This window comes from Nocardia sp. NPDC049526 (genome assembly GCF_044465765.1).
In the GTDB taxonomy this organism is placed as follows: Bacteria; Actinomycetota; Actinomycetes; order Mycobacteriales; family Mycobacteriaceae; genus Nocardia.
The window spans coordinates 256,747-312,168 of record NZ_JBITMA010000001.1 but is presented as its reverse complement, the minus strand read 5'-3'; the positions used below and the strand labels follow the sequence as shown (position 1 = coordinate 312,168).

Genomic DNA, 55,422 nt, shown 5'->3' with positions numbered 1-55,422 from the left:
GCTGACCGGAACTCCGAGATCGGCATTCTTATCACCAAACCGCGCGGCTACCTCGCCGTGAAATCGGCCTTCTTGCTCGGCCGGGTCGGCAGCCTGAACACGCGAATCGTCGAGCTGAGCGGTGCGGCTACCGGGGATCATGTCGTCGATATCGGTTGCGGCCCGGGCCAACTCGTCCGGGCGCTCGCCGATCGAGTCGGACCGGCCGGGCGAGTGATCGGTATCGACCCGTCCCGGGAGATGATCGACTACGCGACCGGCCGTGCCGGCTCCGCCAACTGCCGTTTCGAAGTTGGCGCCGCCCAGTCGCTGAACCTGCCCGACGGTTCGATCGATGTGGTCACGTCGACCTTCGTCATGCATCACATTCCGGAGGCACACCGCACAGCGGCGCTGAAACAGATGTTCCGGGTGCTACGCCCCGGCGGCCGACTGCTGCTCGCCGATACCCACCCGACCGGAAAAGTTCTGCCCGCGGCGGTTCGCATCATGTCCCGGTTCGCCGCGCGCCGCACCGATGACCCGCACGCGCCGGGACACCACGCGGACCCACTGGCGGCCATCGATATTCGCCGCTATCGAGAAGCGTTGCGGGCAGCGGGATTCGGAGCGATGGACTTCACCGCGATCCCACCGACGACCGGCATACTGGTGGCGACCAAGGACGCCTGAGTCAGATCATGTCCTTCGATGTCATCCAGCGCATCGTGAACCAACCGCAGAACACCGGCAGCCAGCAGGTGAGCACGCGGTAGAGCAGTACCGACGGCACCGCGATGGTCGCGGGCAGGCCGAAGGCGGCGAGACCACCGATCAGCGCGGCCTCGACGGCGCCGACGCCACCGGGTGTCGGCGCGGCCGAGGCCAGCGTGCCGCCGATCATGGTGACGATGGTGACGGTGATGAACGACGCGCCACCGCCGAACGCCTCGACGCTGGCCCACAGCGCGAGTGCCTGACCGATCGTGATCGCACCACAGCCGAGCACGATCACCAGGAAGCGCTTCGGATCCCGGGCCAGATCGCCGAGTTCGCCGAGCACCTCCTGCAACTGCGGACGCACCGAATTGTTCAGCCAGCGCCGCAGTTTCGGCACGAACATGAAGGTGCCGATAATGCCGACACCCACACCCGCGGCCAGATAGAGCACGGTGGCGTCGGGTACGAAATGCGACAGATTCGCCGAGGTGCCCGCCGCGACGCTGAACAGGATCAACAGGCTGATGTGGGTGATCACCTGCACCGCCTGCTGCAACGCGACGGCGGCGGTGGCGCGCACCGCGCCGAGTCCGCCCTTCTGCAGGAAGCGCACGCTCAAGGCCAATCCGCCGACTCGTGCGGGGGTGGTCGTGGCGGCAAACGTATTGGCGATCTGCATGATCACCAGATTTCGGAAGCTGACCAGGCGCGTGGCGCAAGCCCAGAGTGCTGCCGCCGCACCGATATACGTCAGCGCCGAGACGGCCAGCCCGAGCAGCGCCCACCACCAGTTGGCGGTCCGCAGCTGCGAGAAGAAGGTCGGCACCGCGCTGATGAACGGATAGGCGACATAGACCAGCCCGATCAGCAGCACCAACTGGATGATCTGATTGCGGCTGAACCGGGTGATCTGCTCGGCCTCGATCTTGTCCTGTCCGGTCTGCTTGCGCACCTCGTCGCGCGCCGCGGCGACCACCTCGCCCCAGTCCGGGATCGACTTCTTGATGCCGGCGGGCATGGCGGACTTGGTGAGCCGGCTCGCCGCGGTCAGTACCGTCTGCTCGCCGAGCGTTTCGATGGCGGTGCGCACCGCGGCTTCCTTGCCGAAGACCGCGGTGGTCGAGACCAGCAACTGCGCGACATCGGACTGTCGCTGCTTATCGGACGCGCCGAATTCCGCATTGACGAATCCGCTGAACAGCGTTTCGCCGTTCTCGATTCGGATCTCGGCGGGCCGCAGATCGCCGTGCGAGATCTGGCCGCAGTGCAGTGCGGCGAGCGATTTCCATACCCCGGCGAGGTCGTCATCGGAGGTTTCGTCGAGCGGCTTACCCCGAGGCATGGTGTGCGCGTACAGCATCCAGCCACGTTCCAGCGCCGCGACGGCGACCTGCTGCAAGGCGGCCAGGCCCATTTCGCCGACGGCGATGGCCACCAGCGCACGGTGCTCGACGGCGCGGTGCATGGAGCCGTGCAGCGCCGCGGTTTCACTGCTGCGGAAGGTGAGCCAGCGCCACAGCTGACGCAGCGCACCGAAGCTGCGCTGATTCTTGCCGAACAGCTCGACGGTCAACTCGCGCTCGGGACCATCGATGGCCGCCGCGAGCACCAGCGGACCGCGACCGGCGGGATGCACCACGGTGAACGCGGTGACGGTATGTCCGCGCCTGGCCAGCACCCGCACCGCCGCATCCAGCGGCACCTCCAGCGCCGGGGTGCCGACCACCAGCACGATCACCGCGCCGACCAACCAGCCGACCGCGAGTCCGAACATGGCCCGCGCGGGCACGACCGTGCTGACCACCAGGTGGATCGGTGCGAAGGCCAGCAACAGGAACCACAGCCAGCGCCGCGGCCGGGTCGGCAGCCACGGACTGGATACGGTCAGCACCGCCGCGAGCATGGCGATCCAGCGCGGATCGTCCAGGAACTGCGACAGGAAGGTATCGAGCCGATCCGGTACCTGCAGATGCCATTGCGGCGCGGACAATCCCGTGCCGGTGATCGATAGCAGCAAGCCCGCGACCAATCCCGCGGCCGCGTAGCCCGCGAGTAGCTTCCACTGCCTGCCGATGATCAATTCGATGAGGATCGCGAACGGCAGCGCCAGAATCGCCATGCCGTAGACCAGGTACACCAGATTGGACTGGTCCGGGTTGAGGAAGCCGACGATATTCGAGACCGAGCGTTCCAGCGCCAGCCACTCCGGCCTGGTGATCAGCGAGGCGGCGACGACCACGCCGACCCACAGTGCCGCGAGTACGACGCGGATGATGTCACTGGTCCGCCGGATCAGCGGTTGCAGCAGGCTCCCCGTGACCGGGATATCCCGCCCGTCAACTCGCATCTCTGGCTCCGCTCGTCCGCCTCCCCCGGGCCTCTGCCGGTGTTGGGTGTGCCTAACTTACCGTTGCGGGCCAGTAGTTCCCCGGATGGCTGGGCCTGGGCGTCCTGGCGAGTTCGCCCCGCCGACCTACCGGTCAGTAGTCGGTCTTGCCGAATCCGTCCCAGCCGATGAGGATCAGGACGAATCAGCCGACGGAAGGCAGGACATGGCAGCACAGGATCTATCCGGGAAGACGGTGGTGGTGACCGGCGCCAGCTCCGGCATCGGCGCCGAGGCTGCGGCGAAGCTGGTGGCGCGCGGCGCGAGCGTCGCGGTGGTCGGGCGCTCGCCGGAGCGCACCGCCGAGGTGGCGACGCGGGTCGGCGCGGAGCCGTTCATCGCCGATTTCGCCCGCTTCGACGAGGTGCGCAAACTCGCCGATCAGCTCCTCGATCGCTATCCGCGCATCGATGTGCTCGCCAATAACGCAGGCGGCGCATGGGCGAAACGCACCGTCACCGATGACGGCAATGAGCTGACCTTTCAGGTCAATCACCTGTCGCCGTTCCTGCTGACCGCCCTGCTGCTGGACCGGCTGGTGCAGTCGCAGGCCAGGGTGGTCAATACCGCGAGCATGACCTACCGGATGGCGAAGCTGGACCTCGACACCGTCAACGCTTCGACCGGCTCGTTCAACCAGTTGGGCGTCTACGGCACTTCCAAGCTCGCGAACATCATCTTCACCAGGGAACTGGCCCGCCGCACCGAGGGCACCGGGCTGGTCACCGCCGCATTCCATCCGGGCGCGGTCGCCACCCACGTCTACGACAATGCTCCGCTCGGGCTCGGCGCGTTCATCCGATCGCCGCTGTCGCGGCCCTTCTTCATCAGGGCAGACAAAGGCGCGGATCCGTTGGTGCACTTGGCGACAACGCCGGACGAGATCAACGGCAAGTACTTCCACCGGTTCAAGGTGGAGGAGCCGCGGAACAGGCAGGCCGTGGATGCCGAACTCGCGCAACGGCTCTGGACGATGTCCGGAGAGATCACCGGAACGGCATAGGTCAGTGGGCGTCCTGGTACGTGACGCCCTGGGCCTGCGCTCCGACTGTGAAGATTTCACCGCTCATCCGGCCTCGATCGAGCTCGACAATGGCCCGCACCACCTGTTCGGTGGACACGGTCGCGGGAAAATCATTGGGCGCGATGGCATTAGCCCGCATGCCGAACTCCTCGAATTCGGCCGCGATATGGCGGGTCAGGTGGTTGAGCGCCGCCTTGGACGCCGCGTAGAGCGCCTGCCCGCCGGGGTACACCCGCGAGCCGGCAATGCTGGAGACATTCACGATATTGCGATTGCGGGCCCGGTTCTCGTCCCCGGCGTGCACCCAGCTCCGCTGCGCCAAGCGAGCCGACAAACGCAGCGGCACACCGACATTGACCGCGAAATGCGGATCGAATTCGTCGAGCGCGGCATCGCCGTCGACGATGCCGCGCGGCTGGAATCGGCTGTGCGCGGCATTGTTGACCAGCAGATCGATCTGCCCGAAGCGGGCAAGTGCGATATCGACGACACGCTCGACTTCACCCGCTTCGGCCAGGTCGGCCTTGATCACGAAGATCCGCGAATCGTTCTCCGGCACCGGCATTTCCGGTTCGAAGGGATCGACGAACCATTCGAGCTGGGACGGTGCGGCCGGGGTGCGATCGCGGCAGACCGCGATGATGTCGTAGTCGGTGTACAGACCCCGGCAGAAGGTGTCACCGAGGACGCCTCCGGCTCCGGTGAGCAGACATACCCGGCGTTCAGTGCCACTGCGCAATGCTGTCTCCTCCCCAGCGCCGCACTGCATCTTCTTTCGGCCGGTGCAGCCACATCACCACGCTATTGCGCGCTGCGGCGTTATTGCCGACGAACGTGTGCCAGGAGCGCGGTGTGCACTCGAACAGCAGCAGCGAATTGTCCAGTGGCGGAATCGTCAGTGCGGGAACCGGATTCGTGCCGATATGCGCATACAGCGCGGTCTCGCCGCCATCGCCCGGCTGCCAGTCCGGATTGCCGAAATAGAACAGCACCGCGACGGCGCGCACCGTCTCCCGCGCGAAGACCTCCGGCGTCCGCGGGCCGGTCTTCGGATCCACCTCCGGATCCACGGTACCGACCTCGCCCGGCTCGGGCGCCGATCCCTTGAACCACGCCGGATTCAGATCATTGTGCGGTGATCCCGACGGACTACCCGGCGGATGATGGTGCACCGCCCCTTCGACATCACCGGTCGTCGCCACCCCCGCCACCCGTGCGATCAGGTCATGCCATTCCCGCGAGAGGAACAGCGCCAACGGACCGTCCCGCAGCCCCGCCAGCGAGGCACCGACCGCACCGTAATCCGCCGCCACCGCCCCGAACGCCTCCGGCCGCTCCCGGCGCACCCGCGCCAACTCATCGGCCAGCCGCCGGTAGAACTCGGGCACGAACACGTCCCTGGCATAGATATGCGGAAACGGTTCGACTCGGCGAATCCAGCGCCTGTGCGCGAATAAATCTGTGAACCACGGCGGCGCCGCGGTCACCGCGGATTCGGCTACCCCTGTCAACTTCAATCCCTCCCGAATGACCACAGCGATCCTAACGGGCACGACCGGAATCCGTGCCCCGGCGGTGGCCGGGACCTGGTCCACGGTGAGTAATTGCGAAGATCACCAGGTGTGGAACGACCTACGTGTGTGCTTCATCGGTGATTCTTTCGTCGCGGGTGTCGGCGACCCGCAGTGCCTCGGCTGGGTCGGCCGCCTGGCCGCCCAGACGTATGCGAACGGCCAGCCGCTCACCACATACAACCTGGGTGTGCGGATGCAGACCTCGACCGAGATCCTCGGCCGGTGGCAGACCGAATGCGCGCCCCGATTTCCGGACGGCTCCGATGCTCGCTTGGTTGTCTCGTTCGGCATCAACGACACCACGCTCATCGGAGGACGGACCCGAGTCGCACCCGAGCAATCGGCGGCCAATCTGTCCGAATTGCTGACACAGGCCGCCGAGCTTCCGGTCCTGGTCGTTGCGCCGCCGCCCATCGATGACACCGAGCAGAATGCCAGGACCGCCGCGCTCGACGAGCACTTTGCCGAGATCTGTGCTGCCGCAGCGGTCCCATACGTGCGCGTCCATCAACCGCTGCGCGACAGCGCGGTATGGATGCGCGAGGTGCGCGCGGGTGACGGCGCACATCCCGGGGCGGCAGGTTACGACGAATTGGCCATGCTCATCCACCCGTATTGGCGAGAGTGGTTGGCGCGTTGAGCAATCCGGGGAAGTGCCCGACAGCCGGGCGGTGATCGGCCGATCGAGGCCCCGCGTTGATAGGCATCCACCCATCGCCGAGAAGCCGGAATCGTCGGAGGTGAACAGGTGGGCCGCGAGCCCAGGGAACGCCGGAGGTTCATCGACGCCGGAATGCCCCGGTCCGCGGACTGTGGCGAAACTGTCTGAGACGTGATGTCTCGGGTATTCCGCCCGCGGCGTCCGAGCAGGTCAGCGCGGTTGTCCTCAGCCGACAGACATCCGGCGTGCATCCGATTCGGCGCGCTTGCGCCGAGCCGCCGCCAGATCGACCGGCACCGCGCCCTCCTCGACGGGCCGAGTAACCAACTCGTGCAGCGTCGGATGCCAGCGCCCGACCTCATCGCGGAACGAACCCTCGGTCTCCAACTGGCCGATCGCACCGATCAGCGTCAGCATCGATCGCGCGAACGGCGTGAAGCGCGCGGGCATGGTGCCCTGACGCAGGGCATTCGACAGCCGCGGATTCGTCACTCGCAGTACCTGTTTGCGCAGCCAGCGCATGGTGAACCGGTAATTCGCATGCCGGAAGGGTTCGACGCACGGCGCGACCACATGGAACAGATCCTCGGCATCGAGTACCCGGCCCGGTTCGCAGAAGCCGTGCCGACGTGCCGCCGCCTCCAATTCCGCGGGCCCGCCGTTGAACAGCGCATCGCAGTAGTCGAAGGCGAATTCCTCGAAACCCTCGGTCGGCCACGGTGTGCAGGCCCCGAAGTCGACGACGCCGAGTCGCCCATCCGGCAGCACCCGGAAATTGCCGGGATGCGGATCGCCGTAGAGCAGACCGCTGCGGATCCAACTGGAGGCCATGAACCGAACCAGCTGCATGCCGACCCGATCCCGTTCGGCGCGCGTACCGGCGGCGATGACGCGCGGCAGCGGCGTACCTTCCAGCCATTCGGTGACGAGCACATCGCCGCGCTGTTCGATCACCCGCGGAATGTAGAAATCCGGATCCTCGGCATAGGCCGCCGCGAAGATCCGCTGAGATTCGGCCTCGGCCGCATAGTCGAGTTCGTCGAGCACACAGGCGCAGATCGCCTCGGTCACGCCTTTGACGTCCGCGCCGGGCACGAAAACCGTTGCCAGCATGGAGATCCGGCGCAGCTGATCCAGCTCGTTCGCGACCGCCTGCTTACCGCCGGGGTACATCACCTTCACCGCGACGGGCGTACCGTCGCGCCACACCGCGCGATGCACCTGGCCGAGCGAGGCCGCGGCCGCGCGCCGATCGTCGAATTCCCGGAAATGCGAACGCCAGTTCTCCCCCATACTGGCGGCCATCGCCGCGTGCACCGAGCGCGGGAGCATCGCGGGCGCGGAATCCTGTAGCCGACTCAGCGCGATCTTGTACGGCTCGGCGAGATCCGACGGAAGTGCGAGCTCGTAAATGGCAAGCAGCTGACCGAGTTTGGCCGCACAGCCCTTCAACTCGCCGAGTACCTCGAAGATGTGCTGGGCGGTGCGCATCTGGATTTCGCGATTGACCTCACCGGCCGGTCGGCCCAGCGCGCGCTTACCAACGCCCGCGGCCTGACGGCCCGCGAAAGCGACCGGCAGCGCGGCCAATTTCGCATTGCGAACCGCCGTGCGAACTGGAGGTTTACCGTTCGACCTCATCGCGAAAAGGCGTGCACGTCTAGTGGTCGAACTTTCGGCCGATCGACCGTCGCCACGCGGAATTGTCATGACTCACCTCACACCGCACGCTGACCAGTGTTACACAGGTGCAGTCTCGCACAGGAGAGCATAGACTGTCTGGGACGTATTCGGAACCGAGTCGAAAGGTGGCATCTCGATGGGATCCCAAACGGTAGTCGCCGACGTTGCCGATGAGCTGGCACGCCGGGTTGCCGCAGGGGAATATCAGCCGGGGGATTTGATGCCGTCGGTCCGTCAGGTCGCGGAGGAGTTCGATATGAACCGCGCGACCGCGCAGTTGACCCTCGGTCGGCTGGAGTCGTACGGATTCGTCGAGGCGCGACGCGGCAAGGGGTTCACGATCCGCGATGTCCGTGAGGCGGGCGGCATCGATGTGTATCGGCACCTGTTCCGGTTCTCGGTTCCGATGCCGGATGTGGCCATCGAGATGTTCCACGACATCGTCGAGGTGGAGCGCGGCATCGTCATGGAGGCGCTGCTCGCCTACACCAGCAGCGAACAGGAGATCGATCCGGCCGAACTCAAGGCCGAGATCGACGAACTGGAATCGCTTGCCCGACAGGATGTTCCCGATTTCCAGCAGATCCTCGCCATCGAGATCGGCCTGGTCCGCCGACTGCTCACCGCACTCGGGCTGAGCATGCAGCGCGCGATCATGAATTCCATCGGCGAGATGGTGCTCGAGGTACCCGAGGCCGTCGAGGCATTCTTCGCGGGCGCGGCGGATCTGCATGTTCTGGTATGGCGTGCGCTGGTCGCGGTGTGGGATTCCGGTTCCGGCCCATCCGATGCGCAGCTCGCGCTGTTCGAGGATCTGTTCGGGCTGTATCACGACAAGGTGATCGCCCGGTTCGAGGAATTGCTCGATGTCGGGGCCGAGGGCCATGAGGATGCGGAGCACGCGGCGACCGCCTGATCGCTCCTCGATTCTTCCGAATTCACTGTCTGGGCCATTGCTGTCTCCGTGCCGCTCAACATCGCCCGAGCGGTGTGACGTTGCCGCGGTCGGACAAGATCGCGGCGAATGACCGCCTGTCTGAGACGATTTAAGGTAGGTCGCATGCGCTCAATGACGAGCGCGGCTCCGCGGAGGTCACCATGGCCGGCCGCAGCCGTGAGGGATCGGCGCGCTCGGCGAAGCTCGCGGGTATGCCGACGGGCATCATGGCGCGCCGGGGCACCGCGACCGGGCGGGCCATCATGACCGGCGTGCCGCGCGGTGAACTCGACGACGCGCTGATCGACCGGGCGGCCGACAAGGTGTTCGCGCTACTCGGCGAACTCGGGTGCGGCGCCATGAAGCTCGGGCAGTCGCTGAGCGTCGCCGAAGGCGCCGACCGGGCTCCCGGAGCTGGCCATGCGCGGCCGGGTGTTCGGTGGCATCGTCGGATCTGCGCGCAGCTCGATGCGCAGGGCCGTTCGTCGAGTTGGTCGACGGATGGCTGCCCGGCTTCGCGCGCGATGACGAAGCGGCCTAGCTCAACCAGGAGTTCTCTGTGAAATCGGTACCAATCCTGCCGCGCCGCTGGACGATTGCGGATATCGCGGATCAATCCGGCAAGACCGTCGTGGTGACCGGCGCCAATAGCGGCCTCGGCCTGCGCACCGCCGAGGCATTGGCGAGCAAAGGCGCGCACGTGCTGCTGGCCTGTCGCAATCCGCGGAAGGCCGCGACGGCACTGGATGCGGTCACCGTGGTGGCCACCGGGCCGAAACCCGAAGTGCTGCAGCTGGATCTGGCCGATCTGGCCTCGGTCGGGCACGCGGCCGCACAGATCAACGACACCGTCGGGCGGATCGATCTGCTGATCAATAATGCGGGCGTGATGGCGGTGCCGCGCTCGCGCACGGCCGACGGGTTCGATGCTCAATTCGGTACGAATCACCTCGGGCACTTCGCATTCACCGGTGCCGTACTGCCTTCACTCCTGCGCGCCGAACGGCCGCGGGTGGTGACCGTATCGTCGGTGGCCGCGTGGGTCGGCGTGATCAACTGGCTCGACCCGAATTGGCAGCGGCTCTATCTGCGCTGGCCCGCCTACAGTCAGTCCAAGTTGGCCAATCTGCTGTTCACCGCCGAACTCGAGCGCCGGTCCCGCGCGGCGGGGTCCGACCTGCGCGCGGTGGCCGCGCATCCCGGAGTGTCGGCGACCCATCTCTACGACCGCAACGGTGAGAAGGGCGTGAGTGGCGTCTTGGCGGCGATTCCGCAGGCGATCCTGTTCGCGCTGGCCCAGTCCGACCGCATGGGTGCGTTGCCGCAGCTGTATGCCGCCACGGTGCCGGAGGTGCGCGGAAACTCTTATGTGGGACCGGGTTTCGAGTTCGCTGGATATCCACGGCGGACACTGCGCAATCCACTCGCCTACCGTCGCGCGACCGCGCGCAAACTGTGGGAGCTCAGCGAGCGGTTGACCGGTGTGCGTTACGACTTCTCGGTGACCTAGTCGATATCAATGCGGCGCAGCGGCGAAAGCGGCGAGCACGAGGGAGCTGACGATCGCGACGGCAAGTACGGCCAGCACCACCAGATTTCGCCGTTGCGGCAGATCGGCATGCATCAGATTCGGACACTCCTGCTCGATATGTCCGCGACTTCCGCACCGAGGGTTGGTGCAGGGATACATGCCGACCTCCCAAAACTGACGCGAGCGCTCGCACTGTAGCAATGCGAATCATCTGTATACCGCGTGCGCCGACGAACGGCTACCCAGCCACGGGAGGACGAAGACGCCGCCCCAACCGGTCGGCCGGGGCGGCGTCGGCGAGCTTGCTACAGCGCGCTATTGAGCTTGTTCAGGCGGTCGCACGCCTCCACGTACTCGTTGATCAGCCGGGCGATCACATCGGCGGAGCGCTCCACCTTGTTCATCATGCCGACGACCTGACCGACCGGATTGAAGTTCACATCCTTGGCGGCTTCGGGATAGCGGTGCCCGCGCTTGACGCCGTCCAGGGCCACCATCATCTGCAGCGGCATGGGCAGCGGATCCGGATTCTCCGGCGCCTCCCAGGCCTCGGTCCAGTCGTTCTTCAGCATGCGGCACGGCTTACCGGTCCAGGACCGCGAGCGCACGGTGTCCTGGCTGGTGGCTTCGATGTAGGTCTGCATCTGTGCGGGCGGCACATTCGCCTCCTCGACGGTCAGCCACAGCGAGCCGGTCCACGCACCCGCCGCGCCCATCGCCATGGCCGCGGCGACCTGCCGACCGTTGCCGATACCGCCGGCGGCCAGCAGCGGCATATCGCCGATGGCATCGACCACCTGCGGCCACAGCACCATCGAGGAGATCTCACCGCAGTGCCCGCCGCCCTCGGTGCCTTGGCAGACAACGAAATCCAGGCCCGCGCGCTTGTGGTTGAGCGCATGCTTCACCGAACCGCACAGCGCGCCGATGAGCCGTCCGGAGCCCTGGATCTGCTCGACCACATCCGGCGGCGGGGTGCCGAGGGCATTGGCGACCAGCTTGGCCTTGGGATGGCGCAGGATCACCTCGATCTGCGGTGCGACAGTGGTCGCGGTCCAGCCGAGAAGTTGGTTGTGGTGCTCACCGTCGGGCAGATGCGGGACATTGTGCTCGTTGAGGAGCTTCTCCGCGAAGTCCCGGTGCCCCTGCGGAACCAGTTCCGCCAGTTTGGCTTCCAGCTGTTCGGGGGTCAGGTCATCGATCCCCTTGCCCTCGTACTTCGACGGGATGACGAGGTCGACGCCGTACACACCGTGCACATGGTCGTCGAGCCAGGCCAGCTCGACCTCCAATTCCTCGGCGGTGAAACCCACCGCACCGAGCACGCCGAGTCCGCCGGCATTGCTGACCGCGGCCGCCACATCGCGGCAATGGGTGAAGGCGAAGATGGGGAATTCGATCCCCAGCCGGTCGCAGATTTCGGTACGCATGGCGTGCTGGTCTCCCTACTTGCTCAGCAGCCGGATCACAACGGCTGACGAGTGCTGGAACGGGTTGCATATTTGGTCACCGGCCCGCGCTGCCGATTCGGCCGACTGCCGCAGATATCGCCATGACGCGGCGGTAGCTTCGTCGACAGGCGCGGACGCCTGACATCGAATGTAACACGTTCTAGTTTTCTCGGGGTAGCCGTTCCGGTCGACCGGATCAGAGTTCGGCGGTGACGAGGCGGTAGCCCAGGTCGAGGTGGGATTTTTCGAGCAGCTCGGCATGCCGGGTGGACCATGCGTCGGTGGCGAGATCGTTGCGGAGTCGGTTCAGTCCGTCCCGGAGTAGTGCCGCCGGTGTCATCGCCAGCATCGACATTCCCGCGCGCACGGTTTCGTCCAGATACGCCTCGGGTCGCCGCCAGTACGCGCCGCCGAAGCCGTCGACACAATCGTGCGGGACCGGGATCGGAGTGATCGATACGTCGCCGAGTAGGGCGATGAGGCGCGGTAGTGGGACGGCCAAGCGCGCATCGGTATCGGCCGCGGCGGGCAGATATTCGCGGACCAGCCAGAATTCGCGGTAGACGGTGTGGTCCCAGGTGAGGATGACGATGCGGCGGCGGGCGATCCGTTTCAATTCGGCGATGCCGCGGTCGAGGTCGGACCAGTGGTGCACGGTCAGGATGGCCAGGGCGGCATCGACGGCATCGGTGCGGATCGGCAGCTGCTCGGCGACCGCCGCTACCGCAGGTGCGGCGGCGGGCGGACGTTGCGCGATCATCACCTCGCTCGGCTCGACCGCGATCACGGTGCCGGTCGGTTCGTAGGATCCGCTGCCCGCGCCGATATCGGCGATCGAGTCCATGCCGCGCACGGCGGCATCGATGACCGCCCCGATGCGCGGATCCGGTTGCCTGGTCCGCGCGTACGTCTGCCCGGTGTGGTCGTAAAGAGTCATCGTCGCCTGCCTCCCATAGACCAGCGTGGCAGGTGATTCGACGGTTCAGGAGGCTGACTGCTCCAGTTCGGCCAGCGAATTCTCCAGGTGGTCGAGCAGGCTGTGCAGTCGCGGCACGCTGCGACGGCAGCCCACGAGCCCGAAGTCCAGACTGTCGACATTGGTGGTGAGGGTGATGTTGACGGCCTGCCCGTCGAACGGAATCGACATCGGGTAGGAGGCGTCCAGGCGCGCGCCGTTCCAGTACTGCGGTTCCTTCGGGCCCGGGACATTCGAGATGACGATATTGAACGGCGGGTTCGTGAACGACAGCATGCCGGGCAGCAGGGTCAAGGCCAGCGGGCTGAGCATCAACCCGGATAGCGCCATGGTCTGGATGGGCGAGAGCGAGTTGTACACCTCTTTGCTGCGGCGCATCGATTCGCTCACCACGCGCAGCCGTTCGATCGGATCGGCGATATCGGTGCCGAGATTGCACAGGATCGCGCCGACCTTGACGCCACTTTCCTCGGCATCCTCCTCATCGGACCGCAGCGAGACCGGAACCATGGCGATCAACGGCTTATCAGGCAACGCATTCTGTTCGATCAGGTACGCGCGCAACGCACCCGCCGACATCGCAAGCACCACATCGTTCACGGTCGTGCCGGTAGCCTTCTTGACCTGCTTGACCCGCTCCAGCGGCCAGGACCGGACCGCGCACCGGCGGGCGCCGCCGATCGGCACATTGAACATCGAGCGCGGCGCCTCGAAGGGCATGGTCAACTGTTGCTGCACCAATGCGGCGCGCGCGACCCGCAGCGCGGCGGGCCCGGAATTGGCTGCCGACAAGAGATTTCGCGCGAGCCCGCCCAGCACTGAGCCCGACGGCTCGCTCTTGCGCTTGGACCGAGGCAGATTCCACGGCACGCGTGTTTCGCTCGCCGTGGGATCGTTGGTGAGCGTTCGCTGCAGCACTCGCTGTGCGGTGACGCCATCGATCAGCGCGTGATGCATCTTCGAGTACAGCGCGAAGCGGCCGTCGTTGAGCCCCTCCACCACATGGATCTCCCATAGCGGGCGGTGCCGGTCGAGTAGGGCGCTGTGCAGGTCGGAGGCGAGTTCGAGCAGTTGATCGAAGCTGCCGGGACTCGGCAGTGCCGATCGACGCAGGTGATAGCCGAGTTCGACGTCCTCGGCCTGTGTCCACGCCAACTGCGGTGCGCCGAGCCAGGTTGCCGGGCGCTTGCGGAAGGTGGGGTGGAATTCGTTGTCCGCCAACAACTTCTCGTGGGTCAGCCGCGCGAAATCGGGCCCGGCGTCCTCCGGTGCCTCGAATAGTTGTAGCGAACCTACGTGCATCGGATGCTCGCGGGATTCGGCGAGCAGAAATACGGCATCGATCGGAGAAATGAGCTCCATGGTCTGTCGCCCCCTGACGACGGTGTGGTGCTTAGGTCTTTGGTGAAAAGGAAAACGACCACGATGTCGATAAGGGCCCGCACAGCCATGTCCCCTGTGCGCTGTCCCCAACCTTACTGAAAGGTGCTGATCCGCGTTCGCCGAATCAGCGATCCTTGACCAGGAGCAGGTACGCCTGGCGGCCTCGCTCGCCGGGATCCGGTTCCCGGACCAACCGGGCGATCGGCGTGAAACCGGCCTGTTCGGCCAGCGTGGCGAGCCGATCCGGCGACCATCGGTAGGCGGTTATCACTTTGTGGTCGAACGGTTCCATATCCTGGACATCGGGTGCGTGGAAGAACGCGAGCAGTGCGTGCCCTCCTGACTCGAGTACCCGATGAAACTCTGCCAACACAGCGGGCATTCGTTCGGGCGGCAGATGGATGAACGAGTACCACACGAGAATTCCCGCGAGAGTGGCGTCGCCGATATCGAGGTGCTCGAGCGAGCCCTCCTCGAAGTCGAGTGTCGGATACTGAGCCCGCGCCAATTCGAGCAGCCGCGGTGACAAGTCGATCCCGAAGATATCGAGGCCGAGCCCGGACAGGTGTGCGGTCATTCGGCCTTCACCGCACCCGAGGTCGGCCACTCGACCGTCGTGCACCAGTTCCGCGAATATGCCGAGCATGGCGCGGTCGAACGGCTGTGTTGCCAGGTGATCCTTGGCGAATTCGGCGTAGCGGATGGCGATATCGTCATAGGCGGCGCGGGTGTTCGCCACGTCCGCGGGATCGGTTCGACTGTTCGCTGTCACTCCGACATCATTCCACTGCGAAGCCCCGCGACAGGTATGCGGCGCAACAGTTTGTCGAGGTGCAGGGCCGTATCGCAGGTGCCGAGAAGCGCAGCGCCGCCCGCCACGACAAGGACGCCGTACGAACACATTTCGTCGAAACCCACCGAGGTCCACATTGCCGCCGCGAAGGCGATCAACACCACGGCCGCGGCGCGTGCGCTGAGTTTCGCGGCGATACCGAGGATCAAGCCGATGGCCAGGAGGGTTTCCGATGCGGTCGCGATCGCGGCGAGCGCGGGCACCGACCAATCCAGGGCCTGCGGTGTGAGCGTGCGAGTGTAGTCGGTGAAGGCCGAATAGCTGCCCCAGGAGACACCGTCCGCGCCCGGCGCGCCGAGTAGCCCGAACCGGTCCGCGACCGAACCGGCGAATAACGCGCCCAACAGGATTCGCACCGTCGTATTGACGACCACGAACCGGCCGGTGGTCACTGTGAGCACCGCAATGCTCGCGAGCACCACCGCGGTGATCGCCCCGACCGATCCGCCCGCGAAGGCCAGCCAGCCGAGTTCGATCACGAGGGCCAGCGCTGCGAGTCCGACGACAGTCATGTGCACCATCCAAAAGTAGTAAGGTTCCTGACTAAAGGTACGAAGGAGCTCCCGAATGGTCAAGAGCCTTACTAATCCATTGGCCGATCGGCCGCCGCCGCTCGGGAATCTGCTCGGGGCCGCCGCGCGAACGCTCGCGGCCGAGTTGGATGCGGGCTTGGCGGCGGCCGGGTTCACCGATCTGCGGGCCGCGCATGCACCCGTGTTCCAGGTCATCGATCCCGAAGGCACGCGATTGATCGATCTCGCCGGTCGCGCAGGCATGACCAAACAGGCGATGGGTGAACTCGTGCGGCATCTGGATGCGCGCGGCTATGTCGAGGTGACGCCCGACCCGACCGATCGGCGGGCGCGGCTGGTTCGCCTCACGCCGCTCGGCTGGTCCGTGGTCGAGGCGGGGTTGGACGTGATCGAACAATTCGACGCGCACCTCGACACGATCGTCGGTGCGACCGAGGTGCAGCGGCTGCGCGCGGTGCTGCTGAAAATCATCGGCGGCGCCGGTCTGACCTTCAGCGCGTGAGGGTGCTCAGGACTGGCTGACCGGAGTCGCGGCCGGTTCCTCGGCGGTGCGGGCGCGGGCGGTGCCCAGGATCGAGCCGAGAATGACCAGTGGGAAGCCGATGCCCATGCCGATGGTCAGCGGTTCGTCCAACAGGGTCACGCCGAGCAGGATGGCCACCGCGGGGTTGATGTAGGTGATGACCGTGGCGCGGGCCGGGCCGACCTCGCTGATCAGCGCGAAGAACACCAGGAACGCCGCGGCCGTGCAGATTGCGGCCAGCCCGAGCACCGACCACGACGCATCGGCGGTGAAATGTGTCGGCCGGCGGAGTGCGGCGAACGGTGTGTAGATCACCGCGGCCAGAATCAGTGATCCGGTGACAACACCGAGCGGCGGCAGATCGGCGAGTGCGCGGTTGATGATGATCGGGCCCAGGGCGTAACCGATGGTGGTCAGCCCGATGGCGCCGATGGCGGCGGGCTGGGTCAGATCGATATCGAAGCCGACCAGTGCCGCCACACCGGCGAATCCGGTGATCAGGCCGGTAATGCGGCGTGCGTCGAAGCTATCGTGTGCGAAGGAGTACTTGGGCCACACTTTTGCGCCGAGACCCTGGATGGGTTTGGCCAGGATCACCACTCCGACCAGCGGAACCGCGGCGATCAGTAGGCCGACGGTCGAGCTGTTCAACGTGGTCTCCGCGTACCCGATCAGAAACCACGGTCCGGTGATCTCGACCAGCGTGTACAGCAGCAGCGGGCGCCAGCGCTCGAGCACCGGGGCGAGCGTCTTGGTGTAGAGCGCGATCGGCAGCAGGATCAGCGCGCCCAGGAAGGTCCGGCCGAATGCCACCACGATCGGGTCGAAATCCTCGACCGCGATTCGGATCATCGCGTAGGGCACGCCCCAGATGACGCCCATCGCCAAGAACAGCACCCACCCGCGCTGCGTCATCGCTTCACCATCTCGCCCTGCTCGCTTCCGATCGAATCGGAGCCTATACGAATACATCCCATCACGGGATGGTTGGCAGCGCGATGAATTCGGCGATCAGATCTCGGCGCAGGCCCGCGTCGGCACCGGCCGTGCGGACCTGCGCTCCTGGCCCTGGTCAGGGGTGAGTCGACCCGCTGGTGGTGGTCGGCGCCGCGGATTGCGTTGTCGTGGTGGTGGATTCGGTGGTGGTCGGCTTCGGGGGCTGAGTGGTCGTGGTTGTCGAAGCCGGTGGAGTCGTCACTGCCGGTGTGGTCGGCGGCGGCGGTGTGGTGGTGGTGGTCGTCGTCGGCTGGCTGCTGACTTCCGTCTTCGCGGGGGCGGCTGTGGTGGTCGTCGGTGACGTGGTCGTGGTCTTTCTCGGCTCGGGCGTCTTGGTCGTCGAGGTCGCTGCCTGGTAGGCGGCGGCGAGATCGGCCGACTCCGGCTTGGCGGTCGTGTCGACCGGCTGACCCGCCTGGGCCTGCTTCGCCAGATGGGTGAGCCAGGCGGCCGCGTACTCGGCGGATGTCAGCGGCTTACCGTTGGCCGGGTCGGCGTCGCGCCAATAGTCGAAGTGGTGACCGGTCGCATTGGGGCCGAGTGTCTGCTGGTACGGGTCGCTCATGAGCACCGGGATGGTGTTCTGGTTCGTCACGATGAGACCGATGATTTCGTTGAACACCTTCTGCGGCAGATAGGCCAGCGGCGACATCTGACCGGTCGAGATCGCTTCCGCCTTGGCCGGAGTCTGCGACGTCTGTCCCGGCTTGTATTCCGGATCCGAAACCCTCAGCAGCACTTGCAGAAACGTCTCATCGCTCTGCATCCAGTTCGGCTGCGACTGGATATCCGCGAATGCCGCCAACGCGATTCGGCCGAGGACAACGGCGACGTCCTGTCCGGTCGCGGGGGTGAGCCCGTCGCGTTCCAGTGCATCGACATTCAACTGCCGACCCACATTCACCACCAACTGCAGCAGTGAAATGTTCTGCGGCGCCGAGCACGTGAGGTCGCCATCGGAGCAGAACGACGCGATCTTGCCGTTCAGCGCACCGAAGTCACCACTGGTGCCGGGCAGGGCGCCCTGGCCCGACGTGGCTTTCGTACCGTTCTGATACTTCTGGTCGAAGCCGTCGGGGTTGCTGTACGGATCCTTCGAACCCGGGAACGGACCGTCGCCCGCCGAACGCCCGGCGTCGGCGAGGATGACGACACCGACGACATCGGCCGGATCGACGATGCCGTAGCCACCATCCCCATCGGCGGTCTGATGCCCGATCGTCATGGCGACGCGGCGCACCACATCGGCGCCCTCGCTGTAGCCGACGATCGAGAACTTGGTGTCCGGGCAGGCCTGCGAGATTTCCCGCATCACCTGTTCGGTATTCGCGACACCCGCGTTGACGGCGTCCTCGTAGGTGTCCATATTCGCCGGATAGGCGATGTAGACGGCGGCATACGAGCCGGGATCGACGTCGTCGGCCGGTGCGTTGACTACCGGATCGACCCATTCGCTGCTGTGATCACCGGACAGCGCCGCGGGCAACGCGTTGCCATTGGCATCGACCAGCATCTTCGTGGTCGCGGCGTCCGGCGTATCCCGACGTCCGGCGACCGAAATGGTCACCATGTCGTGACACTCCGTGACGGACGCCCGCAGGCGCGTATCGACGGTTTCGTGCGTCGATGTGAGCGCCATGGACGCGGCGACAATCGCCACCACTCCCAGTGACGCGGGCGCGACGATGGCCGAAGCCATTCGATGGCGCGCGAAGAACTCCCGAAGAGCCATGTCCCGTTCCCCAATCCAAAACCGACAAGTGGACGGACAGGCCCCCCGACAGGCCGTGTGTCACGAAGAACGTCGGGCTCGAGGGCCGAATCGTTACGCGGGCGGAGAAATGGTTACGCTCGAGCGGAGTTATATATCACTATTTAACGGCACGCTTGCTATAGTTACGTCAGTTAACGGCATGGTCGATGTGGTGGTTCCGCGGTGTCAGCGCCGATCCGCTCACTCATCGGGAAACTGCAGGTGAGCGATGCGTGTGGAACTCAGGGGGCCCGGAAACTGTCCGCCGGAATGGGCGACGATGGCGGACGCGGCCACAGATTTCGCAGTGACCGGCCGATGGCTGGAGACCATGGGGCCGTTGCTGCCGGGGCAGCCACGCTGGCTGATCGGCAGTGTCGACGGCAGCCCGCAGGTCGGGTTGCATGCCCGATTGCTGGAAACCGCACCCGCGGAACCTCGCTACGACATCGGCGCCGTGCTGCGCGGTGAAATCCCGGTGTTCGAGCCGCGATCGGTACCACTTTCGGCATTCGAACCAGAGACGTTGTACCCGGCCCTGCTTTTCGTATTGCCCGGCTACACCTGTGTGCCCGCCGGGCCGGGTGCCGCCGACCCGGCGGTAATGGCCCGCACGGTGCAGGCCATCCACGACTGGGCCGGGCGGCACGGTGTCCGGTCGGTGTCGTTCCTGTATGTCCCTGAGCGGCAACGCATTCTGCGGCAGGCGCTCGCCGAGTTCGGGGCGCGGCCGGTTCAGTTGTATCCGACCTGCGTCCGGGCGGTGGACTTCGCCGATATGGACGGATATCTGGCACAGCTGTCCAGGCAACGCCGCCAGGACCTGCGGCGACTGTTGCGCCGAGGCGGTGAGAGCGGGATCACCTTCGGCGAGGAAGACCTGAGCGAGGTCCGCGACGAGGTACTGGAATTGCGCATGGGGTCGCTGCGCAAATATCACTCCAGCGACGACCGGGCCGCCCAGACCGCGACGCTCGACCGAATGATCCAGCATTATCCGGCCGAGGACCGGGTGGTTACCACGGCACGGCGCGACGGCCGAATCGTCGGTTTCGTCTTGTCGCTGCGCCACGGTGACTCGTTGCGCGGATTGTGGTCCGGCAAGGACGGCGATGCCTACGGCACCTACTTCGTGCTGGCGTTCCACGAACTGGTGGCGGCAGCGTTGCGGCGGGGCGTCACCGAGATCGACTACGGCACGCTGAAGTGGCCGGAAAAGATCTCGTTCGGATGTCGGCTGGAACAGTTGACGGGCTACACATGGACGCTCTGAACCGTCCAGGGGGTAGTCGGCTATTCATTCCAGGTCAGATCGTTTCGCTGTTCGGCGACGGACTGGCCGTGCTGGCAATTCCACTGCTGGTGGTGCATCTCACCGACAATCCGACGGCCGTGGCGCTGGCCGCCGCGCCCCGCATGGTCGGCTACTTGATCGCCGGGTTTCCCGCCGGTCCGCTGGTCGACCGGACCAACCCATGGCATGTGCTCATCGTGGCCGATGCCGTGCGGGCCGGGATTTTCATCGCTCTTTTCGGCTTTACGCTGACCGGAACCGGTTCGGTCGGTGTGGTGCTCGTGCTCGCATTCGCGGCGGGAATTGCCGGGGTGTTCTTCGAGACCGCGCTGACTGTCGCGGTGCGCGATGTCTACCGTGATCGAGAATTGGTGCGCACCAATTCACGGCTCGAAACGGCAAGCCAAGCGTCGCTACTGATCGGTCCCGCGATTGTCGGATTACTTGCCGCTGCAATGGGTTTGAGAGCAGCACTACTGATCGATGCGGCGACGTTCGTAGTGTCCATGCTGACACTGTGGAGAACCTACCGGCGCATGCCGGGTTCGACCGCTGGTGCTGACCGGATCTCGTGGCGCCGGATCGGGGCCGAATTCCATGCTGGGCTGCGCTATCTCGGCGCTTCTCCGATTATGAGCTCTTTGGCGGTGCTGCAGGTGGTTACCAATCTCTGCCTGGCAGCCACGACGCTGGTCGTCTTCTTCGCTCACGATTACTTCGGCGCATCGCCGGGCCTCGTCGGCGCGGTGGTGGCGGCCGGCGGCATCGGCGGAATCCTCGGTGCGGCAACTGCTCCCGCCGTCATCGCCCGGTATCGCCCGTTGTCGGTGTGCGTGGCGGGGGTGCTACTGATCGGTATTGCCTTAGCGGCTGCGAGTTTCGCGCCCGACATCTGGTGGCTCGCGGTGAGCAATGCCGTACTGGTGTGGGCCGATGTGCTCGCGAGCATTGTGATTCGCACGCTCCGGCAACAGATCGTGCCGCGCGAAGTGCTCGGCCGGGTCACCGGTACGACCCGTTCACTGGTGTTCGCGGCCGGGCCGGTGGGTGTGGTACTGGCCGGACTGATCACCCAGCTCGACGGCAATAATCCGCGTCCGGTCTTCCTTGCGGCCGCGGTGGTCATCGGGGTATCGGCACCGGTCGTCTGGGCGACCGGTCTGCGCCGCCACCGCGACATTCCACTCCACCGCGACGATGAAATGGTGACCGCATGAAGCTCTATACCGGCGAGCGGTTGGCCGAATTGGCAGGTGCCCGTGGCCTTTCCGACGACTACCTGCGTGAGCTGCGGATCGTCTCGGCGGTACTGCCGTTTCGTGTCAACGACTATGTCGAGCGAGAATTGATCAATTGGGCTGCGGCGCCGGACGATCCGATCTTCCGGCTCACTTTTCCGCATCGGGAAATGCTGCCGCCCGAAGTCTTTTCCGGCGTCGCCGAACTCTACGACGCGGGCGCCACCCGGGAGGTGCTCGCCAAGGCGGGCGCGCAAGCCCGTCGCTTGCTCAACCCGCATCCCGGCGGCCAGATCGAGGCCAATGTCCCTGTGCTGCACGGTAAACCGGTGCTCGGTCTGCAACACAAGTATCGCGAGACGGTGCTGGTGTTCCCGTCCCAGGGGCAGACGTGTCATGCATACTGCGGCTACTGTTTCCGTTGGGCCCAGTTCGTCGGCACGGAAACCCGCCAGGCGCTGTCGGATCCGGCGACCATGCTCGCCTATCTGGGTGCGCATCCGGAGGTCACCGATGTGCTGTTCACCGGTGGTGACCCGCTGATCATGAAGACGGCCGTCCTACGTCGGTGGGTCGATCGGATTCTGGAACCGGGGCTGGACCATATCCGCACACTGCGTTTCGGTACCAAGGCGCTGTCGTACTGGCCTGCGCGGTTCACCGAAGACGACGACGCCGACGATCTACTGCGCTTGTTCGAGCAGTGCGTGGCTGCCGGTCGGCACGTTGCCGTAATGGCGCACTTCTCGCATCCACGGGAGTTGTCGACCACCATGGTGCGGCAGGCCATCTCCCGGATTCGGCGCACCGGTGCGGTGATCCGGGCGCAGGCGCCGCTGGTCGCCCATGTCAACGACGACGCCCGGGTCTGGGCGGAGATGTGGCAGCAATTGGTCGGGCTCGGGGTGATCCCGTACTACATGTTCGTCGAGCGAGATACCGGTGCCCGCAACTACTTCGAAGTGCCTTTGGCCCGAGCTTACGACATCTACACCGATGCCATTCGCGGCGTGTCGGGGTTGGCGCGCAGTGCCCGCGGTCCAGTCATGTCCGCCCATCCCGGCAAGGTCCTCATCGATGGCATCACAACTGTCCTGGGCGTCAAGGTTTTCGCCCTACGCCTACTGCAAGCCCGAAACCCGGCCGATGTGGGCCGCCAATTCTTCGCCCGTTACGACCCGACTGCCCGTTGGTTCGACGACCTGATTCCGGCGCTGGGTTCGCACTTTCCGGGCACCGTGCACTAGAGGTTCTGGTCGCTCATTGCGTGAAACGGGCGGCTTCGCTCGATACGGCTCCGGCGATGATATCCGCCAATTCATCGGGGTGTGTCAGTTGCGGGTGATGGGCGGCTCCGTCGACTGTGCTGAATTCGGTTCGCGGCGAAAGTGCTTCGACCAGGGCGGGAGTGAGCGGGTCCGCGCTTCCGGTGATCACGTGGACCGGTCCGGGATATTGCGCGAGCTTGGTAGTGAGTTCGTTGCGCCAGCCTGCGTTCGTCGTTGCGGCGAATAGTGTGGCGACGTTGGCCGCGACCTTCGCGCGACGCAGATCCTGGACGCTCGATTGCAGCACCGCCGCGTGGTCGGGCGAGCCGGTGAGCTTGTCGGACAACGTGTTCGGACGCTGTCGACGCAGATACCAGCGAGTCAGCGGTGCGATCCGTGCCGAAATTCCGGCACTCGGCTGGAGAAAGAACGGAGCGACCAGCGTGATCGACCCGACCCTGTCGGGATGCGCGGCCGCGGCCTCTACCACCGCGGCGGCGCCGATGGAGTGACCGACCAAGTGCGCGCCGGCTGTTCGTTCGAGCAGTGCCTCGAGCCATGCGTGCCAGTGATCTCGATTGCCCGCGGACATACCGAGCCCGGGTAGGTCCAGAACCTGGGCGTGGCCGATGGCCGCCGCGACCGGAGCCCAGGTGTCGGCATTGACCGGCAGGCCGGGCAGCAGCACGGTGGGCGCGTCCGGCTCGCCGATCCGGAACGTTCGCACACCGGCGTATTCGTCGAAAGTCCTTGCGGCACTGCCGGTTGGCGCAGCGCCGAACCGGTGCGCGGCGAGGTGGTCGGCCCATCGCAGGATGCTGCGTGTGGTGTCGGGCAGGTCCAGACTGTGCTTGCGGGCGAGTTCGTGCGCCGAGCCCGTGGGATACCGGTCGGTGGACAGGAAGGTCAGGGTCTCCGGATCGGCCTTCGTCAACCACTGCGGAAGGCGCTGCACCAGCGCGACCGGAATGCGCGTGCGCGGCACCGGCACTCGATAGTGTCGACCGACTTGTGTCAGCAGGGTCGGCAGTGCGGGCGTAGTGTCGTCGAGCACCCAGTACGCCGCACCGGCGGTGGCCGGATCGGTTGGGAGCAGGGTCATGAAGCGGGTCAGGTAGTCGACCGGGATCACCGGCACGAAGGTGCGGGAGTTGCCCGGCAGTGCCGCCGCAGTGCCTCGCCAAATCTCTTTCAAGCTCGCCGCGAGGCCCAGTTGCTGATCGGATTCCCCGGTGCCGCTCGGCCCGATGACGGTGGGCGGGTTGACGATCGACCACGGCACGCCGAGTTCATCGGCGGCGGCCTGGAATACCGCATCGCTCTCCACCTTCGACGCCTCATAAGCGCCCAGACGACGATGGGTTCGTTCCACGCGCTCCGGGCTCCACGGAACGGTGGTCGGGTCCTGACCGCCGACACGGTAGCCGGAGACGTATACCAGCCGGGACAGCTGTGGCAGCCGCGCGGCGAAGGACACCACCGAGCGGACGCTGTCGACATTGCCGTGCCGCGCCTCGTCCTTCGTCATCCCGAATCGGTAAGCGCCGGCGCAGTTGTAGATCTCGGTGGCATCAGCCCACACCGAATCCTCGCCCTGGACAAAGGGATCGGCGTCGAAGTCGACGATCAGCTCGGCCGGAGCCGTCCGGCATCCGTGATCGGCCACCCATGCGGCAAGCTGTGTGAACGATTCTCTGCTGCGCACCGCGGCGGTGACACGGACCCCGGCCTGGTCCAAGGTGAGGATCAAATTGCGACCGATAAAGCCGGTGGCGCCGAATACCAGCGCGTGGCGGGTGGTCATCACGTCAGCGCCCCTGGCTGGTCGAGCAGGGCCGCCAGCAGCTGTGCCGTGCTGTGCAACGGCTCCACATCGCGTTTGGCGCGCGCCACGATCACCGCACCCTCGACCGCACTGACCGTCGCTGTCGCCAGCGTGCGCGCCGCCGCCTCCGAATGCCCTGCCGCGACCAGGTACGCACGCACCGGCCCGATCCACGATTCGAACGCCGTCGCACACGCGGCCCGCAGTCGTTCGCTGTGTGCGCCCATCTCCAGCGTGACCACCGAAACCGGGCAGCCGAGCTGAAAATCGCTATCCGCGACCAAACCTGCCAGCACCTCCACAACCCGCCGAATCACCTCCCCCGGCGACGCCCCCGCCCCCGCCGTCTCGTCCAGCAAGCTCCGGAATCGCTCGGCCGCCAACTCGATCGCCTTCTCTCCGAGCTGCTCCTTCCCCTCCGGAAAGTGGAAGTACAACGACCCTTTCGGCGCCCCCGCATGGTCCACAACCGTGTTCAACCCGGTACCGCTATACCCCCGAGCCTGGATCAACTCCAGCATCGACTCCACCAACTGCCCACTCGTCTGAGCGCCTTTGGACGTAACCATGAACCTCAGAATAGACCGGTCTATAGATTTTGCAACCGCGCGCCAATCGGCCTCGCCAACCGCAGCGGCGATGTCATCACGAGCCCTGAAGCCGCCGTCCAGCTCCCCGGACCATGTTGCCGGGTCATGCTCGCGCGCTGTCGTTGGAGAGAACCGGGTCTTCATGTGGCGGAATCGGTTCGGGCGTGGCGACTTGCCGCGGCAGCAGGAAGGGCGTGGCGAGCAGGAGAACTCCGGCCAGCGCGATTGCCGCACGCGGGCTGGTGAGTTGTGCCAGCAGACCCCATGTCACGGTGATTGCCGCGATGCTGATGCTGCTGGTGATCGACCACGCGGCGAGGACCCGGGCGTGGCGATCGGTTTCGGTGTTGTTCAACCGATAAGCGGCGAAGACGGCGTTGAAAATGCTGATGCAGATGATGAGCCCGAACTCGGTGACCATCACGATCACCAGCCCGCCCAGGCCCGGCCGGATGAACGCCAGCCCGAGTGGCCAGCAGGCACGTAGCGTGCCGAAGACCCGCAGCACCGTCTGTTCGCCGTAGCGGGAAGTGATGCGACGAGCGAGTCGTGACCCGATCAGGCCACCGATACACGGAACAGCGAAGGCGAGTCCGTACTCCCAGACCGGGAACTGCAGGTGCGCGAGCATCAGCACCGACAACAGCGGCTCCCCGGCCATGATCAGCCCGTTGACCAGCATGGTGTTGACGAAGAACCGACGCAGCGTGTGGTGGGTGAGGATGTAGCGCCACCCCTCGACGATGTCGCTCGCCCGGCGCGTTCGGGTCTGCCTCGGGCGCGAGGCCTGCTCGGGTTCCCTGATCGCGGTGATGCCGAGCGCTGAGAGCAGGTAGCTCACCGCATCGATGACAACGGTGGTCACCGGCCCCAGCAGCCCGATAGCCACGCCACCCAGCGGCGGTCCGATGACCGTGGCCGACCAAGTAGTGGACTCGAAACGACTGGTGGCCACGAGAAGCCCGTCGGCGGGGACGACGGTCTTGAGGTATGCGCCACTGGCCGCGGTGAACGCGATCTTCGCTGCCGCAGTGCCGATGGAAACCACCAAGAGCTGCGCAAAGGACAACCCGCCCAGGCAGTAGGCGAGCGGTATGGATGCCAGCGCTGCGAAGCGGATCAGGTCCATGGCGATCATGACCGGCCGCTTGGCACGAAATTCCATCCACGGCCCGAGCGGAACCGCCAGCAGTGCCCCGATCGCGAGCCCGGACGCCGACAAGGCCGCCACTTCCGCCGAACTGGCGTTCAGAACGGTGATGGCAACAACCGAAAATGCTCCGAACCCGAGCCCGGTCCCGTAGGCGCTGACCGCGTAGGCGGCCCACAACCACCCGAACGTCCGACCCGGTTTCGCGCTCCGCCACATAATCCGCACTCCCTCTGTTGTCAGGGAGATTGAAGCCGGTTGATGGGTGCTGTCACCAACAACGAATCGAGCGGAGTGTCACAACTTTTCGTTGTGGGAGTAGGTTTCCGTTGGTGGATCTCGATGCGGTTCGTACCTTCGTCGCGGTTGCCGAGACCGGCCAGTTCCAAGCCGCTGCCGATGATCTGCGAATCACCCAGCAGGCCGCGTCGAAACGAGTAGCCACGCTGGAGCGAGAACTCGGAGTTCAGCTTTTCGCGCGGATCGCCAGGGGCGTGCGGCTCACCGTCGACGGGCAAGCATTGCTACCGCATGCCCGCGAACTACTCCGTGCCGCCGAACGCGCAACCGCGGCCGTGACTCCGGGGCGCAGGGCCCTTCGGATCGACGTCGTGGCCCGCAGGATCGCGCCCTCCAACATCCTGCATGCCTTCTACCAGCAACATCCAGATATAGAGCTCGATGTGGTCACCCTGACCAACTTCGACGCGGAGTCTGCGCTGGCCGAGATCAGCGCGGGCACCATCGACGCCACCTTCAGATCCCTGCGACACCGCGAAGTCCCGAGCGGACTCCGGGCATCCCGCGTTATCGACGACCGACACGAACTGCTCGTCGGTCCACGGCATCCACTGGCGAACGCCAAGACGGTGACGCCGGCCGAACTCACCGATCACCCGATTTGGATGCTCGGTATGTCCGACGCCGAACCAGTCGGCTACTACAACGATTTGGCGACCGCGTTCGGACTCACCATCGTCACGATCGGCCCGAGCTTCGGCATCGAAGCGCTCCTCGCCGAACTCGCGGATTCCACCCGACTCGCCACCTTCGTCGGCGAAGGTTCCCGATACCTCTGGCCGGAAAGCTACGACCTCCGCCGCATCCCCGTCGTCGACCCGACCCCGGTCTACCCACTTTCCGTGATCTGGCGAGCAGACAATGCGCATCCCGTCCTCGCAGACTTCCTCGAGTACCTACGCACCAGATACAAGACGACTTTCGACGACGGCGTATGGACCCCGGACTGGGCGCCCTATCCGAAGAAGTCGCACAGGTGAGCTGCGACGAGATCGGGCTGTTCCTCGGCGAGATAGTGGCCGCTGTCGGGGATTTCGATGGCGAGCACGTCGGTTGCTCGCTCGGCGAGACTGTCGAGGATGTCGGTATGGCCCGGAAAGTACAGTGCGGCAACGGGTATCGTCAGTTTCGGGTACGTCCGGCCGTCCTCGATGTCCTGGGTGAAACTCTGATACCAGCCGTTGGCGGCGCGGATCGACTCGGGATGCGAATAGGCGCGTGCGTACACCGCGCGGGACTGTTCGTCGATGGCGTCGGGATTGCGCAGATTTCGATGGCACAGGTAGTCGACGAGGTGCCTGCCGCGCCCGGCCAGGAGCTGTTCGGGTAGTTCGGCGACCTGATTGAAGGCGAACCACCACCGCTGCCGGGCCCGTTCCGCGGGGCCGGGCAGTAGGCGGAAGTCGTAGAGCCGATCATCGGGATGCGGCTCCTCCAGCAGCGCCAGCCTGCGCACGGTCTCCGGATGGTTGGCCGCGAGGCTGAAGGCCACCATCGAGCCGATGTCGTGACCCGCGACATCGACCGTCGAGTAGCCCAGATGTCGGACCAGTTGGTGGATATCCTCGGCCATCGTCTTCTTGTCGTATCCGTGGTCCGGAGTATCCGAGGAGCCCATACCGCGGAGGTCGACGGCGATGACTCGGTGATGACGCGCGAGCAGCGGCATGATCTTGCGGGCCTGCCACCAGGTTTGCGGCCATCCCGGCAGAAGTATCACCGGCGAACCCGTCCCGCCCGCGACGTAGTGCAACCGAATGCCGTTGACCTGGGCATGGTGGCTGCGAAAGTCTCCCGAGAGTGACTGTGCCAGTTGCATATCCGTGACTTCGTCGGTCATGTGAACCACTTTAACTAGTTCCGCTTCGAACCGGTATAAGTGGTTCCATACACTGGGATCGTGCGTCTATTTCGTGAAGGATCCGGTCGAATCTGCCTCGACTACGTGCGGACGTTGCGCCACCGCGGCTCGCCCGCCGAGGCCGAGGAGTTGACCGATCCGGCGGCGCTGACGGCATGGGTTGCGCAATTCGGCCCCTGGGACCGGGTCGCCGCGACACCTGACGTTCGCGCCGTCGAGTCCGCGCGAACGTTGCGGGAGGCCATCTTTCGGGTGGTCGACCTGGCGCGCACAACTAAGGGCCCGGTACATCCGACCGACCGGGACCGAGCCGTCATCAACAAGGCGGCGAGCCGGTCTGTCCCGATCCCGAGTCTCGACCGGCGCGGGGAATTGCAGTGGACCGCGCCCGACCCGATCGCGGCGGTCCTGGCGACAGTCGCCCGGGACGCGCTAGATCTGGCTACCTCGCCGACCGCCGCCCGAATACGGCGATGCGCGGGCGAGAGTTGCCAGGCCTACTTCGTCGACCTGTCCCGCCCGGGAAACCGACGTTGGTGCTCGATGGATACCTGCGGCAATCGCGCCAAGAAGCGAAACCTGCGGGCCCGGGAGATATCGGCGGAGTAGCGGCACCGCTCGAGCAGCTACGTTGCGCCGACCGGACGGAGCGTGCTCGCGGCTTCGACCGCGTGGCTGCGCCGCAACAAGGCGATCGGGAAGTAGCCGATGGACAGGGCGACCACCGGTGCGGCGAGCACCGCACAGTAGAACGCCATCGTCGCTGGCCAGTGGCGCGCGGCAACGGTGGCACCGAATACCGCGAACGGCCCGGCCATGGCCGCGCCGATCATGAAATCGCCGTCGAAGCTTTCGCCGGACACCGTCAACAAGAACCTGCCCGCCTCGATCAGGGGCTCACCCGACCGGGAGAGCCTCGACTGCTCAGCGACAATTCATTGCGACAGCAACTCACACCAGATTGCTCGACAACAGCTCGACCTGCGGTTCAGCTGCCGTTATCGCTGGCTATCCTGCCAGAGTCCAATCGCGATCGCGCGGATTCGCGGACGAGATGATCAGGGCTCTCGCGGGTCAGATGATGTGGTCGGGCTCCTGGGCGCGCGCAGGGTCCGGCGGATGGCGTTGCGGAGCCAGCGGTGGGCTCCGTCGGCTGTGTGCCGGGGGTGCCATGCCATGCCGATGGTCAGTGGCGGCAGCGTCAGGGGGATGTCGAGGAGGCGCAGTCCGAGGGCGGTCGCGTCATCGGTGAGGGGCGACGAGCCGGCACCGGGGAGTGCGGCAGGTACGAGGCAGACGATGTCGCTGCGGGCGGCGAGGGTCATGGCGGCCAGGTGGCTGGGGAGGACGATGCTGACCCGCCGTTGGAGGTTCTGCTCGGCCAGCGCGGTGTCGAGTGGGCCGGTGAACCGGCCACGGCGGCTGACTGCGACGTGTTGGGCGGCAGCGAGCCGGGCCGGGGTCAAGGGTTCCTCGGTGAGGTGGTGGCCGGGCCGGACGGCCGCCATCATGCGCAGACTGACGAGTTCTTCGACCTGGGTTTCGGGATCTACGTGGTCGATGGACCCGATCTCCAGATCGATCCGGCCGTCGCGGAGTGCAGATCCGGCCTCCAGCTCTTCGGCCCGGAGCCGGAACGAGACCCCCGGCGCCTCCTGCTGGGCCAGTCGCAGCAGTCGGGGGGCCAGTGCCGCCCCGACCAGGTCGGCGGCCTGGAGGGTGAAGGTGCTGGTCAGGGCGGCGGGGTCGACGCCCGTGCCGGGGCTGAGCAGTGCTCCGAGGCTGCGTACCACTGCGGCGGCTTCGTCGCGCAGGGCCTGGGCGCGCGGGGTGGGGACCATGGTCTGGCCGGCCCGGACCAGGAGGGGGTCTTGGAGGATGCGGCGCAGGCGGGCGAGGGTGCGGCTCATGGCGGCAGGCGAGGTGTGCAGGCGGGCGGCGGCGCGGGTGACGCTCTGCTCGGCCAGCAGGGCGTCCAGCGCGATGGCGAGATTGGCGTCGAGGACCGGATCCGGGCGGTTCACCTGCATCATTCCATTTCAGTCAATGATTCAGTGCTGAAGTTCCCATTGTGGCAACGCTTGGTTCTCCGCAGGATGACGGGTGTACCGATCCATCACGACCTGCGAGGCTTTCATGATCGTTATTACTGCCCCGACCGGGAACATCGGCCGTCCCCTGCTCTCCCAGCTCCTGGAGTCCGCCCCCGCCGCGGGTGAGGAATTGCGGGTGATCGTGCGCGATCCCGCGCGGCTCCCGGACCCGGCGCGCGGACGCGTCGAGGTGATCACCGGCTCGCACGCGGACGCCGAGGTCCTCGACCGGGCCTTCGAGGGCGCAGACGCTGTCTTCTGGCTCGTTCCCCCGGACGCCTCCCAGCCCCCGCAGGACGGCTACAGCGGCTTCACCCGCCCCGCTGTGAAGGCGCTCGCCGCGCACGGCGTCGGCCATGTCGTCGGGGTCTCCGCGCTCGGCCGCGGTACTCCGGTCGCCGACCGCGCCGGCCTGGTCACCGCCTCCCTCGCCATGGACGACCTCATCGCCGGCGCAGGCGTCGCCTACCGGGCCCTGGCCAACCCGTCCTTCTTCGAGAACCTCCTGGAGGAGTCCGACTCGATCCGCGACAGGGGCGTGTTCACCGACGTTGTCGACGCCGACCGCAAAGCCCCCCTCGTCGCTGTCGCCGACATCGCGACCGTCGCCGCCGGCCTGCTGCTGGACCGCTCGTGGACCGGCATCGACAGCGTCCCCGTCCTCGGGCCGCAGGACCTGTCCCCCAACGACCTGGCCCGCATCATGACCGAACAGCTCGGCCGCCCCGTCCGCTACGAACGCCAGTCGCTCGACGAGCTGTACACCACCCTCGTCGGTTATGGCCTCGACGAGGCGTTCGTCCAGGGTGTCGTCGACATGAAGCGGGCCAAGGACCAGGGCCTCGACGCCGGAGTCGCCCGCACCCCGGACACCGCGTCCCCCACCAGCTTCGAGCAGTGGTGCGCCCAGACCCTCGGGCCCGCTGTCCGCTCCTGAGGCCCACCATTCGTCGCCCGGAACCCATGGTGCCCAGCGCACCAAGACCACCTACACCTTTGGAGGCACCCTGATGCCCACTGAAAAAACCGAACCACCGGTCACGGCGTTCATACTCGTCAAGACCACACCCGAGTGGCTCGCTCTGACCGTCCAGGAACGTGCGGACGCCTTCACCACCCAGGTCCTGCCCGCCATCGAGGCCAAGACCACCGGCGTACGGTCACGCTTCTACGACACCGAGTTCTACTCCGCACGCATCACCGACGTCTGGGTATGGGAAGCAGAAGACCACCACGCCTACCAGCTCCTCATCGACGCACTGCGCGAAACCCCGTTCTGGGATCGCTATTTCGAGGTCATCGACCTCCTCGTCGGCACCGAGAACGGCTACGCCCGAACCTACGGCCTCGAACCCGTCGCCACCATCACCACCTGAACCCCGCGAGCCCCGTGCGACCGGGCCGATGTCAACCGGCCGGAGGACACGATTTTCGAGACCCGACACGTACGGTTTCAACCACGGGCCATGTCGACAAACCGAGACAGATGCAACTGGTGTGCGACAGTGATGGTTGCTGTCGGTCCGTTACGGTGCTTACCGACAATCAAGTCCGCCTCACCGCCGCGCGGGTCGTCTCGTTCGAACGCATCCGGCCGATGCAACAGAATGACCATATCCGCGTCCTGCTCGAGCGATCCGGATTCGCGAAGGTCGGACACCATGGGGCGCTTATCGGTTCGCTGTTCGGGACCACGGTTCAGCTGACTGATCGCGATTACCGGAACCTCGAGTTCCTTGGCGAGGAGCTTCAGGTTTCGCGAGAAATCCGAGACTTCCTGCTGTCGGGATTCGACCTTTTTACCCGAGGTCATCAGCTGGAGGTAGTCCACCACAACGAGTTTCAGGTCATGGCGTTGCTTCAACCGCCGCGCCTTGGCACGAATCTCCATCATGGTGAGATTGGGCGAATCATCGACGAACAGTGGCGCTTCACTGATCTCACTCATCCGCCGTGCCAGCTTCGTCCAGTCGTCATCACTCATCCGACCCGACCGCATATCACCGAGCTTGATCTTCGCCTCCGCCGAAAGCAGCCGCATCACGATCTCGGTGCGACTCATCTCCAGCGAAAAAATAACGCTCGCCAAACCATGCTTGATCGAGCAACTCCGCATGAAATCCATACCCAGCGTCGACTTTCCGACGCCGGGGCGAGCGGCGACGATGATCATTTGGCCGGGGTGCAGGCCGTTGGTGAGTTCGTCGAGTTCGGTGAAGCCGGTGGGAACGCCGAGGGAGATGCCGCCGCGGGAGGCGATGGAGTCGATTTCGTCCATCGTCGGTTGCAGGAGTTCCTCGAGGGGGAGGAAGTCTTCGGTGGTGCGGCGTTCGGTGACCTCGTAGACCTCGGCCTGGGCGCGGTCGACGACCTCGGCGATGTCCTGGCCGTCGGCGCCCGCGTAGCCGTATTGGACGATGCGGGTGCCTGCCTCGACGAGGCGGCGCAGAATCGCCTTCTCGGCAACGATTTCGGCGTAGTAGCCCGCATTCGCGGCGGTGGGGACGGTCTGGGTGAGGGTGACCAGATAGGGCGGGCCGCCGATGCGCTTGAGTTCGCCGCGGCGGTCCAGACCCGCGGACACCGTGACCGGGTCGGCGGGTTCGCCGCGGCCGTAGAGATCGAGAATGGTGTCGTAGACCGCTTGGTGGGCGGGACGGTAGAAATCGCCGGGGCGCAGCACCTCGACGACGTCGGCGATCGCGTCTTTGCTCAGCAACATGCCGCCGAGCACGGACTGCTCGGCCGCCATATCGTGCGGGGGCTGCCTGCCGAAGTCTTCACCGGGCGGTTCGGGCGGATAGTCCGTATGCCCGCGGTCATCGGTGGTGGTCACCAGACTCGACCGTCCTCTCTCGCCACATGCAGGCCGCTGAAAACGCCTACCCGCCGACCCTATTGATCACTCGTTGTACTCCCGGGCTCCGACACATTCGGCAGCGGACCGCGGTCGAGTGACCTCCTTAGAGGGTCTCACCTGCGGTTCCAGCAAACCGCCGCGACAGGTGCCGAATCATGCCGTTCCGGGTGGTGCGTGCATGATGTTGCGACGAACCTAGGCGACCCGATGGGCAGTCGCCAAACCGCAATGTGCACACACCTGTGGATAAGTTGGGGACTGTTTACCTGGCGTTGTGCACCCCCTGTGTACAACTTGGGGAAAACCCAGGTCACGCCGTTCAAACACGCTGATAGATATCGATTTCTTGATCTATCCACGTGTGGATGAATCGAGTGCGGCGTGTCGGTCTAGTTGAACAGCCGGGCGTGTTGTAGGTAAACAGCGTGTTCTGCGGCTATGGCGTAGATCACATTGCGTCCGGTTGGTTTTCTTGGCGATCCACAAGCTGAATAACCGGTGGTAGAGCCGATAGCAGCGAGTTGCCGAGAATGGTCCAGATCACCGTTTCGACCTTTCGCAAACAATTGGCTATTTCACCGAAAGGTATAGCTCATCGAGGCGCCGGCCGACATGGGATCGATGCCGCACAGTCGAAAGCCACCCTTGTGCCGAAACACAAGAGTGGCCTTCGAATGAACTCAGTTTGCCGCGACCTGCAGGTCGAACTTCGCGACCACATCGGGGTGCAGGTGCACCACGACGTTGTGCTTGCCGACCGTCTTGATGTGCGACTTCGGCAGCTCGATGCTGCGCTTGTCGACGACCGGACCACCGGCCGTCTTGATGGCGGCGGCGACGTCCGACTGGGTGACCGAACCGAACAGCTTGCCGGTGCCGGCGGTCTTGACCGACAGCGAAACCGCCGCCAGGCCCTCGATGGCCTGCTTCAGCTCGTTGGCGTGATCCAGGTCGCGCACCTTGCGCGCGTCCTGCGCCCGACGGATGCCCTCGACCTGCTTCTGCGCGCCACGGCTGGCCACGATCGCCAGGCCGCGGGGCAGCAGGTAGTTGCGGCCGTAGCCGTCCTTGACCTCCACGGTGTCACCGGGGGCACCGAGGTTGTCCACATCAGCAGTAAGAATCAACTTCATTGCGATGCCTCCCTTCTCAGCGAGCCGTCGACACGTAGGGCAGCAGGGCCACCTCACGCGAGTTCTTCACGGCAACGGCGACGTCGCGCTGGTGCTGCACGCAGTTGCCGGTGACCCGGCGAGCGCGGATCTTGCCGCGATCACTGACGTACTTCCGCAGCAGGGCGGTGTCCTTGTAATCGATATTGACGGTGCCGGACTTGGCTTCCTTGCAGAAGGTGCAAGCCTTCTTCTTCAGCACCTTTTCGCGCGCGGGCGCTTTAGGCATGGTTACTCCGTAATCAAATGATGGGCTGATCGTTTCGAGCGAATGCAAGCAGTCGCTACGGAATCAATTCAGGCCGATGTGAGCCGTTCTCAGAACGGCGGTTCGTCGTCTACGCGGCCGCCCCCGAAGGAGCCCGCCGCGGGTGCGCTGCCCCACGGGTCGTCGTCGGCGCCGCCGGAACGGCTGCCGCCACCACCACCGGCCGGAGCGAAGTTGCCCCCGCCGCCACCGGAACCGAAGCCACCCCCGCCCCCGCCGCCGCGGCTCGCCTTGGCGACCTTCGCGGTGGCGTAGCGCAGCGATGGACCGACCTCGTCGACCTCGAGCTCGACGACCGTGCGCTTCTCACCCTCGCGGGTTTCGTAGGAGCGCTGCTTCAGTCGTCCGCTCACGATCACACGGGCGCCTCGGGTCAGGCTTTCGGCGACATTCTCCGCAGCTTCACGCCAGATGTTGCAGCGCAGGAAAAGCGCTTCGCCGTCTTTCCATTCATTCGAATTACGGTCGAACACGCGGGGAGTCGATGCGACGGTGAAATTCGCCACCGCCGCGCCCGCGGGCGTGAATCGAAGTTCGGGATCGGCCGTCAAGTTTCCGATGACGGTGATGACCGTGTCGCCTGCCATGTGGTTCCTCCTGCTCGGTATGCAGTCCGCAGTGCACTCGCTTTGCGCTAGAGCCTAGAGACAGGCACCGACGCAATCGAGGGTCACTTGCCGTGGCGCAGAACCTTGGTGCGCAGCACCGACTCGTTGAGACCCAGCTGGCGGTCGAGCTCGCTCACCGTGGCGGGCTCGGCGGTCAGATCGACCACGGCGTAGATGCCTTCGGCCTGCTTGGCGATCTCGTAGGCGAGCCGGCGGCGGCCCCAGATGTCGACCTTGTCGACCTTGCCGCCATCGGTCTTGACGACGCTCAACATGTTGTCCAGCGACGGACCAACAGTGCGCTCGTCCAGGCTCGGATCGAGGATGACCATCACTTCGTAATGACGCACGGACCAATCACCTCCTGTGGACTAGGAAACGGCCACGGACGGTCCGTGGCAGGAGGGTCGTTGCGTCAGCAACCCGACAAGGCTACATGAACGCCCGTTGAGCAGCGAAATCGATGCTCGAGACAGTGCCCGTATGGTCATTGGTGGGGGGAAGCACGGGCGTCGTCGCACGGTGCGGCCTAGGGTGGTGCCCATGCCGACCGGACTCGCCACCCGCGACAGGATCGTCGGGGGAGTGACGCGCAGCGCGGCCTTGGCCGCGGTGGTGGTGTTGCTGTGCGGGCTCACGTTGGCGCTCGCGTATGCGAACAAAGCGCGGTGCGCGGGTGCGCCGTTCGCCGAGAACGGTCGCAGTGCGGTCTTCGATGTGATCAAGGATTCGGACGTCTGTTATTCCGATATCCAATTCCTGTGGCTCGGTCGTGATATCGATCGGCACGTCTTTCCGTACATCGATGGCGGCATCACCGATGACGGCACGCTGACCGGTGGCGCGGTCGAATATCCGGTGCTCAGCGGTGTGCTGATGTGGCTCGGTGCGGTCGGCGCCGATAACGACGCGGAATTCCTGCTGCATTCGGCATTGCTGTTGGCGCCGTTCGCCTTGTTGACCGCCTGGCTGCTGGTCCGGCTGGCCGGGCGGGCGGCGCTGCTGTGGGCGGCCGGCCCGCCGCTGGTGCTCTACGCATTCCACAACTGGGAGCTACCCGTGGTCTGCATGGCGGTCGCCGCGGTGTACGTGGTGACCGCGCTGACTCGATATTCGTTGCGTACCAGGGGAATTCTGGCCGCGGTGCTGCTCGGTATCGGGTTTTGTCTCAAGCTTTATCCGGGCATCTTCGTGCTGCCGTTGCTGGCTTATGTGCTCACCGGCGGTCCGCGCGATATGGATGATCCGACGCCGAATCGATTCGATGTGCGCGGTGCGCTGCTGACCGCCGCCGCGGCCGTCGGCACGGTGGTCGTGGTGAATCTGCCGTTCGCACTCGCCGGTTACGACGGCTGGCGCGCATCGATCACCTTCCAGCAATTGCGCCAGGCCGATATCACCACGAATTCCATTTGGTACTGGGGACTTCGGCAGCTGTTCGGCCAGGATGCCGACGGCGAGAGCGCATTTCAGCATGCGGTCTCGATAGCCTCGCCGGCTCTGGTACTGACCTCCTTCGCGCTGGCAATGTGGTTGGGGTGGAAGCGATTCACGATGACCGGCACCTTCCCGTGGATCGGGGTCAGCGGGGCGATGCTGTGCGGATTCCTGCTGTTCCATAAGGTGCATTCGCCGCAGTACACGCTGTGGTTGGTGCCGTTCATGGTTCTGCTCGAGGTGCCGTGGGCGGCGATCGGCGCGTATCTGATCGCCGACGCCGCGATCGGTATCGGCGTATTCCGGTATTTCTATTCGATCGGATCCGGCAATTCGGTGGATTCGATGGAGAACGTCGTGCAGTTCGGCGTCTGGGGACGTGCCGCCCTGCTCGTGGTGTTCTTCTTCCTGTTCGTGCGTGCGATACCGCGCGGATTCCGACCCGAACCGCCGCGGATACCCCGATTCGAACCCGGCAGCCTGGTACCGGTGGGCTAGCACGAACCTGGGTCAGTCGGCGTGTCTGGCGCGGAAGGCTGCGCTTTTGGCGCGGTTGCCGCAGATGGTCATATCGCACCAGCGGCGCGACTTACCGCGTGAGGTATCGAGATACAACCGCGTGCATTCGACGCGGCCGCATTCCTTGATCAACCTCCGCTCCGGCCCGCCGAGCAGTTCGATTGCGGACCGGGCGATTGCGGCGAGTGCGGCGTCCGGAGCACCGTGGCGGGTGATCGTCGCGTCGGATCGCAAAGTGAGCCGGGGGAGTTCGCCGGCTGCGAGTTCGTTGACGATCTTGCGGTCGGCTTCCGCGAACGGTTCGTCGTGGACTGCGGCCGAGGCCAGTCGATAGCCCGCCTCGCGCAGGCGTATGGCCCGGTCGAGTGTCGCCGCATCGCAGTGCGGTGCGGTGTCGAGCAGGTCGGCGGCGAGCAGCCACTCGTCCAGATCCTCCGGAGTGGTGAGGAAGTCGTCGAACATCGTGGCACGGGCCTTGACCGTGCCTGCGAAGTCCAGGGCGAGGTTACCGCTCACGAAAGCGAACACCCTCCGATAGTAACCACCTTGACAGGTTACGTGCAAAGATGCGACGGTTGGTAACCGCCTCAGATGGTTATCAGGCCTGTAGGAGTGGAAGTGAAGACGCAGCTCTTGGACCCGCTGTTCCGAGCGACCGACAAGTCCTCCCTTGCGGCAGGCATGCAACCACTGTTCGTCGTGCTGTGGAGCAGCGCCTTCATCGCCGGGGTCATCGGTGTCGGCGCGGCACCGCCGATGATGGTGCTGTTCGCGCGCTTCGCCATCGCGGCGGTCCTGCTTGCGGTGTACGCCACCGTGATTCGCGCGAGTTGGCCGAGCGCGGGCCAGCTCAAACATGTCGTCGTCGCGGGTCTGCTGATGCAGATCGTGCAGTTCGGCGCGTTCTACACGGCGATGAGCCTGCATGTTTCGGCCGCCATCATCGCCCTGGTGCAGGGACTAAATCCGGTCGTCATCGCTTTGCTGGCCGGATTCATCGGCGAAACCGTCACGGCGCGACAGTGGTTCGGCTTCGGTATCGGTGGTGTCGGCGTCGGCTTGGCCGTACTCGACCAATCGAGCATGTCACTGGTCGGACTGCTGCTGTGCGTGATCGGCTTGCTCGGCCTCAGCGTCGGCACGATCTACCAGAAACGCTTTGTACCGCAGGTCGACTCGCGCGCCACCACCGCCATCCACATGGCGGCGAGCGCACCGATTGCGGGCATATCGGCTTGGGGCACCGGCCAATTGCACATCTGGGACGCGACGCGATTCGCGGAATCGCTCACCTGGATGGTGCTGGTCAATTCGATGGTTGCATTCCTGCTGCTGAACGCGATGCTGAAGCGTTGGGAGGCAACGCGAGTCGGGCGTCTGTTCTTCGCGACTCCCGCGGTCACCGCCGTGCTGGCCTGGCTGTTCATCGATCAGCCGCTGCGGCCCCTCGCCGCCGCCGGACTCGGCGTCGGACTGATCGGCATGGTGTTCGCCTCGCGCCGCCCGACGCCCGCGATCGATCAGCGGCAGCCGGTACCCGTGCGCTGAATTACTTCCTGGCGGCGTGCCAGTTCATGCCCCAGTTGTACGCCTCGTCGATCGCGCGCTGAGCACCGTTGATGTAGTTCACTTCCCGGTGCACGGTGATGCCCGAGCCCTGATTCTGCAGCAGGGCGATCGCACAGGACCGCGCACCGTCCACGGCGGAGTCCAGCCGGACCTCGATCTGCGGACCGGAGGTGGGGAACAGCGTCACCACAGCGTCGGCCGCGGCCCAGTTCGGCACGCCCTCGTAAATGAATGCGAAGATCAGAATGCGCCGGAACACCTCGGGCCGAGCGAGATTGATGTGCATATTCTCGCCGCCGGCCGATGCGCCGCTGCGATCGTCGCTGTCGAGCTGGATGAACGGCTCGGACTCCAGTGCGCCGAAATTATTGCCGACGGCCTGCACCGCACCCTTTGCGCCGCTGGACAATTCGTACAGACACCCCAGGTCCAGATCGACGGCCTTGGAGCGCCGGAAAAAGCCCTTCGGACCACTGGACCAGTTCAGATTGACCCGCATCGTGCCCTGCTGATCACCGGGTTTGGTTAGGGTTGTGCTCGGCGTGGCCTTCGACAAGGTCACCTTGGACAGGTTCACGCCCGGAGTTTCGTTCGACATCGCCATTCCCCCCTCGGGAAAAGAAAAGCGGCAGCGGCTGGGGCCGCTGCCGCTCGAGTTCTTCGGCTACCCGCCGGAATTCAGGCTACCGGGGTGACCTCTCGTGCGCTCTCCACTTCATCGGCATCGTCGCGCCGATTCCGAATGATGCTGGTAATGAACGCCGCGCCGATGAACGCCACGCCGACGAGACCGGTGACGACTTCGTTGATATGCACGCCGATCGAGACGAACAGGATGACCGCCAGCGCGCCGATCGCCCAGTGCGCGCCGTGCTCCAAGTACACGTACTCCGACAGCGTGCCCTTGCGCACCAGGTACACGGTGATCGAACGAACGAACATGGCGCCGATCAGACCGAGGCCGAGCGCGATGATGATCGGGTCGGAGGTGATGGCGAAGGCGCCGATGACACCGTCGAAGGAGAACGACGCGTCGAGCACCTCGAGATACAGGAACAGGAAGAACGCCGCCTTACCCGCGGCCTTGACCAGCTGCGACGGACCGCCTTCCGCGGATTCTTCGAACTCCTCGGTGTGGAACAGCGAACCGAGGCCGTCGACCACGATGTAGGTGATCATGCCGAGCAGACCGGCGACCAGAACGGTGGCGCGCTCCTCGTCGCCCGCGATGAATTCCGCGGTGAGCACCAGGCCGACGCTCGCGACGACCACCGAGAGCATATCCAGCTTGCCGAGCTGGGCCAGCGGCTTCTCCAGCCAGGACAGCCAGGTGATTTCGCGTTCCTCGAAAATGAAGTTCAGGAACAGCAGCAGCAAGAACATGCCGCCGAATGCGGCGATCTGCGGGTGCGCGTCGGTGAGCAGCTTCTCGTAGCTGGGGCTGCCGTCCGGGAAGACCAGCGCGTCATCGGCGGGCGGATTCAGCGCCAGGTCGAACGCCTTCACCGGGGTCAGGCCCGCGGTGATCCAGACGATCGCCAACGGGAAGACCAACCGCATGCCGAAGACGGCGATGACCACGCCGACGGTGAGGAAGATCCGCTGCCAGAACTCGTTCATTCGCTCGAGCACGGTGGCGTTGATGACCGCATTGTCGAACGACAGTGAGACCTCGAGGACACCGAGGATGGCGGCCAGCGCCAGCGCTGTCGGCCCGCCGTACAGGAATGCCACGATGAGTGATATCACCGTGACAACGATGGACATGCCGAATATGCGCAGGACCACGCGGAGACCCTTTCCGTGCGGCGGTCGAATGTCTGTCCGAGCGCGCCTTTGCCGATGTAACCCGAGGGCCGTACCAACCCGCGGTCGCGATGACGATTCCAGCGTGGTCGCGGAACCGTCGATTGTCCAACGGAGCGGCGAGGCAAATCGTTCCGTGTACATGCGAGCAGGGGGCCCGTCGCCGAGCCCCCTGCATTGACCAGTACGTCTTAGACGTTCACGCCGTAGTCACGGGCGATACCCGCCAGACCCGAGGCGTAGCCCTGCCCGATGGCGCGGAACTTCCACTCGGCGCCGTTGCGGTACAGCTCGCCGAAGACCATGGCCGTCTCGGTGGAAGCGTCCTCGGACAGGTCGTAGCGGGCCAGCTCGGTGCCGTTGGCCTGGTCGACAACGCGGATGTAGGCGTTGCGCACCTGGCCGAAGGACTGCTGCCGGGTGTCCGCGTCGTAGATCGAGACCGGGAAGAAGATGCTCTCGATGGTCGGCGGGGTGTTGGCCAGGTCGACCTTGATCACCTCGTCGTCGCCTTCGCCCTCACCGGTCAGGTTGTCACCGAGGTGCTCGATGGAGCCCTCCGGCGACTTGAGGTTGTTGAAGAAGATGAAGTGCTTGTCGGACACGACCTTCTTGTCCCCACCGGTCGCGATCGCACTGGCATCGAGATCGAAGTCGGTGCCGGTGGTCGTACGAATATCCCACCCGAGCCCGACGGATACAGCGGTAAGGTTCGGCGCCGCCTTCGTCAGCGAGACATTGCCGCCCTTGGACAAACTGACACCCATGCGGGGTTCCCTTTCAATAGACGTCTGTGGTTCCCAGCATTGTCCGAATCGCCGGGTACGCCTTACGACAGTAGTAGGTTTCGGCAATCTTGCGTAGGAACTGGTGTATCCCCGGCGGACTAGTCCACCGCCTAACATCGGGGCGTGGCAGGCCGTAGGCGTGGATGGTTCCGGTCGTCCGGGAACAATGAATGGATTGCACAGGCCCGGTCGACGCTGGCGGCCGCGTTCCTGGATATGGATCGGCGCCAGAGCGCGGCCGAGGCTGCGGTGCACGCCTGCGAACAGGTGTTTCCCGAGCGACGGATGAGCGGGAAATGGGAACCCGTGCGCAGCAGGTGCTACGACGCCGCAGGCGCATATCTGACGTTCACCGAGGAACTGGATAACGCCGAGCGCGACGACACGCCGATGCCACAGGGACAACCGCGGGTGGACACCCTGGTACGGCAGCTGACCGACGCGGCCCGTGCCGTCGACGAGTTCTATCGCGGTAATCAGTCCCAGCTCGAACATGCCGTCGCGGTGCTCGGCACGGTGCCGCAATTCGCACAGCAAGTGAAGATCGCGGCCGCCGGTGTGCGCAGGCAGGCCGCCGAATCCGAATATGCCGGCTACCCGTCGGTGCGCCAGTACGCGGCGGCGGTGGATGAGTCGCTGCTCACACTGGAGGCGCTCGGTTCCGAGGCGCCCGCGGCCAATGTCCGGGAGGCCGCCAACCGTCTGGAATCGGCGACGAAAGCGCTGGCAGAAGCGTTGGCGCAGGCGCCATCTCGGGCCGCGGCGGCGGCCAACGCAATTACCTCGGTGGCCACCAGATCGGCCGCGGTGCACACCCGGGGCGAACGGGTGGCACCGGCCTACTCGGAGTTGCTCCGCGAGTTCAATGCTGCGAGTTCGGCGGATCTGGCTAACAATGGGCAGGAAAGCAAAAAGGCAATCGATGCCGCGGATGCCGCCCTGGTGCGGGCGCGTGCGGCGGCGGCCGAAAACAATCCGGAGTCCGCACTTGATCTGACCACATCCGCACGGGGGTACCTCACCGAGGCCGAACACTTGATCGACGCCGTCACCAAACGGCTGACATTGCTGCGTGAAGTCCGTGAGAATCCGCAAGAGAAGGCCAAGGCCGTACGATTTCGGCTGCGGGACGCACAAATGCTCGCGGTGAGCCGCGGGCTCGTCGGCGAATGGGGATCTGTGCTCGATGCACAGGTGGACCGGATCGATCGAATCACCGAAAACCTGTCGGGGCGCCATCCCGACTACTGGGCCTATGTGGCCGAATTGGATACCGTCGCGGAGTTCGTAGCCGGGGTAGTGGATCGAATGAGAAAACAAGCAGGACCACGACGAGAATGAGGCCAGGGTTATGCGGCCACCGCAATCAGGGATGAGGACAGGCAAGCGATGACCGCGGGCATCGTCGTCCAGCAACAGGTCTCCCTGCGAAAGCAATTGCCGCTGCGCCATTTTCGCCAGCTGCACGGTCCCGAGGCGCGGCACCTGTTCCATCGACAACCGGAACCGTTCGGCGATGACGCCGACCGGGAAATTCTGGCGTTCGCCCTCGGCGCCACGCTGTATGCGCCGGCGACCCGCGCCGACCTCGCCTTGACGATCAGTAAGCGGGCCGCGCGCGGCGTGTGTTCGATGGTCATCGATCTCGAGGACGCCGTTGCCGATCACGAGGTGGAATTCGCCAAACGGCAGACCGTCGCGACGCTGAATCTGCTTGCCGACAGCGAGGATCCGAATCCGCTGCTGTTCGTCCGGGTCCGGGATGCGGATACCGTCACCGAAATCGTCGAACAACTCGGCACCGGGGCGGTGGCACTGACCGGCTTCGTCTTTCCGAAATTCGACGGTGCGAGCGGTCCGAAATATCTCGACGCGCTCGAGGCGGCCGCCGAGCGGTTGGGCAGGCCCGTTTACGGCATGCCGGTGCTCGAATCGCCCGCGCTGGTGCATCGCGAGACCCGGGATCAAGAGCTGACCCAGATCGCGGCGCTGTTGGCCGAGCACCGGGAGCGGATACTCGCGGTGCGCATCGGTGCGACGGATATGTGCTCGACCTTCGGCATCCGGCGGGACCGGGATCTGACCATCTACGACGTGCGGGTGGTCGCGGATGTCATCGCCGATATCGTGAATTACCTGGGGCGTTCGGACGGTACAGGTTTCGTGATCACCGGACCGGTCTGGGAATACTTCGCCGACCACGAGCGGATGTTCCGGCCGCTGCTGCGGACCGCGCCGTTCGAGGAATCCGATGCGGTGCCGTTCCGGCGCTATCTGGTCAGTCGCGATCTGGACGGGCTACTACGTGAGATCACACTCGACCGGGCCAATGGGATCCAGGGCAAGACGGTGATCCATCCGTCGCATGTCGCGGCGGTGCATGCGCTATCGGTGGTGACGCACGAGGAGTATTCGGATGCGCTCGACATTCTGCAGGTCGATGTCGGCGGGGTGGCGGCATCCGGATATCGGAACAAGATGAACGAGATGCGGCCGCATCGCAGTTGGGCGCGTCAGACGCTGCTGCGGGCTCGTGTTTTCGGCGTCGCGAATAAGGGTGTTTCGTTCGTGGATCTATTGACGGCGTTGGTGACCGAGTGAGCGTTGATCCTTGGGCGACGACGAATTTGGGTATCGAGTTGCGGCACGAGCGGTCGCACGGCGGTGGAGCGGTGGATGTGCTGCCCGCCGAATTGCCCATCGCCACATTGATTCAGCCCGGGTTGCGGCGTAATCCACGTCGTGCGCACCTACTGGTTTCGACCGTGCTCGGGAAGCATCTGCCGACCGATCCGCGGGTGGTCCTCGGCGCGGGCAATCGGCTGGGCGATCTGGTACGTGACGCACTGGGCGAGCGTGCCGCCGTGGTGCTCGGATTCGCCGAGACCGCAACGGGTTTGGGTCATTGTGTGGCGGCGCGGATCGGGGCGGGATGCTATCTGCATTCGACCCGTCGCGAGGTGCCCGACGTGACTACGCTGACCGGCTTCGAAGAGGGGCATTCGCACGCCACCTCGCATCTGCTGCAGCCCGCACCCGCGGATATCTTCGTCAACGATCTGCCGCTGGTGCTCGTCGACGACGAGATCTCCACCGGTGATACGGCGATCGATGCGGTTCGGGCATTGCACGCGTTTTCGCCGCGTTCGCATTATGTGCTGGCGTCACTGGTGGATATGCGGACCGAGGGCGATCGCGCGCGGTTCGAGGCGGCGGCCGCGGAGTTGGGTGCGCGGATCGACACGGTGTGTTTGGCGTCGGGGCGCACCTTGCTGCCCGAGGATCTGGTCGAGACGGTGTCGTCCATGCCGGATCCGATCTTGAATCCGACTGCGGCGCAGCGTGGTTCGTTCGATCGAGTCGAGTTGCCATGGCCTGCTTCGGTTCCCGAAGGAGGTCGGCACGGGATTCTGCGGTCCGATACCGATGCATTCGAGGCGGCGGTCGTCAAGGCCGCCGAGGCGTTGCGGATCCGGCTCACCGATGATTTCGCTGGTCGGCCCGCGATTGTGCTCGGGCATGAAGAGTTGATGTATCTGCCGTTGCGGTTGGCGGCCGAGCTTGCCGATGCCGGGATTCCGACGCGGTTTCAGACGACGACTCGGTCGCCTGCATATGTGCTGGATGAGCCGGGGTATCCGTTGCGGCGTGGGTTTCGGTTCGTTGCGCCCGAAGCTGGTGAGACGCAACCGCGTTATCTGTACAACGCGCACTGGATCGAGGATGCGCTGTCGGAACTCGTCGCGCTGGGCGAGGGCCCTGCGATAGGCGATGACGTGGGCGTGTCCAACGGCGCGGCGTTGGCTCACGATGGGGCGCTGGGTGACGGCGCGGGGCTGGGTGACGGCGCGGGGCTGGGTGACGGCGCGGCGCTGAGTGATCGTGCTTGCCCTGCAGCGGAGGTCGTGGGCGACTCGGAGCTGACGGTCGCTGCCGCACCCGCGCGGCCGATCGGCGGTGAGCCGGTTCTCGTCGTAGTCATAGATGCGCCGGCGGACACCGCTGAACTACGCGCCGAAGGCGGTCTGATCGACGTGCTGACCGCATCCGGGGACGATGTCGTCCTGGCAGTGCTTCCGGGTGCGGATCCGCGGCTTTTGCATGCGGAACGGACCGATGCCGAACCGAGGGTGTTATGAGGTCGAACGCTGTGCCGGAATCGAATATCTCTCCGCAATCGGCCTTGGAACTTCCGGTTCCGCTGCACGGCCCGGCCTTCGGATCGTATGCGGCCGACGAGGTTTCCTGGCTGCTGAAGGATCTGTCCGACGTCGACCTCGAGGCCGATGTAGCCGAGCGGGAACGCCGGATCCAGTCCGGTGCCGCGCATTACGCGGAATCGCTGCCGATCGAATATCAGCCCGATGCCGCCTATCGCTCGCTGTTCGACGAGGTGCTGGCCGAGAGCGCCGAACGGCTCGCGCTCGCCGTGGCGACGGTATCCGAACTCGTTGTCGCCGAACGCGGTACCGATATCGTGCTGGTCTCGCTGGCGCGAGCGGGAACGCCCATCGGGGTTCTCATGCGGCGCTGGTTGCGGTCGCGAAGTCTCGATGTGCCGCACTATGCGGTATCGATCGTGCGCGATCGCGGTATCGATGCCGTCGCACTGGATTACCTTGCTCGGAATCATGATCCGGCCTCGGTTGTGTTCGTAGACGGCTGGACAGGCAAAGGTGCCATCACTCGCGAACTCACCGAAGCGCTGGACGCCTATCACGCCGCGGGCGGTGCCCGATTCAATGACGAACTCGCCGTGCTCGCCGACCCGGGACATTGCGTGCGCACCTACGGCACCCGAGACGACTTTTTGATCGCGTCGGCGTGCCTGAATTCGACAGTCTCCGGTTTGATTTCGCGGACCGTGCTCAATGACACGCTGATCGGACCCGGCGATTTCCACGGCGCGAAGTTCTATCGCGAACTGGCAGCCGACGATGTATCCGGTCGCCTGCTCGACACCGTGACCACCGCTTTCGACGCGGTCCGGGATCGCGTGCCCGCCGAACTGGCCGCCGTGCGCGCCGACGACCGGACACCGACCTGGACCGGCTGGGCCTCGGTCGACAAGGTGCGCGAGGAATACGGCGTCACCAGTGTGAATTTCGTGAAGCCGGGTGTCGGTGAGACGACCCGGGTGTTGCTGCGGCGGCTGCCGTGGCGGGTGCTGGTGCGTGAGGCGGACGCACCGGAACACGCGCATATCCGTCTGCTCGCCGCGGCCCGCGGTGTTCCGGTCGAGGTCGTACCCGACCTGGCCTATTCGTGCATGGGATTGATCAAGGACGTACAGCAGTAATGCATCTGAGAAAACTACGAAGACAGGCTCTGATCGCTACCGATCTCGACCGAACGATGATCTACTCGCGCAACGCTTTCCACGCCACCACCGACGTGCCGACGGTTTGTGTGGAACACCTCGAGGGCGCGCCACTGTCGTTCATGACGACCACCGCCGCCCTGCGCATGCAGACTCTGACCGAACCCGCCGCCGTCATTCCCACTACCACGCGAACCATCAAGCAGTTCGAACGTATCCAATTACCCGGCGCTCCCTGGCGATACGCGATTACCAGCAATGGCGGGAACATCCTGGTCGACGGCGTGCCGGATATGCGCTGGCGCATCGATATCGACGCGCAAGTGCGGGCGGGTGGCGCGACGTTGTCGGAGGTGAATACCGAACTGCGTGTGCGGATCGACGATTCCTGGGTCACCAAATTCCGGGTCGCCGATCATCTGTTCACCTACCTGGTGGTCAAGCCCAAGGAAGTGCCCGACGGCTTCGTCGCCGAATGGGATGCCTGGTGCCGCCCACGCGGCTGGTCCGTCTCCCAGCAGGGCCGCAAGATCTACACGATGCCCCTGGCCGTCTGTAAGAGCCACGCGGTACGTGAAGTCCGTCGCCGCCTGGTCGAAAACGGTGAACTCACCGCTGCGGCGATGACCCTCGCCGCAGGTGACGGCGCTCTCGACGCCGAAATGCTGCGTACCGCGGACTCCGCCATCCGTCCGCGCCACGGCGAACTCGAACAACTCAACTGGACCCACCCGAACCTCACCATCACCCGCGCCTCCGGAATTCTCGCGGGCGAGGAGATCATCAACTGGTTCTTGACTTCCTCCCCGCGGCTGAAGCCAGGGGATTCCAACCGGTAAGGGATGGGGTTCCTGCTTCACAGACCACCCAACAGCGAAGTCTCCACAGGCCGTACCAGCCGGTGAATCCCGTACTGCGGACCGCACTCGACCAGTAGTTGTACGTGGTCGGGCATAGTTTCCAGTTCGATGATCCACCCGCCCTGCTCGGCGGCGGTTTCCCGGATGAGTTCTTTGAGTCGTTCCTCCATCCGACCGCCGATGACGCGTCGACGGAACTTCGGGTACTACGTTTCTCCGATTACGCGCCGGACGCCACATAGCGACCCTTGCCTTGACACCGGCGACAAGGTTTAGCGTTGCCCTGACGGGTCGTGAAGGAGGTCGAATGCTGATCGGTGAGCTGGCCGAGCGTGTCGGGACGAGTACCAGGACGCTGCGCTACTACGAGGAGCACGGTTTGGTGCGGGCGCGGCGCTCGACCAGCGGCTATCGCGTCTATGACGAGTCGGAGTTGCAGGTTGTCAGCAAGATCCGGACGTTGCTGGACGTAGGCTTCGATCTCGACGATATCCGCCCGTTCGTCGCCTGCATCCGTGCCGGAAATACCTCAGGAGATGTCTGCCCGGATTCGGTGGCGACATTGCGGCGCAAACTCGACGAAGTCGAGGCGGCCATCGATCGGTTGCATGCGGTGCGATCGCAACTGCGCGACCAGCTCGACGCGGCGGCGGTGTCGCAATGAAATACGGAATCAATTACAGCACACCGTATTACGGTACGGATCCGGACCGGCTGATGGCGTTCGCGCAACATGCCGAAGCGTGCGGCTTCGAGTCGATCCTCTTGCCGGATCATATTGCGCTCTATCCGGGTGCGGCGATCGGAGCGTACGAAATGCCACCGACAACGCCGTTTCCCGATCCGCTCGATTGCTTGAGCTTCGTCGCCGCGGCCACCGAGCGGATTCTGTTGGGCACCGGTGTGCTGCTGCTGCCGTATCGGCATCCGGTGGTGCTCGCCAAGCGGCTCGCTACCATCGACCTGCTGTCCAAGGGCCGAATGCGGCTGCTGACAGTGGGACTCGGCACCTTGCCGGGTGAGGCCGCCGCGGTGGGGGTGGACTTCGCATCCCGTGGCCGCCGGGCCGATGAGGCGATCGATGTGATGCGCCTGCTGTGGGCCGGTGATGCGGATGGTGTCGACTACCACGGCGAGTTCTTCTCGTTCGACAAGCTGTGCCTATACCCGAAACCCCATGGGGGAGACCAGTTGCCGATCCATATCGGCGGATCGAGTCGGGCCGCGGCGCGGCGGGTGGGACGACGTGGCGATGGGTATTTCGCGGGCGGGATGCTGATGCCCGCCGAACGTGCGGAGCAGTGGGATCTCGCCAGGTCCACCGCCGACGCGGCGGGCCGGGATTCGGGCGCGCTGGAATACACCCGCTGGGGGTCGATGGATATGCAGCAGGATCGGGTAGACGGCTTCGCCGCACAAGGCGTGACCCGGATCATTGTCGGCGCTACCGCCTCGGACCAGGCCGTGCAGCTCGACGAAATGTCGGCCTTCGCGGCGCGTTTCGGGCTGGCGTCGAAGTTCTGACAGCACTGAGCAATACAACCGAGGCCATCTGCTCAGGACGGCCTCGGTTGTATTGCTCGGTGTCGAGGTCGGAGCGGCGGCCAGGCGTCATGCCTCCCGACACGATGTCTGCTGTTGGGAAGGCTATTCGCCGGTCCCGGCGTGCCGAGCCGCCGAAGGTAGGACCTCGGGACGATCCTCAGGTCATCCGGTTCAGTATCCGGACTGCTGAGCGCCCAATTGCTGGGTGATGACGCCGTGCAACCGCTGCAGGCCGCCGACGGTCATACCGCTCTGCAATTGTCCCTCGATGGTGCGGACCAGGGCGGAATCGCTGAGGATCTTCTCACTGGATTGAATGAGAACCGTTCCGGCGCCGGTGAAGTCGAACTGGCGCTCCTCACCGGAGTTCACCCCGAAGCGCGCCGCCCCGGCAGCGAGGAAATTGGAGACCCAGCGCTGGTCGTAGTGGTGGCTGGGCGACGGGCAATCCGCCCAGCCGACAAGGGCTTCCGGATCGACGCGCAGCGGCGGTTCGGCGAACATGACCGGGCCGTTGGAGGAGGCCAGGAACTTGCCGGTGCCGATGAGGGTGAGAAATCCGGGCACGATGGACTGATTCAGCGATAGTCCCGGCTCGAAGGCGAGCAGGTTGGCGGCACGGATGGTGAGGTTGCCGTTGTCCTCGAGGTCATAGGAATTGATGTCGTAACCGCGGTCGCCGATGATCAGCTTGCCGTGGCCCTCGGCGATCACATAGTCGCCGGTGAACAGCGGCGCGGAGAACTGCTGCGAGACCATGTGCAGCAGTCCGCCCTGCAATCCGTGGGTGAGCATCTGGAACCGCATATCGCCGTAGTAGGCGATCATCGCGCCCTTGCGCATGAACCACGGCTTGTTCAGGTCGATGCAGTAGGCGTAGCTGTTGCCCGGAAGGTTGTCGCTCTCACCGAGATTCAGCGGATTCAAGATATCGGTCATGGCTGCAACTCCGCCTCGCCGGCGCTCGGCTCCGTCGAGCCATGGGGCGCTGTGTTCATGGTTCGTTCGCTCACAACTTCTCTTCCGAGGCCTGTACGTACACGACACCCTGTCCGACGCAATGCAATTGCATCGCCTCGCCGGAACCGCGACCGACGGCATCGCGCCAGCTCAGCGCCGTCTTCAACTCGGTCTGCACATTGCCGTAGGCGGCGACGAAGGCCTGCGGATCCACCACGATCGGATTCGGCCCGCCTACCGGCAGTTCCAGGAATCCGCCGTGTGCCAGCAGCACCGCCGCGCCCTGTCCGGAGAGCTGGGTGGTGAACATGCCCTGACCGGTCAGCGCACCACTGGCCGCACCGCGCAACGCGCCCATCAGTCCGCCGCCACCACCCCCGCCGCCCGAACTCATCACGGACACAATCGAACTCTGCAGCGCGGCGGTATTGGCCAGCAGCCGCGAGGCCTCGACGCGCAGCACCGCGCCCGGCTGCATCTGCACCACATGCACTTCCAGCCCGGCGAATCCGTAGTGCACCTCGCCGTTACCGGAGGCCAGCATGGTGCGCTCGTGCTCACCGGCCATCATCCGGCCTGCCATCCGCATAATGCCGCCACCGCCCATACCGGGCGCCGCCCCCGGAATCTGGTGCGGCGCAAAGGAAATATCGCCGGTGTAGAACAGCATCGCGCCGTTGCGCGCGACCACGCCGCCCGCCATCCCGACGTCGACCTTGACGACCTTGCCGTTGACCTTCTCGAACATCGCTGGCTCCCTTACCGTTCCGCCGGCTGGATCAACACCAGGCCCTGGCCGTCGAAGCGCAGCGAGAACGCCTCCCCGGCATCCTGGCCGACGAAGGTGCGCCACGAAACATCGGTCACGAACGACTGATTCAGATTGCCCCGGCAGGCCACGAAGGCATCCGGATCGACGACCAGCGGATACTGCGGTGAAACCTCCAGGTGGATCAGCGGCCCGCCCGCCGAGAGCAGTGCGACCTGACCCTGTCCGGTCACCGTGGTGGTGAACAGACCGGCACCCGACGACGCACCGCGCACGCCGGCGAAACGCACGTCGGTGCGCAGATTTCCGGCGAAGCACAGCAGTTGCTGCGATTCGACCTGCAGTGTCTCGTTATTCAGATTCACCACGGTCACATGCTGACCATTGACCGCGAAGAAGACCCGGCCGTTGCCGCTGCATTCCATCAGCGACAGTTTCTCGCCCGTGGCACGCCGCTTGAGCCCGGCGAGTACGCCGTCGCCGCCGCCGAAACCGGCCGACTTGAACTGCACATTTCCTTCGTAGGCGACCATCGAGCCGGAAATCGCCCGGATACTCGATCCGGCGAGGTGTGCCTCGATCACCTTTTTCGACTGCTCGAACAGTTGCGCCATAGGGAGTTTGCCTGCTGTCTCGTAGGGGAACACGGGTTTATCGCCCGCCATTCCGACTGCGTTTCGCCACCCTAACCGATCTTGGAGTACCTGTATGGGCCACGGCGAGGAGTTACTTCGGATCGTGTTCGGCACGTTTCTCGTAGAGTGGCACCGTACGCACCGACAAGCGAAGGGTCGAACTTGTCCGCAACACTCGCCAAGGGTCAGAATGGCCCGCTGGCCGCCAATGACGTGGTGATCTCCGTCCAGCTGACCGCGCCCGCGGATCTGTCCGCGCTATTGGTCACCGAGTCGGGGAAGGTCCGTTCCGACGCGGACTTCGTCTTCTTCAATCAGCCCAATGGCCCCGGGGTGAATCTGCTGCCCGCACCGGCCGGGCAGTCCGCGTCGCTCGCGGTATCGCTGAATGCGGTGCCCGCGGATATCGCGCAGATCCGCGCGGTGATCACCCTGGACGACGCGACCAGCAATTTCGGCCGCTTTCCCGCGCCGACGGCGATCGTGTCGGATTCGGCGGGCAATCAGTTGTACGAGTACCGCATCGACGGTTTGAACTCCGAGTCGATCGTTATCGCACTCGAGCTGTACCGGCGCCAGAGCGAGTGGAAGGTGCGCGCGGTCGGCCAGGGCTACGCGGGTGGTTTCGCGGCGCTGGTCACCGATCACGGCGTCACCGTCGACGAGTCTCCGGCCGCGACGCAGGTCCCGCCGCCACCGGCCTACCAGCCGGCCCAGCCCGCGCCCGGCTACCCGCCGCCACAGCCCGCGCCCGCGACGCAGCAGCAGCCGCAGTACCCGCCGCCACAGCAGGGCTACCCCCAGGGCGCACCCGGTTACCCGCCGCCCGGCCAGGGGTACCCGCCCCCGCCCGGACCCGGTGGTTACCCGCCGCCCGCGCCCGGCCAGCCCGGTCCGGGGCAGGGCTATCCGCCGCCCGTCCAGCCCGCCGCGCAGCAGCAGCCACCCAGCGAGATCAGCCTCAGCAAGGATCGTCCGGTCAGCCTGGTCAAGGGGCAGCGGGTCACCCTGCGCAAGGAGGGCGGCGCCGCGCTGACCTTCGTGAAGATGGGTCTGGGCTGGGATCCGGTGCGCAGCCGCGGCATGTTCGGCAACCGGACCGTCGATATCGACCTCGACGCGTCGGTGGTGATGTTCGCCGATATGAACGTGGTCGATGTCGCCTACTACGGCCAGCTGACCTCCAAGGACGGCTCGATCCGGCACCAGGGCGACAACCTCACCGGTGAGGGCGAGGGCGACGACGAGGTGATCCTGGTCGATCTGACCCGCATCCCGGCGCACGTCAGCACGCTGGTGTTCATCGTGACCTCCTATAAGGGCCACACCTTCGAACAAGTCCAGAATGCGTTCTGCCGCTTGGTCGACGGCGCCAACAACGGCGAGCTGGCCAGGTACACCTTGGCAGGCGGAATGCCGTTCACCGCGATGGCGATGGCCAAGCTGTTCCGCGTCGGCAGCGATTGGAAGTTGCAGGCACTCGGCGAAGGCTTCCAGGCCAAACATCCCGGTGAAGCGGTGCCACAGCTGGGCCGGTTCCTGGGTAATTGATACTGCACGAAATAGCGGGGCGGACAACGTGATTCAGCTGAAGGCCGGTCAGAATATGGTGCTGACCGGCGATATCGTTCGATTCAGCGCGAAAGCCGGGGCTGCCCTGGACGTTTCGGCGCTGGTGGTGGCGGAGAACCTGCGGGTCTTCGATACCGGCGATTTCGTGTTCTACAACCAGGCCGAGACCGCGGGGGTGACGCTGTCCGAGGACGGCGTCACCATCCGGCTCGCCGAGGTGCGCGCCGACGCCAAGGCGGTGCTGCTGGTGGTCAGCGCCGATCCGGCCGCGCCCGCGCGGGCGCACGGGCTCGGTGCGGTCACCGCCGAACTCGCCGTGCACGATATCGCTACAGCGGAATTCGCGATCAGTCCGTCCGCAGGGGAGACCGCGCTGATCTGCCTCGAGGTGTATCGGCGCGGAACCGACTGGAAGCTGCGCGCGGTCGGTCAGGGCTATGCGGGTGGGCTCGCCGTGCTGCTCACCGCGCACGGCGTCGAGGTCGACGAACCGGCGACGCCGCAGTCCGGGCAACACAGCGCGGCCGATCTGCGGGAAGCCGAACCGGTCGGTACTGCCGGGCGGGCCAGCGGTCAGGACACCATCAGCGGTCCCGGCGACTCCCGTGCCGCCGGCCCGGCGCCGCTCGAGGTTGCGCACGGACTCGAACGACTGTGGATGATCTTCGAGGATGCCGCGCGCTCGGCCGCCGCACTCATCTCCGCGCGTGATTACGCCATGCAGCGGCTGGATCAGGAACTGTCCGCGGCGGTTTCGGATCCGGCGACCAGGAACACCCCCGCAGCCGAGGAGGCCAGGCAGACCGCACAGCGTCGCTGTGACGATCTGATCGCCACCGCGGAAGGTAGTCACCTGCGCGATAGCGAAGCGCTCATGCGCGAACTCGCCGATGCCGATCGGCAACTGCCGCCGTCACTTGCGTCCTGGGATTCGCCCGCCTGGGACGGGGCGCCGATGCCGAGCGACGGCATCCGACTCGGCGAGCTCTATGCGAATGAGCGTGGGCCGCTGCGGATTCCATACTGCGTACCGGTTCCGCTGACCCGTCCGCTGTGGATCGATACCGAATCCACCGCCGCGGCGACCCCGGTCGTCGGCGCGGTGCTCGCACGGCTGCTCGCGGCCGATCCCGGCCGGCGCACGCTGGTCGACATGATCGATCTGACCGGTGCGTTCGGCCAGCTCGTCGGTCCGCTGACCCCGGTGCTGAACGGACCGCCGATCACCGATTTCGGCGATATCTCGGCGCGGCTGCAGACCCTGGTCGAGGCCGCCGACCTGGCCGATTTGGCCTATTCCAGCGGGAATTTCACACCGCCGGTCGAGCACCGGGTTTTGCTCGCCGCGGACTTCCCGCACGGGTACCAGACCGCGGACGCGCAGCGCATCGCGACACTGCTGGTGCGTGGCGATCTGATCGGACTGTCCACGGTGATCGTCGGCAGCGACGAATCCGAGTCCAGCGACGGCACGGTGGCGATGCTGTCCCAAGCCTGTCGTCATCTGCCGACGGTGGACGGCACCCCGCTGTTCGATCCGTGGACCGGCAGCGCGTGGCAGCTGGATCTGGACCTGCTGCCACGGGAACCGGCCAGGCAGGCGCGCTTCCTGCGCACCAGTTGAGCCGACCCTTTCGAGCGACCTGCAAGCAGTCGCTAGCGGCCGAGCACAGCCCGCGGCCGCAGTGCCTCCGGCAGCCAGGGCAGGAGCGGGTCCGGTGCGCGATCGACGACGCCGCCGACCGGATCGTCGACGAAATCGCGCCGGACCAGATCCTCCTCCGGACGGTAGATCTGCCGAATGATCAAGGCGCACAGCGCGAGTACCGCGATATCGCGCAGCAGTACAGTGCCGGTGAACCACTGCTCGGGCAGACCCTTGCGGTCCAGGCCGAGGTAGTAGAACATCCGCGGCACCCAGACCAGTGCGTCGATGGTCATCCAGGCCAACAGAATTCGGCGATGCGGCAGCGCGAGTACCGCCAGCGGCACCAGCCACAGCGAATACTGCGGGCTCCACACCTTATTGGTGATCAGGAAGGCGGCGACGACCAGGAAGCACAGCTGGGCCAGGCGCGGTCGGCGCGGGGCGGTGAGCGCGATATAGGCGATCGCCGCACAGGCCGCGACGAATACCAGCAGCGACACCAGA

55 protein-coding genes and 1 pseudogene (2 of these 56 cut by a window edge) are annotated in these 55,422 nt (G+C 65.4%); 25 read left to right on the top strand and 31 right to left on the bottom strand.

Translation table 11 applies throughout. The features are described from left to right. A protein-coding gene (locus tag ACIBW7_RS01355; RefSeq protein ID WP_397042957.1) for a methyltransferase domain-containing protein crosses the window boundary here: on the top strand, nucleotides 1-672 show its 3' portion. 36 nt of this gene lie to the left of the window's left edge; only the last 672 of its 708 coding nucleotides appear in the window; its start codon lies off the left edge, out of view; its stop codon occupies nucleotides 670-672. Nucleotide 673: 1 nt separating this feature from the next. Here ACIBW7_RS01355 and ACIBW7_RS01350 read toward each other — a convergent pair whose 3' ends face one another. After that, nucleotides 674-3,046, bottom strand: a complete 2,373-nt coding sequence (locus ACIBW7_RS01350; RefSeq protein WP_397042955.1) for a flippase-like domain-containing protein — start codon at nucleotides 3,044-3,046, stop codon at nucleotides 674-676. 205 nt (nucleotides 3,047-3,251) lie between these two features. Between ACIBW7_RS01350 and ACIBW7_RS01345 the strand changes: the two genes are divergently transcribed. After that, nucleotides 3,252-4,088, top strand: a complete 837-nt coding sequence (locus ACIBW7_RS01345; protein ID WP_397042953.1) for an SDR family NAD(P)-dependent oxidoreductase — start codon at nucleotides 3,252-3,254, stop codon at nucleotides 4,086-4,088. Nucleotide 4,089: 1 nt separating this feature from the next. On the opposite strand, the gene ACIBW7_RS01340 is transcribed toward ACIBW7_RS01345, so the two are convergent. Beyond that, nucleotides 4,090-4,848, bottom strand: coding sequence for an SDR family NAD(P)-dependent oxidoreductase (locus ACIBW7_RS01340; RefSeq protein ID WP_397042951.1), 759 nt, complete (start codon nucleotides 4,846-4,848; stop codon nucleotides 4,090-4,092). Beyond that, on the bottom strand, nucleotides 4,832-5,620 hold the full coding sequence (locus ACIBW7_RS01335; RefSeq protein WP_397042949.1) for a 2OG-Fe(II) oxygenase family protein: 789 nt from the start codon (nucleotides 5,618-5,620) through the stop codon (nucleotides 4,832-4,834). Before ACIBW7_RS01335 ends, ACIBW7_RS01340 begins: the two co-directional genes overlap by 17 nt. Before the next feature lie 16 nt (nucleotides 5,621-5,636). Here ACIBW7_RS01335 and ACIBW7_RS01330 point away from each other — a divergent pair, with 16 nt between their 5' ends. Beyond that, nucleotides 5,637-6,323 (top strand): GDSL-type esterase/lipase family protein, encoded by a 687-nt coding sequence (locus ACIBW7_RS01330; RefSeq protein WP_397042947.1) that lies wholly within the window; start codon nucleotides 5,637-5,639, stop codon nucleotides 6,321-6,323. A gap of 246 nt (nucleotides 6,324-6,569) precedes the next feature. On the opposite strand, the gene ACIBW7_RS01325 is transcribed toward ACIBW7_RS01330, so the two are convergent. Beyond that, entirely contained in the window at nucleotides 6,570-7,934 is a 1,365-nt protein-coding gene (locus ACIBW7_RS01325; protein WP_397042946.1) for an ABC1 kinase family protein, read from the bottom strand. A gap of 229 nt (nucleotides 7,935-8,163) precedes the next feature. Between ACIBW7_RS01325 and ACIBW7_RS01320 the strand changes: the two genes are divergently transcribed. From ACIBW7_RS01320 to ACIBW7_RS01310, 3 genes are all read left to right on the top strand, one after another. Continuing rightward, on the top strand, nucleotides 8,164-8,943 hold the full coding sequence (locus tag ACIBW7_RS01320) for a GntR family transcriptional regulator (protein WP_397042945.1): 780 nt from the start codon (nucleotides 8,164-8,166) through the stop codon (nucleotides 8,941-8,943). Nucleotides 8,944-9,125: 182 nt separating this feature from the next. Beyond that, a complete protein-coding gene (locus tag ACIBW7_RS01315) occupies nucleotides 9,126-9,527 on the top strand; it encodes a hypothetical protein (RefSeq protein WP_397042944.1) in 402 nt (133 codons plus the stop codon). Further along, on the top strand, nucleotides 9,524-10,474 hold the full coding sequence (locus ACIBW7_RS01310) for an oxidoreductase (RefSeq protein WP_397042942.1): 951 nt from the start codon (nucleotides 9,524-9,526) through the stop codon (nucleotides 10,472-10,474). Before ACIBW7_RS01315 ends, ACIBW7_RS01310 begins: the two co-directional genes overlap by 4 nt. Nucleotides 10,475-10,800: 326 nt before the next feature. Here ACIBW7_RS01310 and ACIBW7_RS01305 read toward each other — a convergent pair whose 3' ends face one another. The 5 genes from ACIBW7_RS01305 to ACIBW7_RS01285 form a co-directional block, all read right to left on the bottom strand. After that, nucleotides 10,801-11,925 (bottom strand): nitronate monooxygenase family protein, encoded by a 1,125-nt coding sequence (locus ACIBW7_RS01305; protein WP_357473605.1) that lies wholly within the window; start codon nucleotides 11,923-11,925, stop codon nucleotides 10,801-10,803. A gap of 217 nt (nucleotides 11,926-12,142) precedes the next feature. Then, the gene (locus ACIBW7_RS01300; RefSeq protein WP_397042940.1) at nucleotides 12,143-12,883 is read right to left on the bottom strand and encodes a class I SAM-dependent methyltransferase; all 741 of its coding nucleotides are present in this window, start codon (nucleotides 12,881-12,883) and stop codon (nucleotides 12,143-12,145) included. 45 nt (nucleotides 12,884-12,928) lie between these two features. Further along, entirely contained in the window at nucleotides 12,929-14,284 is a 1,356-nt protein-coding gene (locus ACIBW7_RS01295; protein ID WP_397042939.1) for a wax ester/triacylglycerol synthase family O-acyltransferase, read from the bottom strand. A gap of 145 nt (nucleotides 14,285-14,429) precedes the next feature. Beyond that, nucleotides 14,430-15,077 carry a class I SAM-dependent DNA methyltransferase gene (locus tag ACIBW7_RS01290; RefSeq protein ID WP_397042937.1) on the bottom strand — a complete coding sequence of 216 codons (648 nt, stop codon included), beginning with the start codon at nucleotides 15,075-15,077 and terminating at the stop codon, nucleotides 14,430-14,432. Continuing rightward, nucleotides 15,074-15,670 carry a hypothetical protein gene (locus ACIBW7_RS01285; RefSeq protein WP_397042935.1) on the bottom strand — a complete coding sequence of 199 codons (597 nt, stop codon included), beginning with the start codon at nucleotides 15,668-15,670 and terminating at the stop codon, nucleotides 15,074-15,076. The genes ACIBW7_RS01290 and ACIBW7_RS01285 overlap by 4 nt, the downstream gene beginning before the upstream one ends. A 55-nt stretch (nucleotides 15,671-15,725) precedes the next feature. On the opposite strand from ACIBW7_RS01285, the gene ACIBW7_RS01280 reads away from it, so the two are divergent. Further along, nucleotides 15,726-16,193: a MarR family winged helix-turn-helix transcriptional regulator gene (locus ACIBW7_RS01280; RefSeq protein ID WP_397042934.1), complete on the top strand. Its 468-nt coding sequence runs from the start codon at nucleotides 15,726-15,728 to the stop codon at nucleotides 16,191-16,193. A 6-nt stretch (nucleotides 16,194-16,199) separates the two neighbouring features. Here ACIBW7_RS01280 and ACIBW7_RS01275 read toward each other — a convergent pair whose 3' ends face one another. Together ACIBW7_RS01275 and ACIBW7_RS01270 are read right to left on the bottom strand one after the other, a co-directional pair. Next, nucleotides 16,200-17,129 (bottom strand): DMT family transporter, encoded by a 930-nt coding sequence (locus tag ACIBW7_RS01275; protein ID WP_397042932.1) that lies wholly within the window; start codon nucleotides 17,127-17,129, stop codon nucleotides 16,200-16,202. Nucleotides 17,130-17,286: 157 nt separating this feature from the next. Beyond that, the gene (locus ACIBW7_RS01270; protein ID WP_397042930.1) at nucleotides 17,287-18,942 is read right to left on the bottom strand and encodes a cutinase family protein; all 1,656 of its coding nucleotides are present in this window, start codon (nucleotides 18,940-18,942) and stop codon (nucleotides 17,287-17,289) included. Nucleotides 18,943-19,192: 250 nt separating this feature from the next. Between ACIBW7_RS01270 and ACIBW7_RS01265 the strand changes: the two genes are divergently transcribed. The 3 genes from ACIBW7_RS01265 to ACIBW7_RS01255 are packed head-to-tail and all read left to right on the top strand — an operon-like array spanning nucleotide 19,193 to nucleotide 22,742. Beyond that, on the top strand, nucleotides 19,193-20,236 hold the full coding sequence (locus tag ACIBW7_RS01265; RefSeq protein WP_397042928.1) for a GNAT family N-acetyltransferase: 1,044 nt from the start codon (nucleotides 19,193-19,195) through the stop codon (nucleotides 20,234-20,236). Beyond that, nucleotides 20,224-21,474, top strand: a complete 1,251-nt coding sequence (locus tag ACIBW7_RS01260) for an MFS transporter (protein WP_397042927.1) — start codon at nucleotides 20,224-20,226, stop codon at nucleotides 21,472-21,474. The genes ACIBW7_RS01265 and ACIBW7_RS01260 overlap by 13 nt, the downstream gene beginning before the upstream one ends. Beyond that, nucleotides 21,471-22,742: a KamA family radical SAM protein gene (locus ACIBW7_RS01255; RefSeq protein WP_397042925.1), complete on the top strand. Its 1,272-nt coding sequence runs from the start codon at nucleotides 21,471-21,473 to the stop codon at nucleotides 22,740-22,742. The genes ACIBW7_RS01260 and ACIBW7_RS01255 overlap by 4 nt, the downstream gene beginning before the upstream one ends. Nucleotides 22,743-22,755: 13 nt before the next feature. Here the strand turns inward: ACIBW7_RS01255 and ACIBW7_RS01250 are convergent, their stop codons facing one another. From ACIBW7_RS01250 to ACIBW7_RS01240, 3 genes are all read right to left on the bottom strand, one after another. Next, nucleotides 22,756-24,567 (bottom strand): alpha/beta fold hydrolase, encoded by a 1,812-nt coding sequence (locus ACIBW7_RS01250; protein WP_397044118.1) that lies wholly within the window; start codon nucleotides 24,565-24,567, stop codon nucleotides 22,756-22,758. Then, nucleotides 24,567-25,157 carry a TetR/AcrR family transcriptional regulator gene (locus ACIBW7_RS01245; RefSeq protein WP_397042923.1) on the bottom strand — a complete coding sequence of 197 codons (591 nt, stop codon included), beginning with the start codon at nucleotides 25,155-25,157 and terminating at the stop codon, nucleotides 24,567-24,569. The genes ACIBW7_RS01250 and ACIBW7_RS01245 overlap by 1 nt, the downstream gene beginning before the upstream one ends. Nucleotides 25,158-25,281: 124 nt before the next feature. Then, a complete protein-coding gene (locus ACIBW7_RS01240) occupies nucleotides 25,282-26,547 on the bottom strand; it encodes an MFS transporter (RefSeq protein ID WP_397042921.1) in 1,266 nt (421 codons plus the stop codon). 113 nt (nucleotides 26,548-26,660) lie between these two features. Here ACIBW7_RS01240 and ACIBW7_RS01235 point away from each other — a divergent pair, with 113 nt between their 5' ends. Beyond that, complete coding sequence (locus ACIBW7_RS01235; protein WP_397042919.1) at nucleotides 26,661-27,608, top strand: LysR family transcriptional regulator; 948 nt, start codon at nucleotides 26,661-26,663, stop codon at nucleotides 27,606-27,608. Here ACIBW7_RS01235 and ACIBW7_RS01230 read toward each other — a convergent pair. Further along, nucleotides 27,584-28,468 carry an alpha/beta fold hydrolase gene (locus ACIBW7_RS01230; protein WP_397042917.1) on the bottom strand — a complete coding sequence of 295 codons (885 nt, stop codon included), beginning with the start codon at nucleotides 28,466-28,468 and terminating at the stop codon, nucleotides 27,584-27,586. The two genes, ACIBW7_RS01235 and ACIBW7_RS01230, sit on opposite strands and share 25 nt — an antisense overlap. 60 nt (nucleotides 28,469-28,528) lie before the next feature. Between ACIBW7_RS01230 and ACIBW7_RS01225 the strand changes: the two genes are divergently transcribed. After that, nucleotides 28,529-29,098: a CGNR zinc finger domain-containing protein gene (locus ACIBW7_RS01225; protein ID WP_397042915.1), complete on the top strand. Its 570-nt coding sequence runs from the start codon at nucleotides 28,529-28,531 to the stop codon at nucleotides 29,096-29,098. A 17-nt stretch (nucleotides 29,099-29,115) separates the two neighbouring features. On the opposite strand, the gene ACIBW7_RS01220 is transcribed toward ACIBW7_RS01225, so the two are convergent. Then, nucleotides 29,116-29,352: a hypothetical protein gene (locus ACIBW7_RS01220; protein ID WP_397042913.1), complete on the bottom strand. Its 237-nt coding sequence runs from the start codon at nucleotides 29,350-29,352 to the stop codon at nucleotides 29,116-29,118. A 195-nt stretch (nucleotides 29,353-29,547) separates the two neighbouring features. Then, the gene (locus ACIBW7_RS01215) at nucleotides 29,548-30,522 is read right to left on the bottom strand and encodes a LysR family transcriptional regulator (RefSeq protein WP_397042912.1); all 975 of its coding nucleotides are present in this window, start codon (nucleotides 30,520-30,522) and stop codon (nucleotides 29,548-29,550) included. Nucleotides 30,523-30,625: 103 nt separating this feature from the next. Here ACIBW7_RS01215 and ACIBW7_RS01210 point away from each other — a divergent pair, with 103 nt between their 5' ends. Continuing rightward, nucleotides 30,626-31,519, top strand: coding sequence for an NAD(P)H-binding protein (locus ACIBW7_RS01210; protein WP_397042910.1), 894 nt, complete (start codon nucleotides 30,626-30,628; stop codon nucleotides 31,517-31,519). Between the two features lie 73 nt (nucleotides 31,520-31,592). Beyond that, nucleotides 31,593-31,958, top strand: coding sequence for a darcynin family protein (locus tag ACIBW7_RS01205; RefSeq protein ID WP_397042908.1), 366 nt, complete (start codon nucleotides 31,593-31,595; stop codon nucleotides 31,956-31,958). A gap of 77 nt (nucleotides 31,959-32,035) precedes the next feature. On the opposite strand, the gene dnaB is transcribed toward ACIBW7_RS01205, so the two are convergent. The 5 genes from dnaB to rpsF form a co-directional block, all read right to left on the bottom strand. Then, nucleotides 32,036-33,418, bottom strand: a complete 1,383-nt coding sequence (gene dnaB / locus ACIBW7_RS01200; protein WP_397042906.1) for a replicative DNA helicase — start codon at nucleotides 33,416-33,418, stop codon at nucleotides 32,036-32,038. Nucleotides 33,419-34,122: 704 nt separating this feature from the next. Beyond that, nucleotides 34,123-34,575, bottom strand: coding sequence for a 50S ribosomal protein L9 (rplI, locus tag ACIBW7_RS01195; protein WP_397042904.1), 453 nt, complete (start codon nucleotides 34,573-34,575; stop codon nucleotides 34,123-34,125). 16 nt (nucleotides 34,576-34,591) lie between these two features. Further along, entirely contained in the window at nucleotides 34,592-34,843 is a 252-nt protein-coding gene (rpsR, locus tag ACIBW7_RS01190; RefSeq protein WP_040697505.1) for a 30S ribosomal protein S18, read from the bottom strand. 89 nt (nucleotides 34,844-34,932) lie between these two features. Beyond that, nucleotides 34,933-35,469 carry a single-stranded DNA-binding protein gene (locus tag ACIBW7_RS01185; RefSeq protein WP_040697503.1) on the bottom strand — a complete coding sequence of 179 codons (537 nt, stop codon included), beginning with the start codon at nucleotides 35,467-35,469 and terminating at the stop codon, nucleotides 34,933-34,935. Nucleotides 35,470-35,552: 83 nt separating this feature from the next. Beyond that, on the bottom strand, nucleotides 35,553-35,840 hold the full coding sequence (rpsF, locus tag ACIBW7_RS01180; RefSeq protein ID WP_040697500.1) for a 30S ribosomal protein S6: 288 nt from the start codon (nucleotides 35,838-35,840) through the stop codon (nucleotides 35,553-35,555). A 193-nt stretch (nucleotides 35,841-36,033) separates the two neighbouring features. On the opposite strand from rpsF, the gene ACIBW7_RS01175 reads away from it, so the two are divergent. Continuing rightward, nucleotides 36,034-37,425, top strand: a complete 1,392-nt coding sequence (locus tag ACIBW7_RS01175; RefSeq protein WP_397042901.1) for a hypothetical protein — start codon at nucleotides 36,034-36,036, stop codon at nucleotides 37,423-37,425. Between the two features lie 12 nt (nucleotides 37,426-37,437). Here the strand turns inward: ACIBW7_RS01175 and ACIBW7_RS01170 are convergent, their stop codons facing one another. After that, nucleotides 37,438-37,974, bottom strand: a complete 537-nt coding sequence (locus ACIBW7_RS01170) for a CGNR zinc finger domain-containing protein (RefSeq protein ID WP_397042899.1) — start codon at nucleotides 37,972-37,974, stop codon at nucleotides 37,438-37,440. Nucleotides 37,975-38,064: 90 nt separating this feature from the next. On the opposite strand from ACIBW7_RS01170, the gene ACIBW7_RS01165 reads away from it, so the two are divergent. Continuing rightward, a complete protein-coding gene (locus ACIBW7_RS01165; RefSeq protein WP_397042897.1) occupies nucleotides 38,065-38,994 on the top strand; it encodes a DMT family transporter in 930 nt (309 codons plus the stop codon). Between the two features lies 1 nt (nucleotide 38,995). Here ACIBW7_RS01165 and ACIBW7_RS01160 read toward each other — a convergent pair whose 3' ends face one another. The 3 genes from ACIBW7_RS01160 to ACIBW7_RS01150 all read right to left on the bottom strand — a co-directional run bounded on the left by ACIBW7_RS01160 (nucleotide 38,996) and on the right by ACIBW7_RS01150 (nucleotide 41,588). Next, a complete protein-coding gene (locus ACIBW7_RS01160; protein WP_397042895.1) occupies nucleotides 38,996-39,613 on the bottom strand; it encodes a Tellurium resistance in 618 nt (205 codons plus the stop codon). A gap of 80 nt (nucleotides 39,614-39,693) precedes the next feature. Continuing rightward, on the bottom strand, nucleotides 39,694-40,803 hold the full coding sequence (locus ACIBW7_RS01155) for a DUF475 domain-containing protein (RefSeq protein ID WP_397042893.1): 1,110 nt from the start codon (nucleotides 40,801-40,803) through the stop codon (nucleotides 39,694-39,696). Nucleotides 40,804-41,012: 209 nt separating this feature from the next. Further along, complete coding sequence (locus tag ACIBW7_RS01150) at nucleotides 41,013-41,588, bottom strand: TerD family protein (RefSeq protein ID WP_063042648.1); 576 nt, start codon at nucleotides 41,586-41,588, stop codon at nucleotides 41,013-41,015. A 144-nt stretch (nucleotides 41,589-41,732) separates the two neighbouring features. Here ACIBW7_RS01150 and ACIBW7_RS01145 point away from each other — a divergent pair, with 144 nt between their 5' ends. Genes ACIBW7_RS01145 through ACIBW7_RS01125 form a run of 5 tightly spaced genes read left to right on the top strand, consistent with a single transcriptional unit; the run spans nucleotide 41,733 to nucleotide 47,768 of the window. Further along, nucleotides 41,733-42,950 (top strand): hypothetical protein, encoded by a 1,218-nt coding sequence (locus ACIBW7_RS01145; RefSeq protein ID WP_397042891.1) that lies wholly within the window; start codon nucleotides 41,733-41,735, stop codon nucleotides 42,948-42,950. 48 nt (nucleotides 42,951-42,998) lie between these two features. Further along, nucleotides 42,999-44,210: an HpcH/HpaI aldolase/citrate lyase family protein gene (locus ACIBW7_RS01140; protein ID WP_397042889.1), complete on the top strand. Its 1,212-nt coding sequence runs from the start codon at nucleotides 42,999-43,001 to the stop codon at nucleotides 44,208-44,210. Beyond that, nucleotides 44,207-45,748 (top strand): phosphoribosyltransferase family protein, encoded by a 1,542-nt coding sequence (locus tag ACIBW7_RS01135; RefSeq protein ID WP_397042888.1) that lies wholly within the window; start codon nucleotides 44,207-44,209, stop codon nucleotides 45,746-45,748. Before ACIBW7_RS01140 ends, ACIBW7_RS01135 begins: the two co-directional genes overlap by 4 nt. Further along, nucleotides 45,745-46,908, top strand: coding sequence for a cysteine protease StiP family protein (locus tag ACIBW7_RS01130; RefSeq protein WP_397042886.1), 1,164 nt, complete (start codon nucleotides 45,745-45,747; stop codon nucleotides 46,906-46,908). Before ACIBW7_RS01135 ends, ACIBW7_RS01130 begins: the two co-directional genes overlap by 4 nt. Further along, a complete protein-coding gene (locus ACIBW7_RS01125; protein WP_397042884.1) occupies nucleotides 46,908-47,768 on the top strand; it encodes an HAD family hydrolase in 861 nt (286 codons plus the stop codon). The genes ACIBW7_RS01130 and ACIBW7_RS01125 overlap by 1 nt, the downstream gene beginning before the upstream one ends. A 41-nt stretch (nucleotides 47,769-47,809) precedes the next feature. On the opposite strand, the pseudogene ACIBW7_RS01120 reads toward ACIBW7_RS01125, so the two are convergent. Next, nucleotides 47,810-47,992 (bottom strand): annotated as a pseudogene (locus ACIBW7_RS01120) (transposase); the annotation flags it as partial. 104 nt (nucleotides 47,993-48,096) lie between these two features. Here ACIBW7_RS01120 and ACIBW7_RS01115 point away from each other — a divergent pair. Continuing rightward, the gene (locus ACIBW7_RS01115) at nucleotides 48,097-48,453 is read left to right on the top strand and encodes a MerR family transcriptional regulator (protein WP_397042883.1); all 357 of its coding nucleotides are present in this window, start codon (nucleotides 48,097-48,099) and stop codon (nucleotides 48,451-48,453) included. After that, the gene (locus ACIBW7_RS01110; protein WP_397042881.1) at nucleotides 48,450-49,313 is read left to right on the top strand and encodes an LLM class F420-dependent oxidoreductase; all 864 of its coding nucleotides are present in this window, start codon (nucleotides 48,450-48,452) and stop codon (nucleotides 49,311-49,313) included. The genes ACIBW7_RS01115 and ACIBW7_RS01110 overlap by 4 nt, the downstream gene beginning before the upstream one ends. A gap of 192 nt (nucleotides 49,314-49,505) precedes the next feature. Here the strand turns inward: ACIBW7_RS01110 and ACIBW7_RS01105 are convergent, their stop codons facing one another. The 3 genes from ACIBW7_RS01105 to ACIBW7_RS01095 all read right to left on the bottom strand — a co-directional run bounded on the left by ACIBW7_RS01105 (nucleotide 49,506) and on the right by ACIBW7_RS01095 (nucleotide 51,677). Continuing rightward, nucleotides 49,506-50,273, bottom strand: a complete 768-nt coding sequence (locus tag ACIBW7_RS01105) for an AIM24 family protein (RefSeq protein WP_327094945.1) — start codon at nucleotides 50,271-50,273, stop codon at nucleotides 49,506-49,508. A 70-nt stretch (nucleotides 50,274-50,343) separates the two neighbouring features. Continuing rightward, entirely contained in the window at nucleotides 50,344-51,042 is a 699-nt protein-coding gene (locus ACIBW7_RS01100) for an AIM24 family protein (RefSeq protein WP_397042878.1), read from the bottom strand. An 11-nt stretch (nucleotides 51,043-51,053) separates the two neighbouring features. Next, a complete protein-coding gene (locus ACIBW7_RS01095) occupies nucleotides 51,054-51,677 on the bottom strand; it encodes an AIM24 family protein (protein ID WP_040697553.1) in 624 nt (207 codons plus the stop codon). 183 nt (nucleotides 51,678-51,860) lie between these two features. On the opposite strand from ACIBW7_RS01095, the gene ACIBW7_RS01090 reads away from it, so the two are divergent. Both ACIBW7_RS01090 and ACIBW7_RS01085 read left to right on the top strand, forming a co-directional pair. Then, complete coding sequence (locus ACIBW7_RS01090; RefSeq protein WP_397042876.1) at nucleotides 51,861-53,249, top strand: TerD family protein; 1,389 nt, start codon at nucleotides 51,861-51,863, stop codon at nucleotides 53,247-53,249. A 28-nt stretch (nucleotides 53,250-53,277) separates the two neighbouring features. Next, on the top strand, nucleotides 53,278-54,894 hold the full coding sequence (locus ACIBW7_RS01085; protein ID WP_397042874.1) for a TerD family protein: 1,617 nt from the start codon (nucleotides 53,278-53,280) through the stop codon (nucleotides 54,892-54,894). A gap of 32 nt (nucleotides 54,895-54,926) precedes the next feature. On the opposite strand, the gene ACIBW7_RS01080 is transcribed toward ACIBW7_RS01085, so the two are convergent. Further along, nucleotides 54,927-55,422: the 3' portion of a glycosyltransferase family 87 protein gene (locus ACIBW7_RS01080; protein WP_397044115.1), read on the bottom strand. It continues 1,205 nt past the right edge of the window; the window shows 496 of its 1,701 coding nt (coding positions 1,206-1,701); its start codon lies beyond the right edge, outside the window; the stop codon is at nucleotides 54,927-54,929.

Excerpts from the sequence above, each read along its gene's own strand:
- ACIBW7_RS01350 (WP_397042955.1), bottom strand. The coding sequence starts at position 3,046 with ATGCGAGTTGACGGGCGGGATATCCCGGTCACGGGGAGCCTGCTGCAA.
- ACIBW7_RS01345 (WP_397042953.1), top strand. The coding sequence starts at position 3,252 with ATGGCAGCACAGGATCTATCCGGGAAGACGGTGGTGGTGACCGGCGCC.
- ACIBW7_RS01330 (WP_397042947.1), top strand. The coding sequence starts at position 5,637 with ATGACCACAGCGATCCTAACGGGCACGACCGGAATCCGTGCCCCGGCG.
- ACIBW7_RS01320 (WP_397042945.1), top strand. The coding sequence starts at position 8,164 with ATGGGATCCCAAACGGTAGTCGCCGACGTTGCCGATGAGCTGGCACGC.
- ACIBW7_RS01315 (WP_397042944.1), top strand. The coding sequence starts at position 9,126 with ATGGCCGGCCGCAGCCGTGAGGGATCGGCGCGCTCGGCGAAGCTCGCG.
- ACIBW7_RS01305 (WP_357473605.1), bottom strand. The coding sequence starts at position 11,925 with ATGCGTACCGAAATCTGCGACCGGCTGGGGATCGAATTCCCCATCTTC.
- ACIBW7_RS01300 (WP_397042940.1), bottom strand. The coding sequence starts at position 12,883 with ATGACTCTTTACGACCACACCGGGCAGACGTACGCGCGGACCAGGCAA.
- ACIBW7_RS01295 (WP_397042939.1), bottom strand. The coding sequence starts at position 14,284 with ATGGAGCTCATTTCTCCGATCGATGCCGTATTTCTGCTCGCCGAATCC.
- ACIBW7_RS01285 (WP_397042935.1), bottom strand. The coding sequence starts at position 15,670 with ATGACTGTCGTCGGACTCGCAGCGCTGGCCCTCGTGATCGAACTCGGC.
- ACIBW7_RS01280 (WP_397042934.1), top strand. The coding sequence starts at position 15,726 with ATGGTCAAGAGCCTTACTAATCCATTGGCCGATCGGCCGCCGCCGCTC.
- ACIBW7_RS01275 (WP_397042932.1), bottom strand. The coding sequence starts at position 17,129 with ATGACGCAGCGCGGGTGGGTGCTGTTCTTGGCGATGGGCGTCATCTGG.
- ACIBW7_RS01270 (WP_397042930.1), bottom strand. The coding sequence starts at position 18,942 with ATGGCTCTTCGGGAGTTCTTCGCGCGCCATCGAATGGCTTCGGCCATC.
- ACIBW7_RS01265 (WP_397042928.1), top strand. The coding sequence starts at position 19,193 with ATGCGTGTGGAACTCAGGGGGCCCGGAAACTGTCCGCCGGAATGGGCG.
- ACIBW7_RS01260 (WP_397042927.1), top strand. The coding sequence starts at position 20,224 with ATGGACGCTCTGAACCGTCCAGGGGGTAGTCGGCTATTCATTCCAGGT.
- ACIBW7_RS01255 (WP_397042925.1), top strand. The coding sequence starts at position 21,471 with ATGAAGCTCTATACCGGCGAGCGGTTGGCCGAATTGGCAGGTGCCCGT.
- ACIBW7_RS01250 (WP_397044118.1), bottom strand. The coding sequence starts at position 24,567 with ATGACCACCCGCCACGCGCTGGTATTCGGCGCCACCGGCTTTATCGGT.
- ACIBW7_RS01245 (WP_397042923.1), bottom strand. The coding sequence starts at position 25,157 with ATGGTTACGTCCAAAGGCGCTCAGACGAGTGGGCAGTTGGTGGAGTCG.
- ACIBW7_RS01240 (WP_397042921.1), bottom strand. The coding sequence starts at position 26,547 with ATGTGGCGGAGCGCGAAACCGGGTCGGACGTTCGGGTGGTTGTGGGCC.
- ACIBW7_RS01230 (WP_397042917.1), bottom strand. The coding sequence starts at position 28,468 with ATGACCGACGAAGTCACGGATATGCAACTGGCACAGTCACTCTCGGGA.
- ACIBW7_RS01215 (WP_397042912.1), bottom strand. The coding sequence starts at position 30,522 with ATGATGCAGGTGAACCGCCCGGATCCGGTCCTCGACGCCAATCTCGCC.
- ACIBW7_RS01210 (WP_397042910.1), top strand. The coding sequence starts at position 30,626 with ATGATCGTTATTACTGCCCCGACCGGGAACATCGGCCGTCCCCTGCTC.
- ACIBW7_RS01205 (WP_397042908.1), top strand. The coding sequence starts at position 31,593 with ATGCCCACTGAAAAAACCGAACCACCGGTCACGGCGTTCATACTCGTC.
- rplI (WP_397042904.1), bottom strand. The coding sequence starts at position 34,575 with ATGAAGTTGATTCTTACTGCTGATGTGGACAACCTCGGTGCCCCCGGT.
- rpsR (WP_040697505.1), bottom strand. The coding sequence starts at position 34,843 with ATGCCTAAAGCGCCCGCGCGCGAAAAGGTGCTGAAGAAGAAGGCTTGC.
- ACIBW7_RS01185 (WP_040697503.1), bottom strand. The coding sequence starts at position 35,469 with ATGGCAGGCGACACGGTCATCACCGTCATCGGAAACTTGACGGCCGAT.
- ACIBW7_RS01175 (WP_397042901.1), top strand. The coding sequence starts at position 36,034 with ATGCCGACCGGACTCGCCACCCGCGACAGGATCGTCGGGGGAGTGACG.
- ACIBW7_RS01160 (WP_397042895.1), bottom strand. The coding sequence starts at position 39,613 with ATGTCGAACGAAACTCCGGGCGTGAACCTGTCCAAGGTGACCTTGTCG.
- ACIBW7_RS01150 (WP_063042648.1), bottom strand. The coding sequence starts at position 41,588 with ATGGGTGTCAGTTTGTCCAAGGGCGGCAATGTCTCGCTGACGAAGGCG.
- ACIBW7_RS01140 (WP_397042889.1), top strand. The coding sequence starts at position 42,999 with ATGACCGCGGGCATCGTCGTCCAGCAACAGGTCTCCCTGCGAAAGCAA.
- ACIBW7_RS01130 (WP_397042886.1), top strand. The coding sequence starts at position 45,745 with ATGAGGTCGAACGCTGTGCCGGAATCGAATATCTCTCCGCAATCGGCC.
- ACIBW7_RS01125 (WP_397042884.1), top strand. The coding sequence starts at position 46,908 with ATGCATCTGAGAAAACTACGAAGACAGGCTCTGATCGCTACCGATCTC.
- ACIBW7_RS01115 (WP_397042883.1), top strand. The coding sequence starts at position 48,097 with ATGCTGATCGGTGAGCTGGCCGAGCGTGTCGGGACGAGTACCAGGACG.
- ACIBW7_RS01110 (WP_397042881.1), top strand. The coding sequence starts at position 48,450 with ATGAAATACGGAATCAATTACAGCACACCGTATTACGGTACGGATCCG.
- ACIBW7_RS01105 (WP_327094945.1), bottom strand. The coding sequence starts at position 50,273 with ATGACCGATATCTTGAATCCGCTGAATCTCGGTGAGAGCGACAACCTT.
- ACIBW7_RS01100 (WP_397042878.1), bottom strand. The coding sequence starts at position 51,042 with ATGTTCGAGAAGGTCAACGGCAAGGTCGTCAAGGTCGACGTCGGGATG.
- ACIBW7_RS01095 (WP_040697553.1), bottom strand. The coding sequence starts at position 51,677 with ATGGCGCAACTGTTCGAGCAGTCGAAAAAGGTGATCGAGGCACACCTC.